Genomic DNA, 55,020 nt, shown 5'->3' with positions numbered 1-55,020 from the left:
GGCGCTTGCAAACAACGCCTGAGCGTCAGTTTGGCTCTTCTGCGAGAAGCCCTGCCACGAAATCAAACAGGCCGGGACGCCGGTCGCGGCGCAGACGCTCCGCCTCGACAATGGAGCGGACGGCCGAAAAGGCCGGGTCGAGCTGTTCGTTGATGACCACGTAGTCGTAATCGATCCACTTCTCGATCTCGGTGCGCGCGTTCCTGAGACGTGTCTGGATGATCTCCGGCGTATCCTCGGCCCGGCGTGTGAGGCGACCGAGAAGCTCCTTCATCGTCGGCGGCAGGATGAAGATGGACACGACATCTCCGCGCATTTTCTCGCGCAACTGCTCCGCGCCCTGCCAGTCGATGTCGAACAGCATGTCTCGGCCCTCGGTCAGCGCCTTTTCAACCGGCGCCCGGGGCGTGCCGTAAAAATTGCCGTGAACCTCTGCCCATTCGAGCAGTTCGTCATTGTCGCGCATGATCTCGAATTCGCGCTGCGACTTGAAATGATAATGCACGCCCTCGATCTCGCTGCCGCGGCGCGCGCGGGTCGTCACGCTGACGGAAAGCTCGAAACCGGGAACCTGCGCCAGAAGCGTGCGCGCGATGGTGGATTTTCCGGCACCCGAGGGCGAGGACAACACCAGCATCAGGCCGCGGCGCGCGACGTCGGTCAAAGCGGCAGGAGATGTTTCCGAGGACATGGTCTACTCCAGATTTTGCACCTGCTCGCGAAACTGATCAACCACGGCCTTCAACTCCAGGCCGATGGCCGTCACCGTTGCCGCGTTGGATTTTGAGCAAAGCGTGTTGGATTCGCGATTGAATTCCTGACCCATAAAATCAAGCTTTCGGCCGATGGGACCGCCAGACGCGATCAGAGCACGCGCAGCTGCAATGTGCGTGCGCAGGCGATCGATCTCCTCGCGGATGTCGGCCTTGGCGGCAAGGATGGCGGCTTCCGCATGCAGTCGGTCCGCATCGAAGCCGGTGGTCGCATCCATGAGACGGGCCACCTGCTCCCGCAGACGCTCCCGGATGGCCTCCGGCGAGCGCGACGGGTCGGCCTCGACCTGATCGGTCAGCGCTTCGATGCGCGACACCTGATCGAGCAATATGGCTTCCAGTGCCCCACCTTCCGCACGGCGGGCTTCTTCAAGCCCCCGGAGAGCATCGTCAAGGGCGGCAAGGATCGCCTCGTCGAGGGAGGCGCGCAGGTCTTCGTCAGCCACGGGATCGGCAAAATCGAGGACCCCGCGCAGGGCAAGGAGCCCGTCGGCTGTCGCCGGAGCCGTGCCGAACTGCTCCTGAAGCCGGCCGGCAAGTGCTGCAACCTCTTTCAGAAAATCCTCGTCCACGACCGGACGGCGCAGGGCATCGCTCTGCGTAAAGGTCAGGGAAGCCTGTACATTTCCACGGGCAAAGCACTTTTGCAGGCGCTGGCGGGCCATCGGCTCTATACGCTCGAACCCCGGCGGCAGGCGAAAACGGGCTTCAAGGCTCCGCCCATTGACCGACTTGATCTCCCAGACGATACCGCCGGCATCATGATCACGCGCGGCGCGGGCAAAACCCGTCATGCTCTGGAGCCTGCTCATGCGTCCCCTCTTGCAGTCGTTCCCTGCGCGCATGTCCGGCTCAGTTCGAACCGTTCTCGCCCGCGTTTTCTTCTTCTGCCCGACGCTCACGCTCAATCTTGCGCCAGCGTGCGACATTCTCATTGTGCTCTTTGAGCGTTTTGGCGAAAACGTGCCCGCCCGTTCCGTCAGCGACGAAATAGAGTTCGTCGGTCTGGGACGGATTGGCCACCGCCTCCAGCGCTGCCCGGCCGGGATTGGCAATGGGTGTGGGCGGAAGACCGTCGATCAGATAGGTGTTGTAGGGCGTTTTCTTGTCGAGATCAGAGCGATAGATCGGCCGATCGGATGGTTTTCCCTGCCCGCCAAACAGCCCATAGATGATGGTGGGATCCGACTGCAGCCGCATGCCCTTGCGCAGACGGTTGATAAACACGGCCGCGACGCGCGGACGCTCGTCGGCAATGCCGGTTTCCTTTTCAACGATCGAGGCCAGCGTCACGAACTCGTTCTTGTCCTTGACGGGCAGGTCCTCGTCGCGGCGCGCCCAGATGCTGTCCACCAGCTCCTGCTGGTCCTCAAGCAGTTTTTCAACAACGGCGCCACGGTCCATACCGCGTGTAAAGCGCAGCGTATCGGCGGCGAGACTGCCCTCTGCCGGCATCTCCTCGGGCAGCGTGCCGGAAAGCTCTTCGGTTTCGCGGATCCGCTCGAACACCTGGAATACGGTCTGCCCCTCGGGAATGGTGAGCGAATAGAGAACGCTCTTGCCGCTCTTCAGGAGTTCCATGATCTCGTGCATCGATGCACCAGCATCAATGGCGTATTCACCCGCTTTCAGTTCAGAATCCGCCCCATAGGCACGAACGCCGAGCGAAAAGATGCGGGCATCGGAAATGACGCCTTCCCGCTCAAGCAGGCTCGCGATCTGGCGCACACCGGTGTTCGGTTTGATCATCACTGTATCGGCCGTGCGAGACGGACCGGGCTGATGAAACTCACGCTTGCCAAAATAGAAGGCGAAACCGGCAAGAATGACCAGGAAGACTATGGAGGAGAAGACGAAGTTCAGGAAAACCACGAACTGACTGCGCGCGCGCCTGGAGCGCCGCGGCGGCGGTGTGCCGGCCTCCGGCCGCAAAGTCTGGTTGGCCGATTTGAACGTGCGACCACGTTCTTCGCCTGCCTGACGGCCGAAGCCGGAATTGTCGCCGGAAGTCCCTGTCATGCCTCTTGGACCGCTCCCTTCAGAACGGCGCCAATGGTCGCCGGTCCTGTCCTAAATATTCGTGCGTTGAACGTTTACGCAGGCTTCGAAAAAAAGCATTTCCCGGGCCTGGCGTCTGCCATTTCGATTCGTGTCCGTCAGACTGAATTGCGAAAATGGCAAAACTGCAAGCCCGTTAGTGGAAAGCTTCAGGCGTCATAACGCCTGAAAACGAGAGACGCGTTGGTGCCGCCGAAGCCGAACGAGTTGGACAACGCCACGTCAATCTGCCGCTCACGCGGTTTGTTGGGCACCAGATCGATGGGCGTTTCCGTCTGTGGATTGTCGAGATTGATGGTCGGCGGAGCGATGTTGTCGCGGATGGCGAGAACGGAGAAGATGGCTTCTGCCGCACCGGCTGCACCCAATAGATGACCGATCGACGACTTGGTGGACGACATCGACACCTTGCTCGCGGCATCGCCCAGAAGACGCTCCACGGCACCAAGTTCGATCGTGTCCGCCATGGTCGATGTGCCATGCGCGTTGATGTAGTCGAGATCGGCCGCGGTCAGGCCGGCGCGGTTCAGCGCTGCCTTCATGCAGCGATAGGCACCGTCACCATCCTCGGCAGGAGCGGTGATGTGATAGGCGTCGCCCGTGAGGCCGTAGCCAACCACTTCCGCATAAATCTTTGCGCCACGCGCCTTTGCGTGCTCCAACTCTTCCAGAACGACAACGCCGGCACCCTCGCCCATGACAAAACCGTCACGGTCGCGGTCATAAGGCCGGGAAGCCTTTTCCGGTGTGTCGTTGAAGCTTGTGGAAAGCGCCTTGCAGGCGGAAAAGCCGGCAATGGACAGGCGGGTGATCGGTGCTTCCGCACCACCCGCCAGCATGACGTCGGCGTCGCCCAGCATGATAAGGCGAGCTGCGTCGCCGATGGCATGCGCGCCTGTGGAACAGGCGGTCACCACCGCGTGGTTCGGTCCCTTCAACCCGTGGCGAATCGACACCTGGCCCGAAACCAGGTTGATGATGTTGCCGGGGATGAAGAAGGGGCTGATGCGGCGCGGGCCGCGCTCAGCAAGCGTCAAGGCGTTTTCAGCAATGCCCTCGATGCCGCCGATTCCCGACCCGATGAGCACGCCGGTGGCGTATTTCTCATCGTCGGTTTCCGGTTTCCAGCCCGAATCCTCAAGCGCCTGGTCTGCCGCAGCAATGCCGTAGGTGATGAACTCACCGATCTTGCGCTGCTCGCGCGGCTCCAGAAAGGCATCGGGGTCGAATGCCCCCTCGCCTTCGCGCGGGATCGAATTGGCGATCTTGCAGGCCAGGTCATCGACCTCAAAACGATCGATGCGGCTGGCCGCACTCTTGCCCGAAAGCAGGCTCTTCCACCCATGTTCAACACCGAGGCCGAAAGGTGAAAGAAGCCCCATACCGGTGACGACAACGCGTCTCATATGCTGATTATCCGCCTTGACTACGTTTCGTAGCGAAAACGCCGGACGGCGTCAGGCGGTCGCCTTGTCGATGTACTTCACAGCGTCGCCGACGGTGAGGATCGTCTCGGCTGCATCGTCCGGGATTTCAACGCCGAACTCTTCTTCGAACGCCATGACCAGCTCGACCGTGTCGAGGCTGTCAGCGCCAAGATCATCAATGAAGCTTGCGCCTTCGGTCACCTTGTCGCCTTCGACGCCCAGATGTTCGACAACGATTTTCTTAACGCGTTCTGCAGTATCGCTCATGAGAGAACCCTCGACTTTCTGAATTTCCGATCTTCGTTAGCCGCACGAATGCCGCTAATCAAGCGAAATGACGACTAAAGCGCCGATACGATCGACGCCCAGTCTGTTATGCTCCGATGACGATGCACAGCGTGCATGCGGCGTGCGGAACGGCTTCGAGCGGGCGCTTATCACGATTTTGGCGCGCGCGCCAAGCGTTATTCCACGTCCCGCCACTCCTGCGACCAGTCGCATCAGACACCAGGCCCGGAGCGCCAGTCACGGCGCAGGAAACGCCAAATGACAGGCTCTCCCGGGACCTCGACCCCTTTGTTTCCCTGTCGTACAGGTCTTTCGAGACGAGCGCCAAGAAAGGAAGCAAGTCTTGCCGCCTGATGGTTTTCTGCGGTGGTTTCACCAAATATCTCGCAGAGGGCGAGTGTGGAGAAACCGAAGTCGAGCAGGCCGCGCGTGATCTCGGCGGCACTGCCGTAGCGCCCCCACATATCCGGCGAAAGCTCTATACCCAACTCACCACTGCCCTGTGGACAATTTGCCGTGCGAACACCGGCGCAACCGACGAGCCGGCCGGTTTTGCGCTCAATGACGGCAAACTGGTAGTTCCGGCGCGGGTGCTCCTGCGCCCATTTGCGAAAGAGCGCCACGAGTTCGGCGGGATCGCCCGCTTCCTGCCCGGCCTTTTTGCGGGCGGAAACGAAGCGCGGGTCGGACTGGTAGGCGGTCAGTGCCGTAACGTCGGCGGGCTCGAAGTCGCGCAGCACAAAGCGCCGTGTGGCACGCCCGTCCATCGTTCCTCCTGCCCGAACCGCGTTCAGATCATCGCCATGCCGCCATTGACGTGCACGGTCTGGCCCGTGACGTAGGAGGCCTCATTGGATGCCAGATATGCGACGGCGGATGCGATTTCATCACCGCTGCCCATGCGCTTCATGGGAATGGCACCCATGATCGCGTCGCGCTGCTTGTCGTTGAGCTTGTCGGTCATGGCCGATTCGATAAAGCCGGGGGCAACGCAGTTGACGGTGATCGACCGGCTGGCGATTTCCTGGGCGAGCGACTTGGAAAAGCCGATCAGACCTGCCTTGGAGGCACAGTAATTTGCCTGACCGGGATTGCCGGTGACGCCCACAACGGAAGTGATGTTGATGATGCGGCCGAATCGACGGCGCATCATCGGGTGCGTCAGTTCGCGGGTGAGCCGAAAAACAGAGCCGAGATTGATCTCCAGCACCTGATCCCAGTCATCGTCGCTCATACGCACAAAAAGGCCGTCGCGAGTGATGCCGGCATTGTTGACGAGGATATCGACACCCTCAAGTTCCGATTCCGCCTTCTCGGCCAACTGTTTGACTTCATTGCGGTCAGACAGGTTGGCGGGGAACAGCCTGACGCGATCGCCAAGATCGGCAGCCAGCGTTTCCAGCTTTTCAACCCGCGTGCCGTGCAGGCCGACAATGGCGCCCTGGGAGTGCAGAATGCGTGCGATGGCCTCGCCGATGCCGCCGGACGCCCCCGTCACCAGTGCCTTGCGGCCGCTCAGATCAAACATGGCCTTGTCCTTTTCAATCACCTGAATTCCTGCTTTTGATTTGGCGGGCTCAGCCGAGCGCCGCCATTGCCGCTTCTATATCTGCCGGTGTGTTGACCGGGACTGCGGCAAGATCGCGGTTGATGCGACGGGCGAGACCGGACAGCACCTTGCCGGAGCCGATCTCATAGAGTGTGTCCACATCATTCTCGCCGAACCAGCCGACGGTTTCGCGCCAGCGCACCCGGCCCGTGACCTGCTCGACCAGCCGTTCGGCGATCTCTTCGGGATCACTCAAAGGCGAGACGGTGACATTGGCGATCACAGGCACGGCCGGGGCCTGCTTCTTCACGTCGGCCAGCGCCTCGCGCATCGCCTCGGCCGCCGGCTGCATGAGCGCGGAATGGAAGGGGGCGGAAACCGGCAGCATGATCGCGCGCTTGGCGCCCTTTTCGGAGGCGAGCTTCGCGGCTTCTTCCACGGCGCTTTTGGCACCGGAGATCACGAGTTGTCCGCCGCCGTTGTCATTGGCGATCTGGCAGACGCCCTCCTTGCCGGCAGCGGAGCAGACCGCTTCCACGTCTGCCGCCTCGAGGCCGATGATCGCGGCCATAGCCCCTTCGCCCACCGGCACGGCAGCCTGCATGGCGTTGCCACGAATGCGCAGCAGCCGAGCTGTATCGGCCAGGGAAAATGTGCCGGCAGCGCAGAGCGCGGAGTATTCGCCAAGCGAGTGACCGGCCACGTAGGACACCTTATCCTTGAGTGAGAGACCGCCCTTTTCCATCACCCGCATCGCGGCGATGGAAACGGCCATGAGCGCAGGCTGCGCATTGGCCGTGAGTGTCAGTTCGTCCTCCGGGCCTTCCCACATGATCCTGGACAGTTTCTGCTCCAGCGCGTCATCGACCTCCTGGAACACGTCGCGCGCTTCTGGAAACGCATCGGCCAGATCGCGCCCCATGCCGACAGCCTGACTTCCCTGACCTGGAAAGGTGAAAGCGATGCTCATCGCCAAATCTCCGGTATTCGTCTTTATCGGGCGCATCTGGTGACGCAACACAACCGGCGCGTCAAGCTTTTTGGGCGTTTTCGGCATCCGACGCCCGATGACATGAAAACTCCATAATTGAAGAGAGATGTATCGCTGCTCCGCCCCATTTCCGGTGGCGTGTATGGGTATTTTCAGACATGTCTTTTGAATCAGAAGAGCCGCGACCGCAGGAAATTGCGCCTCGTCGCAGGCTGACGCTTGCGCAGGCGGTCGGCTTTGTTTCCGTAACCCTCTTTATTTCCACGGAAGTGGCCGCCGCTTCCGCCGCGGGCATCTGGGGTCTCTCCGGACTGCTGCACCTTCAACCCCTCGGCGAGGTCATTCTGACGGCGATCGTCGGCATTCCGGCGCTCTTTGCGATGGTGCGCTGCGGCCAACTCGCCTTCGCAGCGGAGACCGACCCGGAAAACAACTGACCCGGCCACGGGAAACGAAAACGTCCGGCGTGTCAGGAAATGTCAGCGAGCGAGCGAGCGCGCTGGCAAGCGGGCTGCATATTGCCTATATGTGCGCGGCCTGCCAAAGCCCCCGACATGACGGACTTTTCCCATGACGACAGCTCTTTCCATCAAAGACCTTTCAAAGACCTATGACACCGGCCTGACCGCCCTGAATTCGGTCGATCTCGACATCAAGCGCGGGGAGATACTCGCCCTGCTCGGCCCAAACGGGGCCGGTAAAACGACGATGATCTCCATCATCTGCGGCCTGGTGAAACCCACCACCGGCACGGTGACGGTGGAGGGCAACGATATTGTTCAGAACTACCGCCAGGCCCGCCAACTCATCGGTCTCGTGCCGCAGGAACTGCACACCGAAACCTTCGAGACGGTCTGGGCGACGGTGAGCTACAGCCGCGGCCTTTTCGGCAAGAAGCCGGCGCCGGCGCTGGTCGAGCAGATCCTGCGCGACCTCTCGCTCTATGACAAGAAAGACAGCCAGATCATGGCGCTCTCGGGCGGCATGAAACGGCGCGTGATGATCGCCAAGGCTCTCGCACATGAGCCGCGCATCCTGTTCCTTGACGAGCCGACGGCAGGCGTCGACGTGGAGCTGCGCAAGGATATGTGGCGGCTGGTCAAGCGCCTGCGCGACACCGGCGTCACCATCATACTGACCACGCATTATATCGAAGAGGCGGAAGAGATCGCCGACCGCGTGGGCGTCATCAACAGGGGCCGGCTGCTCCTGGTCGAGGAAAAGGCCGAGTTGATGCGCAAACTCGGACAGAAGCAGCTTACGCTCGACCTGCAGAAGCCGCTGGAGCATCTGCCGGACCAGCTTTCCGAATATGACCTGGAGCTCGCCGATGGCGGCGAGCGGGTCATTTATCACTATGACACACAGGCGAAGCGAACGGGCATTGCGTCCCTGCTTTCAGCGCTGAGCGAAGCCGGGATCATCGTCAAGGATCTCGACACGGAACAACGCTCGCTCGAAGACATTTTCGTGAGCCTCGTGGTGGAGGAAAACCAGTGAATTTCGAAGCCGTCAAATCCATCTATCTCTTCGAGATGGCGCGCATGAAACGCACGCTTCTGCAAAGCGTGATTTCGCCCGTGCTCTCCACCTCGCTTTATTTCATTGTCTTCGGCGCGGCCATCGGCTCGCGCATCGAGGAGATTGACGGCGTCCAGTATGGCGCCTTCATCGTTCCCGGGCTGATGATGCTGACGCTGTTGCAGAATTCCATCTCCAACGCATCGTTCGGCATCTATTTTCCAAAGTTCATCGGCACGATTTACGAGGTGCTTTCGGCACCGATCTCCTTTTTCGAGATTGTGCTTGGCTATGTGGGGGCAGCGGCAACCAAGTCGCTGATCCTTGGCCTGATCATCCTGGCAACGGCGCATCTCTTCGTCCCCATAGAGATAAGACATCCTTTCTGGATGCTGTTCTTCCTGGTGATGACGGCGGTCACCTTCAGCCTGTTCGGCTTCATCATCGGCATCTGGGCCGACAATTTTGAAAAGCTTCAGCTGATACCGCTGCTGGTGATCACACCGCTCGTCTTCCTTGGCGGCTCGTTCTACTCCATCGAGATGCTGCCGGAATTCTGGCAGAAGGTGACGCTTGCCAACCCGGTGCTCTACCTCATCAGCGGCTTCCGCTGGAGCTTCTATGAGACTGCGGATGTGGGGATCGGCGTGAGTATCGCCATGATCACCTTCTTCCTTGTCCTATGCCTCAGCGCCATCTGGTGGATTTTCAAGACCGGTTACAAGCTCAAGACGTGAACGCTAAAGCGCATCGCGATCTTTCAGATTCGCTCTGTGCGCTTTAGGTTCTTGATTTGACGCATGTCTTTGTCCCGAAACCGGTGCCCACTTTCGGAAGACATGCGTTAACGCAGGGTCTTCAAGTAGTCCTTGAACTCCCTGCCAGCCTCTGGCGCAAAGCGGTCGCCGGTTTCGGCGACCGTCACCAGCCGATCGATGCGAAAGTTGCGAAAGTCGTCGCGCTCCTCGCACCAGGCCGTCAAAAGCCAGACATTGTCGAATGCGGTCAGTCCCAACGAGCGGACCCTGCGCGTGCTCTGCCTCTCCTTCAGGTCGAGATAGACGATTTCAAGACGCCGGCGCCCACGTACCGCACGGCGAAGAGCAGCCAGATGGCGCTGTGCATCCGACGCCCTTGAATATGCGATCATGTCCCCTTGCCGCACACGCCCATGCTGGCCGTCGGGTGCTATTGCATCAACCTTTGCGGCCACGCGGGCGGCGGCCTGCTTCAGATCGCCATCGCCGCGCGCTGAAATCAACTGCATGCCAAGCGTGATCGCGTCGAGTTCATCGGCGTCGAAGTGCAGGGGAGGAAGGAAGTAGCCGCGCTCGATCTGATAGCCAACACCGCCCTCGCCCCGGATCGGAGCTCCCATGGACTGAAGCGTGGCGATGTCGCGGTAGACAGTGCGGACCGAAACGCCCAGCGTTTCTGCCAGTTGGGCGGCGCTGACCGGCTGGCGGTGCATTCGCAACTGTTCAAGCAATCCGAAAAGTCGTGATGCGCGCATGCTCCACCCTGACAGAAACTGTCAATCCTTCGGGATAGCTACGGCACGTCGGCCTGTTCGGCAAGCCCGACCGCAGCCGCTGCCCCTATCAAGAGGAAAACAGTCAATGTTGAGAAAATCCGAAGGCCCTGTGAGGGTGATGGGCTTTGCCCGATACCACAAGCGCGCGGACGTGGAAACGGCCCGCCTGATCGACGCCGCCCTTGCCTGGCAGGAAACCTTTCTGCGCCCGATGGACGGCATCCTCTTTCATGCGTTTCTCGGCAATCTGAACGGCGGTTTTGCCGACATCATTCTGGCCCGTGACGACCAGAGCTTCGAGGGGATGCTTAAAGCCTATGACGACGCAGAAAGCGCGAAGACGTTCATGGCATTGCTGGAGCCCGGCACCGTCCGGCTGTCGCGCAACCAGATACTCAAGCAGATCGCATCCCCGCCAGACGCGTTTTCCTGCGTTGAATTCGGAACCTTCAAGATCGCTGACGGCAGCAATGCGGGTGAGCAGGACGTGCTTGCGATTTCGGAACGGATCGAAAGCGAATATCTCGACCAATCAGACAATACGAAGCTTCATTACATCGGGCGAGATGCGGAAAACCGCTTTTGCGAGGTCACTTTCGGACGTTCGCTGGGCGAAGCAAAACGCATGTGCGAGGGCTATGTCGGACACCCGGTCTGCCAGCCGCTGCTCGATCTGTGCGACCCCACCAGCCTGGACCTTGATTTCTGGTACCTGCTCGCCTGAAACCGCCGCCTTGCATCTTCACTGAAAACCTGTATAAGCGCGCGATCTGCCGGTCTCAGCTGGGGGCTGAACGGAGGGCCGTGCGCTTTTCCCGATATCGGGAAGTGTGCGTTGTGAAGACAGGTTCTTCCGCCTCCCGTGTCTCCGCTCTCGACCGTCCAACGCGCTTTTCTTCGGCCCCTCGGGGACAAGACTAGTCGCAGAGGCTTAGCCGCTGGGCCGGTGGATGGAAACGAAGAAAGGCAAGACAATGGCACTTTACGAACACGTGTTCCTTGCCCGGCAGGATCTCTCGCAGCAGCAGATCGATGCCCTTGTTGAACAGTACAAGGGTGTGATCGAAGCTGGCGGCGGCTCCGTTGGCCGGGTTGAAAACTGGGGACAGAAGTCTCTCGCCTACCGGATCAAGAAGAACCGCAAGGCCTATTTCACGCTCATGGACATCGACGCTCCGGCTGCGGCCGTGAAGGAAGTCGAGCGCCAGATGGGCCTGTCGGAAGACGTTCTGCGCTTCATGACGGTTCGCGTCGACGCGCATGAGGAAGGCCCTTCCGCGATGATGCAGCGCCGCGACGACCGTGGCCCGCGCCGTGACGACCGTGGCCCGCGTGGCCCGCGCCGTGACGATCGAGGCCCGCGCCGCGACCATGACCGCGACAGCAACAAGGAAGGCTCCGAATAATGGTCGACATCAATCAGATCCCGACGCGGCGTCCTTTCCACCGTCGCCGCAAGACCTGCCCGTTCTCCGGCGCCAATGCACCGAAGATCGACTACAAGGACGTGAAGCTCCTGCAGCGCTATATTTCCGAGCGCGGCAAGATCGTCCCCTCCCGCATCACGGCGGTGAGCCAGAAGAAGCAGCGCGAGCTGGCCAAGGCCATCAAGCGCGCCCGTTTCCTGGGCCTTCTGCCCTACGTGGTGAAGTAAGACTTTCGGCGCGGGCGGTTTTCCGCCCGCCCCCTCCCCGCGGCGGGCGCGGATGAGGCTTTTCAAATCCCGAGTTGGGGCGGATGCCCCTAACTGCCGCCATGGGCAGGACAGCGACTTTCATGCCGCACCTCGGCAATTCCGTTTCTGACCTGCCTTTATGAAATTCCGGCGCATGGCGCCGATGACAAAGGACAGAAACGATGGACGTTATTCTCCTTGAGCGTATCACCAAGCTCGGCCAGATGGGCGACGTGGTGAAGGTCAAAGACGGCTACGCACGCAACTTCCTCCTGCCCAAGGGCAAGGCTCTGCGCGCGAACGAAGCCAACCGCAAGAAGTTCGAGAGCCAGCGTGTCGAACTTGAAGCACGCAATCTGGAACAGAAGAAGGAAGCCGAGGCCGTTGCAGAGAAGCTCGACGGCAAGTCCTTCGTCGTCGTTCGCTCCGCCGCCGAGACCGGTCAGCTCTACGGTTCGGTCGCCACGCGCGATATTGTTGAGATTCTGGCCGATGAAGGCTTCAAGATCGGCCGCAGCCAGGTCGAGCTCAACCAGCCGATCAAGACCATTGGCCTGATCAATGTCGCCATCGCGCTTCACCCGGAAGTCGAGGTCACCGTGACGCTCAACGTTGCGCGTTCGAGCGACGAGGCCGAGCGCCAGGCACGCGGCGAGACGCTGGATTCGGCGGAAGCCATTTACGGTGAGGACATCAACGACAGCGCGCGTCCGGACGAGTTCTTCGATCCGGAAGCCGAGTACGAGGATGTCGAAGCAGCCTCCGACGAGACGGCTGCCGAAGAGACCGACGAGAACGCGTAATTCACGTGCAACCTGGTTCCGACCGCCTCAGCGCTTCAAGGAACCGCTGAGGCGGTCCGGAACCAGCCATCTGTTTTCAAGCAGTTCCGAAGGGAAATCCGGTTTCCACTCTTCCTGGAATTGCTCTCAAAGCCGGGCACACGCCCGGCTTTTTTGGTTGCCGACCGTAGCACCATCAATTGTTTTGATGGTGACATTCATACTTTGAATATCTTGGGCAAAGAGCCCGAATTTCCGTGCTTCCGCGAGATCACAATGGCAAGAAGCGGCAAGAGTATTCATCCGGCTAACGGCCAATGAAGGTCTGGCCCCTTTTCAACCATCGCAGAATTGTTTCATACTTACAGCCTCCCGAGACTTTTTGGGGGTTATGCGATGAACTGGTTGCTCGAAAGATTCGTTTCTCGCCTCGTCCGCAAAGGGAAGCTTTCCATCACCAATGCGGCAGGGAAACTGCGTGTTTTCGGCGATGGGAGCGGCGATCCGGTCCATATTGTCATTCACACGGCGGCTGCAGAACGCGCCATCGCGATCGATCCGATGCTGGCGGTGCCGGAGCGCTATATGGATGGCGAGATCGACATCGTGGAAGGGGACCTTCTCTCCTTCCTTCAGCTCGTGTACTCCAACATGGACGAAACAGGCTCGCAGCTCTTTCTCGTCAAGCTGGGAGAGGCGCTGCGTCATCCCTTCCGCCGTCTGCAGCAATGGAACACGGCTGCGCGCGCCAAGCGAAACGTCCACCGTCACTACGATCTCTCGGAAGAGCTTTATCGTCTCTTCCTCGATGAGGACATGCAGTACTCCTGTGCCTATTTCGAAACACCCGAGGTCTCGCTCGAGGAAGCACAGAGGGCCAAGAAACGCCATATCATGGCGAAGCTGGCGCTGGAGCGGGGACAGAAGGTGCTGGACATCGGCTGCGGCTGGGGCGGACTGGGCCTCGATATTGCACGCCAGTTCGACGCCGATGTGCTCGGGGTCACTCTGTCCGAAGAACAGCACCGGGTGGCCAGCAGCCGCGCGCGTGAACAGAAGCTCTCAAACAGGGCGCGGTTCGAAATTGTCGACTATCGCTCGCTCAAGGGGCCGTTTGACCGAATCGTGTCGGTCGGCATGTTCGAGCATGTGGGCATCAACCACTATCGCACCTTCTTCGACCAGAGCGCCCGTCTTCTCGCAGATGACGGCGTGATGCTTTTGCACACGATCGGGCGCTCCGCGCCGCCTGCGGCAACGAACGCGTTCATTCGCAAATACATCTTCCCCGGCGGCTATATTCCGGCGCTGTCGGAGGTGATGCCGGCGATCGAACGGTCCGGTCTGATCGTTACCGATGTGGAAATCCTCCGCCTGCACTATGCCGAAACCCTGAAGCACTGGCAGGCACGGTTTCAGAAGAACCGCGCCAGGGCGGTGGAGATCTACGACGAGCGTTTCGCCCGCATGTGGGAGTTCTACCTGGCCGGCTCGGAAGCATCGTTCCGATGGCAGGAGATGGTGGTCTTCCAGATTCAACTCACCAAGAAGCGTGAAACCCTGCCCGTGACCCGAACCTATATCGGCGAAACCGAGAAGCAGCTCGCCGATGCGGATGGCAAGGGCTCCGGAAAATTCACGCAGGCGGCCGAATAGACGTATAATCGTTCCCCAATGCGATTCGACCGCTGCGGCTTAGCAATCACGGTCAAGCTTATCCTGAGAGTTGCCCACAACTGCGGCACGCGACTGTGAATCGCGGTCACATACCATCTCCGCGCTTTCACCTTTTCCGAAGAGAAGGTACGAAAGTAGCTGGGGGTGCCGGGACGTTCATGTCTTTCGTTTGTCCGGGCGCGAATGACAGAGAAACACCGGAACAAAAATGATGGCAGAGGCGGCAGTCCGCAAACTTGAAACGGCGGAAACCCAGCTTTATCGGGAAGCACCAAACAATATCGAAGCAGAGCAGGCGCTGCTCGGCGCCATTCTGGTGAATAACGATGCGCTTTACCGCGTGTCTGATTTCCTGAAGCCGGTTCATTTTTACGAGCCCCTGCACCGCAAGATTTTCGAAGTTGCGGGCGAGCTCATCCGCATGGGCAAAACAGCCAACCCCGTCACGATCAAGACGTTTCTGCCCGCCGAAGAAAAGGTCGGCGAACTGACTGTTGCGCAATATCTGGCGCGCCTTGCGGCTGAAGCGGTCACCATCATCAATGCCGCCGACTATGGCCGTGCGATCTACGATCTTGCTATCCGCCGCGCACTGATCACGGTCGGCGAGGACATGGTCAACATCGCCTATGACGCGCCGGTGGACATGGCCCCGAACAAGCAGATCGAAGACGCGGAGCGGCGTCTTTTCGAACTGGCGGAAACCGGGCGCTATGATGGCGGGTTCGAGAGTTTTGGCGATGCCACCAAGATTGCCGTCGACATGGCGAATGCCGCCTTCATGCGCGACGGGCATCTCTCGGGAATTTCCACGGGTCTGCGCGACCTCGATGGGCGCATGGGCGGGCTCCAGTCCTCCGACCTGATCATCCTTGCCGGCCGCCCGGCCATGGGCAAGACCTCGCTCGTTACCAACATCGCTTTCAACATTGCAGCCGCCTATGAGCCGGCACAGCAGGCAGACGGCTCCTTTGCGGCCGCGAATGGCGGAGTGGTCGGCTTCTTTTCGCTGGAAATGTCGTCGGAGCAGCTCGCCACCCGTATCATTTCCGAGCAGACCGAAATCCCTTCCTCCAAGATTCGCCGCGGTGAGATCACGGAAACCGATTTCGAAAAGCTGGTGGCCTGTGCGCAGACGATGCAGAAGATTCCGCTCTTCATCGACCAGACAGGCGGCATCTCTATCGCCCAGCTTGCCGCCCGTGCCCGCCGCCTGAAGCGCCAGCGCGGCCTCGATGTCATCATCATCGACTACGTACAGCTCATGCAGGGCTCGTCCGCCAAGTCTGCGCAGAACCGCGTGCAGGAGATCACCGAGATCACCACCGGCCTCAAGGCGCTCGCCAAAGAACTTTCGGTGCCGATCATCGCACTGTCGCAGCTCTCGCGCCAGGTTGAGTCACGCGACGACAAGCGCCCGCAGCTTGCCGACCTGCGCGAATCGGGTTCCATCGAGCAGGACGCCGACGTTGTGCTTTTCGTCTATCGTGACGAGTACTATCTGAAGAACAAGGAGCCGAAACCCGGTACCGAGGAGTATCTTCAGTGGGAAGCCGAGATGAACGAAGTGCGCGGCAAGGCCGAAGTGATCATTGCCAAGCAGCGTCACGGCCCGACAGGCACCGTACAGCTTGCCTTCCAGGGCGAATTCACACGCTTCTCGGACCTTGCCGAAGAGGACCGTATGCCCGAGCGTTTCGAGTAACAGCACCTCTGCACAGGGATTAGCGCCATGACCCGTAACAACCCGCATTTGCGCGGCGCCGATCCCCGCGTGGCCGGGGGACGGCTGACGGTCGACCTCGACGCGGTGGCTGCCAATTACAGGTTCCTTGCCGAACAATCGACACCGGCCGAAGCCGCCGCCGTGGTGAAAGCCGACGCTTATGGGCTCGGCACCGGTCCGGTTGTCGAGGCGCTGGTTGCCGAAGGATGCCGCAAATTCTTCGTTGCCCTCCCCGAAGAGGGGCTTGCCGTTCGCAGGGCCGCTCCCGAAGCCGACATCTACGTCTTCAATGGTCTTTTCAGCTCTGAGGCGGCCTCCTTCTACCGCGAAGGGCGCCTTCTGCCGGTTTTGAACTCGCAATCGGACCTCGCCATCTGGGAAGCCCATGGCTGGGACGACGAAGACACGCCACGCCCATGCGCGCTGCATCTCGAAACCGGCATGAACCGGCTCGGGCTCAGCCCCGAACGCGCCCGCATCCTGGCGCAGGAGAACGCGCTGACCGGGGCTCTGTCGCCGAGGCTGATCCTCAGCCATCTGGCCTGCGCCGACACGCCCGAGCATCCGATGAACCGGCAACAACTCGAATCATTTCAGGAACTTTGCGAGCTTTTTCCAGATGCTGAATCAAGTCTGGCGAACTCCGCGGGCATCTTTCTGGGTGGCGAGTTCCTGTGCGATGTGACGCGCCCCGGCGTGGCGCTTTACGGTAGCAATCCCGTAAACGGCACCGATAACCCCATGCGCCCTGTGGCAAGCGTGCATTCGCGCATCGCGCAACTGCGCCATGTGCCGGCCGGCGGCACCGTCAGCTATGGGGCGACCCCGCTCGACCGGGACACACTCGTTGCCGTAACCGCCACGGGCTATGCAGACGGTTACCATCGCTCCGGCTCCGGTGCCGGCGTGCCGCTGCGCGCTGCCGTGCCTGAAGGCGCATTCGGTTTCATCGAGGGACAGCGCGTGCCCGTGCTCGGCCGCGTCACCATGGACCTGACGCTTTTCGATGTGACCGACCTTGGACCAGACGCCCTGCAGGTGGGCGATTTCATCGAGCTCATGGGCCCCAACCTCCCGGTGGACGAGCTGGCTGCAGCCTGCGGCACGATCTCCTACGAGCTTCTGACCGCGCTGGGGCATCGTTTCGAGCGCCATTATGTGCGCGGCGGGGACCGCATCTGATGGCCCGCGCGCGCGTTCAGTTCATCTGTCAGAACTGCGGCACGGTGCACGCGCGCTGGGCCGGCAAGTGCGATGGCTGCGGCGCCTGGAACACGCTGGTGGAGGAAGGCACCTCCAGCGGGATCGGTTCCGGGCCCCAGGCGGCCTCGCGCAAGGCCCGCAAGGGGCGTGCGGTGGCGCTGACCACGCTTTCGGGTGACATCGAGGACGCGCCGCGAATCACCACCGGCATTGGCGAGCTCGACCGGGTTACGGGTGGCGGCTTCGTGCGCGGCTCGGCGCTACTCGTGGGCGGCGATCCGGGCATCGGCAAGTCCACCCTGCTCACCCAGGCTGCGGCCGCCCTTGCCGCGCGCGGCCACCGCATCGTCTACGTATCGGGCGAAGAGGCGGTGGCGCAGATCCGCCTGCGCGCGCAGCGCCTGGATGTGGCGCAGCAGCCGGTGGAACTGGCAGCCGAGACCAATGTCGAGGATATTCTGGCGACTATCGAGGACGGCAAGCGCCCCGATCTCGTCATTCTGGATTCCATCCAGACGCTGTGGACCGACATGGCCGAATCCGCGCCCGGCACAGTGACGCAGGTGCGCGCGTCGGCGCAGGCCATGATCCGCTATGCGAAATCGACCGGCGCCGCGGTGGTTCTGGTCGGTCACGTGACCAAGGAAGGCCAGATCGCCGGCCCCCGCGTGGTGGAGCACATGGTGGATGGGGTTCTCTATTTCGAAGGTGAAGGCGGGCACCACTACCGCATCCTGCGCACGGTGAAGAACCGCTTCGGCCCGACCGACGAGATCGGCGTGTTCGAAATGGGCGACAGGGGCCTGCGCGAGGTCTCCAACCCGTCGGAGCTGTTTCTGGGCGAGCGCAGCGCGGCAGCGCCCGGTGCCGCCGTCTTCGCCGGTATGGAGGGCACACGACCGGTTCTTGTGGAAATCCAGGCGCTTGTTGCCCCCTCGCCGCTCGGCACACCGCGCCGCGCCGTGGTGGGATGGGATTCTGCCAGACTTTCCATGGTTTTGGCCGTTCTGGAAGCCCATTGCGGGGTGCGTTTTGCAACCCATGACGTGTATCTGAACGTGGCCGGCGGCTACCGAATTTCGGAGCCGGCAGCCGACCTTGCGGTGGCCGCAGCACTCGTCTCATCACTCACCGGGCTTGCCCTGCCCGCCGATTGCGTCTATTTCGGCGAAATCAGCCTTTCGGGCGCTGTCAGACCCGTTGCGCATGCAGCGAGCCGTCTCAAGGAAGCCGAAAAGCTCGGCTTCGCCCAAGCGGTCATGCCGCCGGGCAATGAAGACGGTTCGGGTGCGATCGCATCGCGGGCGGCGCGCCCCGAAGCGCTGGCCGAACTGGTGGCCCGGATCGCGGGCGCCAAGGCGGCCTGAATAAATCGATTGGCGGCACAGTGGCCCGGAAGATAAAGAACATGACCTTGCGGGGGCATCCTAACTGCCAAAGGAGTAGGGGTGACAATGCCAATCACGTTGCTTGACGGAATTCTTGTCGGCTTCACGCTCGTTTCGGCCATGCTGGCCATGGTGCGCGGTTTCTCGCGCGAGGTGCTGTCGATCGCTTCGTGGGCGGCGGCTGCGGTGGCGGCCTATTATTTTCATCCACTGGTTCTGCCCTATGTGAAGCCCTATATCAGCAATGACATGCTGGCCCTGGCCGTTGCGGCGGCAGCCGTCTTCCTCGTGGCGCTGATCGTGGTGACGATCATCACGATGAAGATCGCGGATTTCATCATCGATTCGCGCATTGGCGCGCTCGACCGCACACTTGGCTTCCTCTACGGTGCCGCACGCGGTATTCTGGTGGTGGCGGTTGCGCTTCTGTTTCTCAACTGGCTGATGGGTGCGAACCCGCCGAGCTGGGTTGCGGAAGCCAAATCCCGGCCATTGCTGGATGGCGTGGGTCAGTGGATCCAGGCCATGCTTCCGGACGATCCGGACAATACGGTTTTCGATCGCCTCACCAATGGCGCATCCGGCGAGGGCGAAACCGCAAACTGACGGTCGCGGGCCGTCTGTGTCACAATGAAAGGGCGGCCAGAAATGGCACTGGAAGACAATTTGCCTCTCGCAGGCGAAGCGGACGACCATTTTCACGATGAATGCGGCGTGTTCGGCATTTTCGGACGCAGTGACGCCGCAGCCATCGTAACGCTTGGCCTGCACGCCTTGCAGCACCGCGGACAGGAAGCGGCCGGCATCGTCTCCTTCGACGGCACCCAGTTCCATGTGGAGCGCCATATCGGCCTGATCGGCGATACGTTTACCAAACAGTCGGTCCTGGACCGCCTGAGCGGCAGCCGCGCCATCGGCCATACGCGCTATGCAACGACCGGCGGCTCGGGCCTGCGCAACGTCCAGCCCTTCTTTGCCGAATTGTCGGACGGCGGTCTTGCCATCGCCCACAATGGCAACATCACCAATGCCATGACCGTGCAGCGCAAGCTGCAGAAGGAAGGGGCGATCTTCTCGTCCACCTCCGATACGGAGACGGTCCTGCACCTTGTCGCCACCAGCAAGGAACGCGACACCAATACGCGCTTCATTGAGGCGGTGCGGCAGATCGAGGGTGCCTTCTCGATTGTCGCTCTTACCTCGAAAAAGATGATCGGATGCCGCGATCCGCTGGGCATCCGCCCGCTGGTTCTGGGCGATCTCGACGGCGCGTACATCCTGGCCTCGGAGACCTGCGCGCTCGACATCATCGGCGCCCGCTTCGTGCGTGATTTGAAGCCGGGCGAGATGGTGGTCGTGACCGAAAAGGGCATCGAGAGTTTCTTCCCCTTTGAAAACAAGGAGAAGCCGCGCTTCTGCATCTTCGAGTATGTCTATTTCGCGCGGCCGGATTCCCTGGTCGAGGGACGCAATGTCTACGACGTGCGCAAGGAAATCGGCGCGGAGCTGGCGCGTGAAATGCCGGTGGAGGCCGATATTGTCGTGCCGGTGCCGGATTCAGGAACACCTGCCGCCATCGGTTATGCGCAGGCAGCCGGCCTTCCCTTCGAACTCGGCATCATCCGCAACCACTATGTCGGACGCACCTTCATTCAGCCGACCGATTCCATCCGCCATATGGGCGTGAAACTGAAGCACAATGCAAACCGCCGATGCATCGAGGGTAAGCGGGTTGTGCTGGTGGATGATTCCATCGTGCGCGGTACCACGAGCCAGAAGATCGTGCAGATGGTGCGCGATGCTGGCGCGGCCGAAGTGCACATGCGCATCGCATCGCCGCCCACGCGTTCGCCCTGCTTCTACGGCGTCGACACGCCGGAAGCGGCCAAACTTCTCGCCTCGCGCATGTCTGTCGAGGAGATGGCCGACTTCATCCGGGTCGATTCGCTTGCCTTCCTGACCATTGACGGGCTCTACCGCGCGGTCGGAGAGGCAGCACGCAATGCCGAGCAGCCGCAATATTGCGATGCCTGCTTCACCAAGGACTACCCCACGCGGTTGACCGATCACGACAGCACAGACAATGTGCGCACGCTTTCCCTTCTCGCAGCAGGCGGTCAATGACAGACACAAAACCAGACTTGAAAGGCCGGCTGGCTCTCGTCACCGGCGCATCCCGCGGCATCGGCTATTTTCTGGCAAAAGAGCTTGCAGCCTGCGGCGCGCATGTCATCGCCGTGGCGCGGACTGTCGGCGGTCTTGAAGAGCTCGACGACGAGATCAAGACTGCGGGCGGCGAAGCCACGCTCGTTCCGCTCGACCTGACCGACATGGCCGGTATCGACCGGATTGGCGGCGCCATTCACGAGCGCTGGGGCAAGCTGGACATCATGGTCGCTAATGCGGGCATTCTCGGCGTGATCGCGCCGCTTGGCCATGTGGAGGCGAAGGTCTTCGAAAAGGTCATGAACATCAACGTCACCGGCACATGGCGGCTGATCCGGACGGTGGACCCGCTGCTGCGCGCTTCGGACGCGGGGCGTGCGATCGTCATGTCCTCTGGGGCGGCACACTCCGCACGGGCATTCTGGGGGCCCTATGCGGCCTCCAAGGCGGCTGTCGAGGCGATGGCGCGCTCCTGGGCCGACGAAACCAAGAACATGCCGCTGCGGGTCAACTCGGTAAACCCGGGCGCGACCCGCACAGCCATGCGCGCGCAGGCCATGCCGGGCGAAGATCCCGAGACGTTGCCGCATCCTTCTGAAGTGGCAGCCAAAATCCTGCCGCTTGCGAGCCCGGAATTGACGGAAACAGGCCTGATCTTCGACGTAAAGAAAAATCATTTTACACGTTACCAGATGCCCCAGTGAGGCGGACACAGGCTCGGTTTCAGACCAGACTTCGCGATTGACCTGCCGGACGCTTTCGTTACCTTTCCACGCGGCAGCGGACGAAGACGCCGCGCCGAAAGGGGCTGCGGAAGGGACAGCGTTCGATACGCAATTGACCCGAACGTAGACATTGATGCCGGACTTTGCCGACAGGTGAAGAACCGGCGACTGGGAGATGCGGCATGATACTGATCATCGAATTCGTGCTGCTTGTCCTGGCGGTCTGGGCCGTCATGGCAGGCATCGTCCAGTATCGGCGCGGCGTCAGCTTTCATCAGGCAGCCCTGCACGCGCCGCTAAAGCTTCTGTTTCGCATAAGCGACCGTGAGGTCGATGCGGCGCGAAAGGCCGACACACCGGTTATCTACGCCGTGTGGCATCAATCCGGTCTCGACCCGGCGACGATGCTTGCTCTTCTGCCCGACGACACGCTGCACATTCTCGATGAAGCATCGGCAAAGTCGCCCTTTCTCGAACCCTGGCGCGCGCTCGCGCGGACAATCGCCTTCAACGCACACCATGTTTTTGTCAGCCGCCGGCTGGTGCGCCGCCTCAGAGGCAATGGCCGGCTTGCCGTCTATATGCCCGACGACACCGAACCGGACACCAAGGCATTTCGCCTGTTTCGTGCCGTCGCGCGCATTGCGCTCAAGGCAGAGGCACATGTGGTCCCTGTTTATATGGAACGGCGCGGGTTCGTGCCCGCGCGCCACGTACGCACCCTGCCCCCGATGACAATCGAGGCATTGATTGCGCGCTCGGGCCGGGAAGACATGCGGGCTTCCGAAGCCCTGTTTGGACGGATGATCGAGGTGCGTGGCGCACCGGCTCCGACGAACGAGACCTGATCTTACCGGATTATATCTGCTCTTCGCCGGCTTCTTCCGCCGCCTTTTTGTCTTCCAGCTCCGCACGGCGTGCGTAGGCGCGCATGCTGAAGACAAGGAAGACCAGATAGCCAAGTGCTGAGACCGTAAGCGTCATCCAGGTGAAACTGGTTAGAAGAAGCACGTAGAGCGCCAGCCCCAGGATCAGCGGCAAAACATATTCGCGCGGAACCCGGCTACCGGAACTCTTCCCCGAATAAACCGGCAGGCGGCTGACCAGCAGAAACCCGATCAGCACCGTATAGGCCGAAGCTGCAAAGGCCATGGTGGTGTCCGGCGCAATGCCGAGAAAGCCCAGATAGATTGGCAGGAGCACCAGTGCCGCTCCCGCCGGCGCGGGAACGCCGACGAAATAATCCGTATGCCAGGCGGGACGATCCGGATCGTCCAGCATGACATTAAAGCGCGCAAGCCGCAGGCAGCAGGCGATGGCGAAGAGAAGCGCGGCGATCCAGCCGAGCGCACCCGCCTGATCGAGCACATAGGCATAAAGAACCAGAGCCGGCGCGACGCCGAAATTGACGATGTCGGCCAGCGAATCCATCTGTGCGCCGAATTTCGACGAGGCCTTGAGCATGCGTGCAACGCGACCATCCACCGCGTCCAGAAACGCGGCAATCAGGACCATGACGACCGCCGTCTCGACGCGGTGCTCGAAAGCAAGCCTGATTCCGGAAAGCCCGGCGCAAATGGCCAGAACGGTGATGACGTTCGGCACCAGCATGCGCAGCGGAATTTCACTGAGCTTGGGCCCGCCCCCGCCATGCGGTTCGAATGGTGGAAAGGGCCCTGCCATCAGGAAACCCTGACGATGGGCTGTTTCAGATCGCTCCCGAAAGCCGCAATGACTGTCTCGCCGCCAACCGCGGTCTGGCCGATCGCAACCCGTGGCACAGCACCTGCCGGGAGGTAAACGTCGACACGGGATCCGAAGCGGATCAGGCCGAACCGTTCGCCGACAGTGATCTGCCCGGGCGCCTCAGCCCAGCAGACGATGCGCCTCGCCACGAGCCCGGCGATCTGCACCACCGGAACAGGGCCGTGCGGGCTTTCGATCACGAGGCCATTGCGCTCGTTCTCGCTGCTCGCCTTGTCGAGTTCGGCGTTGAGAAACCGGCCCGGCCGATGCTCGATCAGGGAAATGCGGCCCCGCACCGGCGCACGGTTGATGTGACAGGAGAAGACATTCATGAAAACGGAGATGCGGGTCATCTCCCCCTCGCCCATGCCAAGCTCTGCCGGCGGCACGGCGGGGCCAACGAAGGACACGACGCCATCGGCCGGCGCAATCACCAGATTGTCGTCGACGGGGGTTACGCGCTCGGGATCGCGGTAGAAATAGACGCACCAGGCCGTGAGGATCAGGCCGATCCAGAACAGCGGCCCCCAGATCAGCCCCAGGACAATGGTTGCGCCGGCGAAAGCCGCAATAAAGGGATACCCTTCGCGGTGGATCGGCACCAGCGTGTTGCGGATCGTGTCAATCAGGCTCATCGGCGGCCACTTTCAAATCGAATGAATGTGCCGCCTTGGTAACGGAATCCGGGTTATCCCGCAACGCATCAACCTGGCTGCCGGCCCGTTTCCAACACCTGCGTGCCGTCACAAAGCCCATGAAGTGGTTCAGGGAGAGAGCCGTGACGCCCGTCAATAGGCCGGCTGGCGGCGCACCACCACGCCCATTTCATCCGTTTCACGCGCCTTGCGCAGCCGCTCTTCGGCCTCGGTGGCTTCACGCTGACGGCTCCACATCTCTGCATAGAGCCCGCCGGCAGCCAGTAGCTCGGGGTGGCGGCCGCGTTCGGCGATCTCCCCGCCTTTCAGCACGATGATCTCGTCGGCGTTGATGACGGTGGACAGGCGGTGCGCGATGACGAGCGTTGTGCGGCCACGGCTGACCGTGTCGAGCGCTGCCTGAATTTCCTGCTCCGTGTGCGTATCGAGTGCCGAGGTCGCCTCATCCAGCAAGAGAATGGGCGGGGCCTTGAGAATGGTCCGGGCGATGGCGACACGCTGTTTTTCACCGCCGGAGAGCTTGAGCCCGCGCTCACCCACCATCGTTCCATAGCCTTCCGGCAGGCTCTCGATGAAGGGGCCGATCTGTGCCATCTCGGCCGCGCTGCGCACCTCCTCATCGCTTGCGTCGGGCCTGCCATAGCGGATGTTATAAGCGATGGTGTCGTTGAAGAGCACCGTGTCCTGCGGCACCATGCCGATGGCCGCACGCAGGCTCTCCTGCGTCACGTCCTTCACGTTCTGCCCGTCTATGGTGATCTCGCCATTCTGGGCATCGTAGAAGCGGAAAAGAAGGCGCGAGATGGTGGATTTTCCGGCGCCGGAGGGACCAACCACGGCAACGGTCCTGCCTGCCGGGATCTCGAAACTGATGCCCTTCAGGATCGGCCTCTCGGGATCATAGGAAAAGCGCACATTCTCGAAGCGAACATTGCCCTTATCGACGGTCAGTATCTTTGCATCAGGCCTGTCGGTGACCTCGGCGCGAACGTCGAGCAGGTCGAACATCTGTTCGATGTCGGTCAGGCCCTGGCGGATTTCGCGATAGACAAAGCCGATGAAATTCAGCGGGATGGAAAGCTGCATCAGCATGGCATTGATGAAGACGAAATCGCCCACCGTCTGCGTGCCGCGCATCACTTCATAGGCGGACAGCCCCATGGCGGCGGTCATGCCAAGCCCCAGAATGACTCCCTGTCCGAAATTGAGCCAGCCGAGCGATGTCCAGGTGCGAGTTGCCGCGTCTTCGTAACGCGCCATGGAGCGATCGAAACGCCGTGCTTCCATGGCTTCGTTGTTGAAATATTTGACCGTTTCGAAATTGAGCAGGGAATCGATGGCCTTGGTGTTGGCGTCCGTATCGGAATCGTTCATCTGCCGGCGAATGCCGATGCGCCAGTCACTCGCCCGGATCGTGAACCAAGTGTAGAGCCATACCGTGACGGCGACAATTGCCACATAGATCCAGCCATAGGCGAAGGCGAAAATGCCGGCGGCGAGGAAGAATTCCAGAACGGTGGGGATCGAGTTCAGGATCGTGAAGCGAACGATCGTGTCGATCCCCTTGGTGCCGCGCTCGATGATGCGCGAAAGCCCGCCCGTGCGGCGCTCCAGATGGAAGCGCAGCGAAAGCTGATGCATGTGGACGAAGGTGCGGTGAGCGAGCTGGCGCACGGCGTGCTGCCCGACACTGGCAAAGAGTGCGTCGCGCAACTGGTTGAAACCGAGCTGGACCACACGCACGACATTATAGGCCACGACGAGCATGATCGGGCCGGCCAGCATGGCCGGCAGGAAGCCCGGCGCCTCCCCCTCCCCAGAAAGGGCATTGGTCGCCCATTTGTAGAAATATGGGACAAAAACGAGGATGACCTTGGCAAGCACCAGGAAGAAGGCGGCGATGACGACACGCCGCTTCAGGTCGATCCGGTCGGATGGCCACATATAGGGCCACAGATTGCGCAGGGTCTGGAAGGTGGAGCCTTCGGCGGATACGGTCTTATTGGTCATTCGCTTCGGCCCCGTGGCTGGATGTTCTGCTCTTGCTGGCATCGATGCAGGTCTGTGTCAGACGCGCCAGGGCTTCTGTCAGGCCTGCAAGAGCCTCGGTGTCCACCTCATAGCGCGAGCTTTGCCGCTCAGGGCGCACATGCACCAATCCCGCCTCCACAAGCACTTTCAGGTGCTGGGAAACCGTGGACTGCGCCAGATGCAGATGACGCACCACATCCTTGCAGCAGCACGCATCATAGCCTGAAAGATGCTTCAGTATCTCGACCCGCACAGGGTGAGACAGTGCGCTCAACCCCTTCGTCATGGCGTGATGCGCACAGCAGGTGCCTGACAACGAGCGTGGCATGGCAGAACCTTTCATCGTTAATCGGCGATATACGATGAAAGGTTCTGTGATTTCAAGAGAAAGAGGGAATTTAATGTCGGCTAATTGGCGTTTTCCGGCTTGACCATCTGATCTTCGATGGCCTCCATATCGGCCGCTTCGCCCTCCTCAGTGCTCTCGGGCACGGCAAAAACCTGCCCCGGCCAGATGCGGTCGGGATCCTCGATCTGGTCCTGGTTGGCCAGATAGAGCGTCGTGTAGCGGATGCCACGGCCATAGACGCGCCGGGAAATGTGCCAGAGCGTGTCGCCGCGACGAATGATCACCGAACCGTCAACCGGAGCAAGCTTCGGCGCCGTGGTCTCCGCGCCGGGGCTCGCAGCCTCCGCCGCCGCATCGGGCTCCTGCACGGACGGGGAAGCCCCCGCCGGCGGCAGGCGTGCATCCTTGCCGTCAACCGCATCGTTGCGCACATCCGAACCGGAATCCGGCGCAGCGACGGCTGCAACCTGTTCACCCTCGGCCCGTGTGAAAGGCACGGCAGCACGGGCAACGACCGTACGCCCATCGTCTGAAAGCATGTCGGCGCGGACAATGTAGTCGCCGATGGGCAGTTCACGGGTCGCTTCGATCAGGAAACGCCCGTTCGGTGTGGTCACCGTTTCTCCGAGAAGAATCTGGTTCACATACACACGGATCGTGCTGCCGGGACGGGCAGCGCCGGCTACGAAAACCTGGCGCCCGTCAATCTCGACCGCTTCGATAAAGGGGGAACCTGCGGCTTCCGCTGCTGTGGTGGCTGGCGGTGACTGTTCCTCCGTCTGCGCGGCCTCTGCCGGCTGTTCACCTTCGGCCTCGTTGGCGACCGGGGCCGGCTCGCCCTGCGGTTTTTCTGCCGTGGCCAGCGGCTCCTGCCCGGCCGGCGCGGGTGCGGATGGCTCAGGCGCGACCTCAGCCTGTGTCTCGCTCTCGCCTTCCTGCGGCGCCTTTGCTTCGGGCACCGTGATCAGACGGCTCGGTGCGCCCGGCTGATCGACCAGGGCAAGCACCTGCCCCGCCTCGTCGTCGGGCACGGTGACGATTGCCGTTTCAAGGGACGTGGCGGCGAGATTGTCGGGTGTGGTGGCGCGCAGCACGATCTGGTAATCGCCCGGCTCGAGAGGGTCCTCAAGCACAGCCGCGAAATCGCCCGACGCACCACTTGTGGCGGTTCCGAGAACGGTCGCCCCATTGATAATTTCGATCCGCGCGTTGGGCTCTGCCTTGCCGGCGATCACCATAGAGCCGTTCGGCTCGACCCGCACGATATCGAAGGTCGGCGGGGCGATCTCCTGAGCCTGCTTCAGCGTTTCCGAGGCGCTGTTATCCTCTGCCTGGCTGGCATCCTCCAGGCGCGCTTCCCTGCTGGCTGCACCCGCATCCTGCTTCGCGGCCGCCGCCGGTGCGCCCGCATCGGGCGACGGCGATGATGACAGGGCAGCCGGGCGTGGCTCCTGTGCGTCAAACGCGCCCAGAACATATGCGGCCCCGAGGCCCGCCACGACAGCGCCGGAGAAAAAAAGAAGCCCCTTTAAAGGTGTCAAGCCCATAAACCCACGATAGTCCCTTTGTGACAGGCTGTAACGCTTTTTCGCTCAAGCGACAAGAAAAAGCCTTTGTCCTCTTGACCATAACGGTAACGCAGACGAGCAATGGTTTCATGAGCACAATCGAGTCGGTGTGCGTCTATTGCGGTTCAAGCAATGGACGCGATGAACGTCATTTTCAGGCAGGACTGACGCTGGGGCGCAGTCTAGCGGAAGCCCGTTTGCGGCTGGTCTATGGCGCAGGCACCAAAGGCATCATGGGCGCGGTTGCCCGTGGTACGATGGATGCCGGCGGCACGGTGACCGGGATCATTCCGAAATTCCTGATCCGCCGCGAGGCCAACGAGGTGGATCTGGCCGAGCTAGACGAACTCATCGTCACCGAAGACATGCACCAGCGCAAGCATACCATGTTCGAGCGTTCGGATGCGTTCGTCGCCCTGCCCGGGGGAATTGGAACGCTTGAAGAGATCGTTGAAATCATGACCTGGGCACAGCTTGCCCGGCATGAAAAGCCTATGGTGTTCGCCAATATCGGCGGCTTCTGGAACCCGCTTCTGACGCTCGTCGATCACATGAAGCAGAAAGGCTTCGTGCATTCCGGCCACCGGGTCCGCCCGATCGTGGTGGATCAGGCGGAGGATATCGTCCCCGCAATCCTCAAGGCAGCCGCTCAGCGCGCGTCATCGAATGGTGAGGACCAGACGGTTATCGACCGGCTGTGACTGTCCACAGATTTCAATGAATAGCGCGGGATTGTCATCCTGCCGTTACCCGATTGCAGTCTCGCTGTAACACTGGCCTGCTTCGATCCGATTGCGCGGTGCATGGCCTATGCATCCATCCATCGTCCGGGGTTTGAGCGTTCTCCGGCTTCGCATGTTCCGCGCACGCCGTCCCTGACCCGTCGATGCCCGCCGCACCCCTTCCCGGCATCCCGGGTTTCATTCGCCGCCCCCCCTCTGGGGCGGCTATTTTTTTGCCCGGCGCGCGTCGCGCAGCATCGACCAGCTATAAAGGGCAAGGGCTGCCCAGATGAAAGCGAACGCCACCGCCTTGCCGCCGCCGAACGGCTCCTTGAAGACGAATACGGCGATCAGGAAGATCATGGTCGGCGCCGTGTACTGCATGATGCCGATGGTGGAATAGCGCAGACGTTTGGCCCCCATGGCGAACAGAATAAGCGGAATGGCCGTGACCGGGCCGCAGCCGATGAGCAGAGCGATGTCGGCCGGGTTCGAAAGCGTGAAATGCGCCTCGCCCGACGCGCCGAGCCAGATGAGATAGCCGAGGGCGGGCAGAGCAAGGATCAGGACTTCAAGGAAAAAGCCCTGGCTTGGTCCGATGGGCAGGGTCTTGCGCAGAATGCCGTAGGCCGCGAAGCTGAAGGCGAGGCTGAGAGACACCCAGGGCAGACCGCCCGCATCGGTCGTGAGGATCAGCACGGCAATGCCTGCAAGGCATACCGCGGCAATCTGGTAACGGTTGAGGCGCTCGCCGAGAAAGAGCGCCGCCATGGCGATGCTGACAAGCGGGTTGATATAGTAGCCGAGGGCTGTCTCGACGGCACGGTCGACCGCGATCGCCCAGACATAGATGCCCCAGTTGCAGGAGATGATCGCCGCCGTCAGCGCTGCCATCAGCAATGTGCGCGGCGAGCGCAGCGCCTGGCGGATATCGGCCGTGCGTCCCAGAAAATAGAGGATGACCGCCGCCACCGGGAGAGACCAGAGAACGCGGTGAGCCACCACCTCCATCGCCGGGATGTGGGAGACAAGCTTCATGTAGAGCGGCAGGAAGCCCCACAGACCATAGGCAGACAGAGCGAAGAAGAAGCCGCGCGTCGCGTCATTGGGGTCCGCCTCAAGCGGCTTTTCTGCTTCTGCTATCTCGGACATCTGCTTTCCACGAAAAGCCCGGCGGGGGTGACGGGCGTTCGATTATCCTGTCATACCGATCTGGATCGGCGCCATTTCATTTTATTGGTCCAGCGCATTCGCTCGTCTCGATCAGGCGGCATTCTCTTCTGCGGCATCTGCCTTGTCCCGGTTCTTGACCAGTTTGTAGACGATGGAATCCATCAGGGCCTGGAACGACGCATCGATGATGTTGTCGGAGACACCGACGGTCCACCAGCGGGCGCCCGTCCCGTCGAAGGATTCGATCAAGACGCGGGTTATCGCCTCGGTACCGCCGTTGAGGATACGCACCTTGTAGTCGGCCAGCGCCAGATCCGAAATTTCGGCCTGATACTTGCCGAGATCCTTGCGCAGGGCGATGTCGAGCGCGTTGACCGGCCCGTGACCTTCCGCGACCGACATGAGCGTCTCGCCGTCAACGGTCACCCGGACCACGGCTTCCGACACGGTTTTCAATTCGCCATTGGCATCGAACCGACGCTCCACCATGCAGCGGAAACCGTCGACCCTGAAAAACTCCGGCACGCGACCAAGCGTGCGCCGCGCGAGAAGTTCAAAGCTCGCATCGGCTCCTTCATAGGCATAGCCCTCGGCCTCCCGCTCCTTGACGAGCGCAATCAGCGTATCGAGGCGCGGGTCGGCCTTGTCGACGGCAACACCGCGGCGCTTCAGCTCGGCAATGAAGTTCGATTTCCCGCCCTGGTCCGAGACCATGACGCGGCGCGTGTTGCCCACGCTTTCCGGCGGCACATGTTCATAGGTTTCGGGCTCCTTGAGCACAGCAGAGGCGTGGATGCCGGCCTTGGTGGCGAAGGCCGATGCGCCGACATAGGGCGCCTGCTGCTCCGGCGCGCGGTTCAAAAGCTCGTCAAAGCCGTGGGAAAGACGCGAAAGATCGGCCAGCTTCTCGTCGGGAATGCCGGTCGTGAATCGTTCCGCATAAGCAGGCTTGAGCGCCAGCGTGGGCAGGATCGTCATCAGATTGGCATTGCCGCAGCGCTCGCCAATGCCATTGAGCGTGCCCTGTATCTGGCGCACCCCTGCCTCAACGGCGGCAAGCGAATTGGCCACGGCCTGGCCCGTGTCGTCATGAGCATGAATGCCCAGATGCGCGCCGGGAATGCCAGCCGCGATCACGGCACTCACGATTTCCCTGATCTCTGCCGGCTGCGTGCCGCCATTGGTGTCGCACAGCACCACCCAACGGCTGCCTGCGTCATGGGCCGCCTTCGCGCAGGCCAGCGCGTAGTCCGGATTGGCCTTGTAGCCATCGAAGAAATGCTCACAGTCGACCATCGTCTCCTTGCCGGCGGCAACCGACGCCTCGACCGAGGCCGTGATCGATTCCAGATTTTCCTCATTGGTGCAGCCGAGCGCGACGCGCACATGGTAATCCCAGCTCTTGGCGACAAAGCAGATCGCATCGCTGGCCGACTGAAGCAGAGCCGCGAGGCCGGGATCATTGGAGGCGGAGACACCGGCACGCTTGGTCATGCCGAAGGCGACGAAAGCAGCTTTTCCGGTACGCTTCTTCGAAAAGAAGGCCGTGTCGGTGGGGTTCGCGCCGGGATACCCGCCTTCCACATAGTCGAAGCCGAATTCGTCGAGCAGCTTTGCCACGGCGATCTTGTCCTCGACGGAAAAATCCACGCCCGGCGTCTGCTGGCCATCGCGCAGCGTGGTGTCGAAAAGGTAGATGCGTTCTCTTTTTGCCATGGTCATTTACCCGCAAACTGGTCTGTTGCCCGGATCAGACGGTCGAAAATGCCGGGCTCGGAAAAGGCGTGCCCCGCCCCCTCGATCAGGTGGAATTTCGCGTCAGGCCAGGCCTTGTGCAATTGCCAGGCGTAGTGGGCCGGGCACGGCATGTCGTAGCGGCCGTGAACGATGACGCCGGGAATGCCGGTGAGCTTGTGGGCATCGCGCAGAAGCTGGCCTTCCTCAAACCAGCCGCCATGAACGAAGAAATGGTTTTCAATGCGGGCGAAGGCGATGGCGAAATCGTCGCCGCCATGCTGCTCCGTGAGGCCGGGATCGGGCAAGAGGGTGATGGTTTCCCCTTCCCACAGGCTCCATGCCTTTGCCGCCTCGAGCTGGAGGGCACGATCATCGGACACGAGGCGCCTGCGATAGGCGCCCATCAGGTCGTCGCGTTCGGCCTCCGGGATCGGGGCGATGAAGCGCTCCCACTTTTCCGGGAACATCTGCGACACGCCGAACTGGTAGTACCATTCAAGCTCCGCGCGGGTGAGCGTGTAGACGCCACGCAGGATCAGCTCGGAGACGCATTCGGGATGGGTCTCGGCATAAGCAAGCGCCAGTGTGGAGCCCCAGGAGCCGCCAAAGACCTGCCATTTATCGACGCCCATCATACCGCGCAGTCGCTCGATGTCAGCCACCAGATGCCAGGTGGTGTTTGCCTCCAGCTCTGCATGGGGCTTCGAGCGCCCGCAGCCGCGCTGGTCGAAGAGCATCACGTCGTATTTTTCCGGATCGAACGCGCGGCGATGCGTGGGTGAACAGCCACCGCCCGGGCCGCCATGCAGGAACACCGCCGGTTTTGCGCCACGGGTGCCCACGCGCTCCCAATAGACCGTGTGGCCATCGCCTACATCCAGCATACCGCTGTCGAAGGGCTCGATTTCAGGATAAAGCGTGCGCAATTCAGTCATTCTCAGTGTCTTTCCGTGCGTTTTCAGGCAGCGGCCATTCGTCCGTGTCGTGATCGGGGTGCTGGTAGGAGACCAGGTTGCGCAGAAATTCCACCGCGTCCGCGTCTTCCTCGGAGGTGTAACCCGGGAGGGCCGCGATGCCGTCGGTATAGGGCAACTTTCCCTCCATGCCCCACTGCACCACCGGCGCGATTTCCTCCGGGTGGTCGAAGGCGGCGATGGTTATCGCCAGCCCGTCGGGCGCTTCATAGGTGAGTGGCGTGCCGCAGTGCGGGCAAAAGCCCCGCCGCACATGGCTGGACGACTGGAAGCGCTTGGGTTCAGCGCGTGTCCAAGTGAGTTTCGCGCCACGCATCGAGACCAGCGGAAGCATAATGTTGCCGCTCGCCTTCTGGCACATGCGGCAATGGCAAACCGAAGCCTCGCCGAGTGCGCCTTCGATATGAAAACGCACCGCCCCACACTGGCAACCGCCGGAATAGACGGGCTTGTTGTCGAGGCTCATTCCCTGCCCTTTCTCCCAGAGCGCTTTCACTTTTGCCTAAAGCGTAAAAGCGCTCAATCTTATCGTTCTTGCGCAGTTCCGGACGGAAAACCGGCAGCCACTTTTCCTGGAATTGCTCTAGGCCGGCCTGTGACAGACGGCCTCCACATTGTTGCCGTCAGGGTCGAAAACGAAGGCACCGTAATAGTCTGCATGGTAGTGGGGCCGCGGGCCCGGCGCACCATTGTCGCGGCCGCCGGCCTCGAGTGCGGCCTTGTGAAAGGCGTCTACTTCCTCACGGGTGTTGGCCGTGAAGGCGACATGTTTCGGTTCGCCAGCGGGCGCGCCTTCCGTCAGCCAGAAGACCGGCCGGTCGCGGCCATAACCGCCGACCTTGACGCCATCGGTGTATTCCGGCGGCACCATCATCAGAAGCGACGCGCCAAGCGGTTCCATCGCCCTGTCGTAAAACGCCTTCGCACGCTCGAAATCCGCAACCTTGATGCCGATATGGTCGATCACCGTTTCACCTCCCATCTGGTGCGGCGTTCGCCGCTCTCCGTATCCTTGTAGTCCATGAGCTGGACGCCCTGTGCGGCAAGCTCGTCGCGGATGCGGTCGGCTTCGGCGAAGTTTTTCTCGCGCAACTGCGTGAGCCTCTTTTCCACCGCGGTTCCAACGAACCCGGCATCGATGGCGGCTTCCGACGCCTTGACGGCGAACCAGTCGCTTTCAGTTCCTGCGAGCAGCCCGAGAAGAGCTGCGCTCGTTTTGAGGGCCTGTTTCGCCGCGCTGCTGCCTTTGGTCGCCTCGCTGCGCAATTCATGAAGGCTGGCAATGGCAGCGGTTGTTCCGAGATCGTCGCTGAGCGCGGCTATGGTATCGGCGCATCCGATATCACCTGCTTCGACATCGCCGACAGCCCGATACCACCCGTCGAGCACCGCCTCCGCCTCTTCGAGCTTGCGCACCGAAAAATCGATCGGCTCGCGGTAGTGCGTCATCAGCATTGCAAGGCGCAAAACCTCGCCCGGCCATTTACGCCCGCCGAATTTCTCCGTTTCGAGCAGTTCATGGATGGTGACGAAATTGCCCTCGGATTTGGACATTTTTCGCCCCTCCACCTGAAGGAAACCATTGTGCATCCAGTAATGCGCCATGACATCGCGGCCATGGGCGCAGCAGGATTGCGCGATCTCGTTCTCGTGGTGCGGGAAGATCAGGTCGAGGCCACCGCCGTGAATGTCGAACTCCTCGCCGAGATAGGCCGCGGACATGGCCGAGCACTCGATGTGCCAGCCGGGGCGGCCGCGAATGGTCGTTGCTGCGCCACGGATGGTGAAACGCGCGTCCCAGCCTGGCTCATCGGCGGATGACTGCTTCCAGAGAACGAAATCGGCCGGGTTCTTCTTGTGCGCCTCGACCGCGATGCGGGCGCCGGCCTGCTGGTCTTCCAGTTTGCGTTTCGAAAGCCCGCCATAGGCCTCCATGGAGGCTGTGTCGAAAAGGATTTCTCCTTTCGCCTCATAGGCATGGCCGCGATCGATGAGAGATTGAATCAGGCTCACCATATCCGTCAGCCCGTCCGCGCGCGGCAGGACGAAATCGGTGGCGCGCGGCTCGATGGTCGGCTTCAGGCAGCCGAGGGCGGCAACGTCGGCATGATACTGATCGGCCGTTTTCTGCGTGACTTCGCGGATCGCCTCATTGAGCGGCAGGTCGGGATAGTCGCGGCGGGCGCGCGCGTTGATCTTGTCGTCGACATCCGTGATGTTGCGCACATAGGTGACGTGGTCCTCGCCATAGAGATGGCGCAGGAGACGGTAAAGAACGTCGAAGACGATGGCCGGACGCGCATTGCCGATATGGGCATAGTCGTAGACCGTTGGCCCGCACACATACATGCGGACATTTTTCTCATCGATGGGGACGAAGTCCTCTTTGGCCCGCGTCAGCGTGTTGTAGACCCTGAGGCCCCTGAAACCGTTCGTCATCCTCGCCTTCCGTTTTCAACCCATCGCCATGCCGGAGCGGTGCGATATTGCGGGCACGGTTTGCTCCGGCCGTCTGGCCTGGGCGTTTTTCTCGTCGGGAAAGGAGGGCGAAAACGTCCGGACCAGCGATGAGGCGCTAGCCGATAATGCAAATACCGATAATGGTGCACAGCGTTTTCATAGGCGTTCTTATCGCCGCAGGTGGCAAATGCGTCAAGACTAAAAGCTGAAAGCCAAAAGGCTGGGGATCGCGGCGAAACCCGGCGTTGCGGCCCGAAAGAGGTATTGCAAGCAAAATGGCATTGTGAAGGAAATGTTAAGGCTGATGCGGCAATTTTAGGAATGCGTCTTCCGACGGGGCGGTCTGTCAAGATTTTGTCGGATTTGGTCCCCATCTGCGCGGAAGGGACGACAACGCGGAACCAAGGATTCGATATGCCCCGCGACATGAACAAGCCAGCAGAGTATACCGCCGAACAGGAAAAGCTCCTGCTTAGCCAGTATCACGCGGTTGGACCGGCAGCGATCAATGCCGCTCTGCAGTGCAAGGCCGAAAAGCCGGCACCGGCGCCGAAACAATCCCCTTACGACACGCAGACCGACTGAGGTTTCGCTCCGGTGTGACCGGAGCGGGTGGCAAGGGGCAGCACAGTTTCCAGACATTGCGAGAGCGATGCCAAGGATGATGTGCAGCGCATCTGGCGCTTCAATGCGGCCTCAGCATAACGTCATGCGGATTTTTCGCTTGGACCGGCGGCAGGCGGCATGTGATGTGTCGGGACAGTCTCAGTGTCCAGTGAGTTCGCCAGATGATGAACGACCCGCTTTCCCATGGTCTGTGGGAAAAAACAGCCCCTGCCGCGCCGCAGACAACAGCCCTTTCCGGCGATCAGTCGGCGATGGTCGCCATTGTCGGCGGGGGGTATACGGGTCTTTCGGCGGCACTTCACCTGGCGGAGGCCGGTGCGGACGTCGCGGTTCTCGAAGCCGATGAAATCGGTTTCGGCGGCTCGGGCCGCAATGTCGGCCTTGTGAATGCGGGCATGTGGGTCATGCCCGACGACCTACCCGGCATTCTCGGTGAGACCTATGGCGAGCGCCTGCTAAAAATTCTCGGCAACGCACCGCGCGTTGTGTTCGACTTGGCGAAGCGGCACGATATGGACTGCGAGGCGATGCCTGTCGGCACGCTGCACTGCGCCGTCGGCGAAAGCGGGCTCAGACAGCTTGAGGAGCGCGCACGGCAATGGCAGGCGCGTGGTGCTCCGGTGCGGCTTCTCGACCGGCAGGAAACGGCGAAGAAGGTCGGGAGCGCGGCATTTGCCGGCGCGCTGCTCGATGAACGTGCAGGCACGATACAGCCGCTCTCCTATGCGCGGGGCCTCGCCCATGCGGCAGCACGGGCCGGCGCAAGGCTTCACACCAGTTCCCGGGTGACAAAAGCAGAGCGCAGCGGCGATGGCTGGCGGCTTGAAACGCCTCGGGGTGCGCTCTTGGCGCGCCATGTGATCGTGGCAACCAACGCCTATACCACCACGCCATGGTCTCAGATCCGCGAAGAGATCGTCCACCTGCCCTATTTCAATTTTGCCACCCCGCCCCTGCCGCAGGCAGTGCGGGACCGGATATTGCCGGAGCGGCAGGGTGCGTGGGACACGAAGCAGATTCTGACCTCATTCCGCTGGGATCGGGAGGGGCGGCTTGTGTTCGGAAGCGTGGGGGCCCTGAAGGGCACGGGCCAGGCAGTTCACCGCGCTTGGGCGGAGCGGGCCATCGCCCGCCTGTTCCCGGAACTGAAAGGGACACGGTTTGACCACTGCTGGTATGGCCATATCGGCATGACGGCCGATCACCTGCCGAAATTCCATCGCCTTGGCGAGAATGTCGTCGGTTTTTCCGGCTATAACGGGCGCGGCATTGGGCCGGGCACCGTGTTCGGCAAGGCTTTGGCGGAGCTTGTGCTGGGGCGCATTTCGCAGGAGGAGCTTCCGCTGCCGGTCAGCGATGTGTCGCGCCAGTCTTTCCGGGGGCTGCGCGAGGGCGTCTATCGCTTTGGCGCCGAGGCCGTCCACTTCATGCGGACCGTCGTTTAAAAGAGATCGAGCTGGCCGCTGTCGCCTCCGGGCTTTGGGTCGGTGTCCTCAGCCTCGCGGCGTTCCACGCGCTCCTGTAGGTCCGGACCGGCATTTGCCACCTTATTGACCCGGTCCGACACGGGCACCGCCTCGAAGAAGCCAGGCTCGGCCGGTTTCAGAAGATCGGCCACATGGCGCGGTTCCTGGTTAAGGCAGTCCAGCCAGCGGTCGAAATCCTCCGGCTTGATGACCACGGGCATACGATGATGGATACCGCGCAGGTCCTCATTGGCCTCCGTCGTCAGGATGGCGCCCGTGTCCAGCTCCGTGCCACCGGGTTCCGACCAGCTTTCCATCAAACCGGCGAAGGCGATCAGGCCGCCATCGCGGGGCTGGATCCAGTATGGCTCCGCGCGTTTCGAACCAACGCGCCGCCATTCGTAAAAACCATTGGCCGGAACCAGCGCGCGGCGATGGCGCATGGCGGTGCGGAAGGACGCCTTTTCCGCCGCCGTTTCGGAGCGGGCGTTGAACAGAAGTGAGAAGTCGTCCGGATTTTTTGCCCAGGCGGGAATGAGGCCCCAGCGCACCAGCATGCTCTGCCGCGAAGGCAGGTTGGAACCGGCCGCCCGCGCAGGGCCGGACAGAGCCATCAGAACGGGCTGTGTCGGGGCGATGTTGTAGCGCGGGGGAAACGGCTCGAAGTCTGTCACCGCAAGGAGCGACTGCACCGCGTCCGGTGTGTCGGTGAGAGCGAAACGACCACACATGAGCTGATACCCCGACCAGTGTTTCAGTAACGGCCGGCCGCCTCCTCATAGAGGTAGCGGTCGTAGAGGCGCTCGGCATCGCGCACGCGGCCCTCGGCAAGGAACAGGTCCGATTCCTTCAGCGAAATCCGGTTGCGCACCTTGCGACGGTCCTCGCCCTTGGCGGCGTCTTCGAGATCGTCGTAAAGCTGCTCGAGTTCGCGCTTGAGACGGTCATATTCCGACTGGGCGTCATGCACGCGCTTGCCGACGCGGTAAGCGCTCTCAAATCCCGGCGCAACCTCGGAAGGGCAGGAATTGGCGTAACTGCGCCCGTCGCGCCCGGCGCTCAGGCCATTTTCGGGGGTGCAATAGCGGCGAATGCCGTCTTCCCAGCCTGCGCGCCAGGCGCGTTCATCCACCGGCAGACTGTACTTCGCGCAGGCCTCACGGTGCCTCTGAACATAGGACGGGCTGCGTCCGGCAGCGCCGTCGCTGCGTCCCAGATCGCTCCAGTTCACCGATTCGCACTCGGTCTCGTTCAGCGTTGCACATGCCGACAAGGACAACATGAACGCCAGACCTGCAACAAATCCCGTGCTCCGCATCACCCGCACGATTGCGTCCCCCGTATTCTCAAGACATAAACACGGTCGGGACTGTTGGTGATCGGGTGGCAGGATGCAAGGGGTGTGCCTGTGAAATCAGAGGAAATCCTCGCCGTTTCCGCGGCCGTTCTAAAGGACGGGCAGGTTCTTCTGGTGCGCCGCGGCCGCCCGCCCGCGAAGGGCCTCTATGCCTTTCCCGGTGGTCGCGTGGAAGCGGGAGAAACCTTCGAGCAGGCGCTCGCACGCGAATTGCTGGAGGAGACAGGACTGGTCATAGAAACGGCCAGCCCCTATCAAGAAATCCTGCTGAACGGAGATGACGGACAGCAGACCTTTCGGCTGATCGTGTTTCGCGCCACCGTTGCGGCAGGCGCCATCACCGCGGGTGACGATGCAAGCGAGGCCGGGTGGTATGCACCCGAGGCGATCACTGCCATGCCCCTAACAGACAGCACGCGCGCGGTTATTGAAGAACTGCAACACTCGACCGATAGCTGAGCCCATGGGCCCCTGCGCCCTCAATCTTGCCACTTTCCTGAATGTCTGGTGATCGCCTTCCTGCAACTGCGGGCGTTTGACAGGCGGCGCTCGCTGGGAGACAACACGGCATGCGCAATGGTTCAGCACTTTTCGGCCTCGCGATGGCCCTTTTCATGGCTGCGCCTGCGGCACGGGCCAACGACGCGACTTATGAAACACCGCTTCTGAGGCTCGCTGAAGTGCTTGGTTCAATCCACTATCTGCGCAATCTGTGCGGAGAGGGTTCCGACGCCTGGCGCGGGAAGATGGAAGAGCTTCTGGAAACGGAAGCACCGACGCCGGCTCGCCGCGAAAAGCTGATTGCCAGCTTCAATCGCGGCTACAGATCCTTTGCAGGGACCTATGAAAACTGTACGGACCAGGCGCTTTCCGCCATCGACCACTATATGAACGAGGGCTCACGCATATCCAGCGAGATCGTGCAGCGCTACGGAAACTGAGACGTGACAATGAAGCGGCATCTGGTGAACGTCGAAAACCACTCAAGCATGCAGGGACGAACGCGGTGGCGACGCCTTCTGATGGCCGGCCTGGCTGCGGCTGGTTTGACTGGAGCGAACGCCCTGCCCGCTTTTGCCCTCAGCGAACTGCAGCAAGTCGAACCGGCAGAGGAAGGCGAGAGCGGGTCCGATAGTGTCGAGCGCGTGCCACTGCCGCCGCCGATTCGCTTCCCGAACGCCGACACCGACACGCCGGAAAGTTCTGAGCCGGGTGAGGATGCGACTCCCGTTGAGGATACGCCACTGCGCGATGTGGTGCGGCCGGATACCCAGATCGGAAAGGAGCTGCCGGAGATTCTTTACGATCTGGAGCAGGTGCCCGAACCGGTACAGCGGATGCATGGACTAATCGTCGAAGCCGCCAAAAGCGGGGACATCGAACGTCTGCGCCCACTGATCGGCAGCGGGGAGACCGCGACGCGCCTCTCTCTCGGAGGACTCGATGGCGATCCGCTTGATTTTCTCATCGAACTGTCAGGAGACGAGGAAGGCCAGGAAATATTGGCCATACTGCTCGAAGTCCTGCAGGCGGGCTATGTGCATCTCGATGCGGGCACGCCCCAGGAAATGTATGTCTGGCCTTATTTTTTCGCCATCCCGCTCGAATCCCTCGACAAGAAGCAGCGCGTCGAACTGTTCACGCTTGTGACTGCCGGTGACTATGAGGACATGAAGAATTTCGGCGCCTACATCTTTTATCGCGTGGGTATAACGCCAGATGGACACTGGGCGTTTTTCGTGGCCGGAGACTGAGCCGTTTCTTGCAATCGCCTGGAACGCCCCCATATCCGGTGGAACTCAGGGAGGTGTCCCATGGAGGGGATAGCGCAATCGCAAAGCGGTCTTGCCGCATCGCCGCGAAGCCCGGGGAGGCGCGGACGCCTTGTCAGGCGTGTCATCCTCTTTCAGGTGAAGCTCATGGCCGACGGCATGCGCGATGTCGTCATGAGTCCCCTGTCGATCGCCGCTGGTCTGTTTGGCCTCATTTCACGCAGTGGAAGCGCCGAGGTCTATCTCGACCGCCTGATGCGGTTTGGCAGAGAGACGGATCACTGGATCAATCTTTTCGACCACCGAAGCGCGCCGCACGACACGCCCTCACCTTCACTCGACAACATCGCCGAGCAGATCGAGGAGGCACTGCGCCGCGACTATGAAAACGGTGGCCTGAGCGCCAGAAGCGCCAGAGCCCTTGCCGAGGCTGCGGCCCGTCTCAGGGAGAAGGCCAGTCGTTGAGCCTCTCATGGCAGTTGCCGGGTTGTCCTCGGCGGTAAAGCATCCTAGCTAGAAGCAAGATGACCCCTTTACCTTGCCGGATCAGCCATGCCGACCTGCCACCTAGACAATCGAGCCCTCTTCCAGTTGCAGGGTTCCGAGGCCGAACACTTTCTTCAAAACGTGATCACGAACGACCTCTCGGCTCTCAAGGATGGCGAATGCCGTCCGAGCGCCCTGCTCACGCCTCAGGGCAAGATTCTGTTCGATTTTCTCATTTCCCGCGCCGGCAGCGACGCGTTCCGAATTGAATGCCGGGCGGATATCGCCGCCGATCTGGTGAAGCGCCTGACCCTCTACAAGCTGCGCGCAAAAGTGGATATTTCAGAGATAGAACAACGCACTATCGCGATTTCGTGGCAAAATGATTCTGCTTCTTCAGAAAAAGTTTCAACGCTGACGGACTGTCGCTTTCCCGCAGACCTGAACATGCGGAGGTACTATGGCGAGACGCCCGAAGCTGACAGCGCCAGTAAGCACCTGGACGAACTGCGGATCGCCACTGCCGTTGCCGAAAGCGGCAGCGACTTTGCACTGGGCGACGCGTTTCCTCATGACGTGCTTTACGACCAGAATGGTGGCATCGGGCTTAAGAAGGGCTGCTTTGTCGGCCAGGAGGTGGTCTCGCGGATGCATCACCGGGGAACGGCTCGCCGGAGGCTCCTGATCGTCAGCGGCGCATCTGCCCTGCCCGCTTCGGGCACCGAGCTGCGCGCTGACGGCAAGCCACTCGGAACGCTCGGTACGGTCTCGGGCCCCCGGGCTCTGACTATCGTGCGGATCGACAGGGTCAAAGACGCGATGGATGCGGGGATACCGGTGATGGCAGGCGATATCCCTGTGACGTTCGCCATCCCACAATGGGCTGGCTTTAGCTTTCCAGCATCCACGGAAAGTGCGGGCTGATGCCGGCTTCGACCAAAGCAGCGCCTCCCCGTGCATGGCAGAGAATGCTGTCCGGCCGCCGGCTTGATCTTCTTGACCCGTCCCCACTGGACGTTGAAATAAGCGATATCGCACACGGCCTTGCCCGTGTTGCCCGCTGGAACGGACAGACCGAAGGCGACCACGCCTATTCCGTCGCTCAGCACTCGCTTCTGGTGGAGGAGATTTTTTGCCGGATCACGCGCGACGTCACACCCGACTGTTCCATGGCCGCGCTGCTGCATGATGCGCCCGAATATGTCATTGGCGACATGATTTCCCCGTTCAAGGCCACACTGGGCGACGACTACAAGTCTGTCGAGAAGCGTCTGCAGCGCGCGATCCATCAACGGTTCACTCTGGCTCCCAATCTGCCGATAAAACTGAAGAAAGCGATCAAACGCGCCGATCAGATCGCCGCATTCTACGAGGCGACACAGCTCGCAGGCTTTGGCGTAACGGAGGCCGCACGGTTTTTCGGACGTCCACGCGGACTGCCCCCGGAAGGGCTGAAACTCGAACCGCAACCCCCAAAACTGGCTCAAAAAGCCTTCCTCGACCGCTTTACGGTAATCGATGAAAAAAGAAAAAACATCATATAATATTCTCTATTTTATAGTTTCATTTTTCATTCAAAATAGATATACAATTTAAATCCAAAACAGCCATCACATCATAAAAATTATATTACATATATACTTTTATAACTCAAAGACGCTTGGTATACGCGTCATCCAGACTGATGCAGTTCAGCGCTTCTGATCCTCCTGCCAGGACTATCAGGTGGATGAGAACGTCGACGGGGCGGTGCTTCGGTTTCTGAAAACGGAAACCCCGAACACGGCACGGAGATGTTCGAAACATGGAAAAGCAAGCAGGACGTCTTATTCAAACAGCGAATACAGCGCTCGGTTACGTCACGGAATTTGCACTGAATTACGGATTGACGTTTCTTGGCGCTGTTGCCCTTCTGGTGATTGGCATCATTGTAGCGAAAATGCTGGAGCGCTGGGTGCGCAACACACTTAGCCAGGTGTTCTCATTCGACGCGACCCTGACTTCCTTTCTTTCGGTTCTGGCCCGATATACCGTCCTGGCCCTTTCCAGCGTTGCGGCGCTCACGCAGCTGGGCGTGCCAACCGCCAGTATTATTGCAGCGCTCGGCGCTATCGGCCTCGCGGTCGGCCTCGCCCTTCAGGGAACACTGCAGAACATCGCAGCAGGTGTGATGCTGCTCATTCTGCGGCCGTTTGAAGTAGACGAGCATGTGCTGGCGAATGGAATATCAGGAACCGTGAGCACTCTGGGGCTTTTTGCGACGGAACTGAAAACCGATGACGGGCTGATCGTCTTCGCTCCCAACAGCACGCTCTGGAACGCGGCCATCACAAACCATTCCAGAAACAAGGCTCGCAGGGTGGAGCTTGAGATCGATGTTGGAAACGATCTCAGCCCCGAGCAGGTTCAGAAGGGGCTCTTGAGAATTCTCGCCGCAGAAAAGAGCATCTTGAAGAAACCCCAGGCAGAAACGCTCTTTTCGGCGATAGATGGTGGCGCTCCACATCTAACGCTCCGCTTCTGGGCGAGAAGCGAAGGGTGGCAGAAATCCCGCTCGGCTCTGACTGAAGCCATCAACAAGGGCTTTGGAAAGAAGGGAGTGAGCGTCTCAGTCCCCGATTGATCTACCGCGATGTCGACAGATGGAGAGGTGCCCTCACCTCTCCAGACGGTCGATGAACCACTGGGTGAGGCTGGTCCAGACAGCGTCCTTTTCTCCGGCATCCTCACAGCCATGATCGAGATTGGGATTGTCGTTGACTTCGATGACGTAGACACCTTCCGGCGTTGCCTTGAGATCCACGCCATAAAGCCCGCTTCCGATACAGCGCGCGGCACGCACGGCGATGTCGAGCACGTCCGACGGTGTGTCCGCCAGGGTGAACGAGCGAAAACCTCCCTCGTCCGGACGCCCCTGTCTTTCGTGATTGACGATCTGCCAGTGCTTCTTTGCCATGAGGTATTGCACGGAGAAAAGCGGCCTTCCGTCGAGAACCCCGATACGCCAGTCGAAGGCAGTGGGCAGAAACTTCTGCGCGATGAGCAGATCGGAATCCTCCAGCCATTTTGTCGCCAGCGCCTTGAGCTCCGCCATGTTCGCCGCCTTCTTCACGCCGCGTGAAAAAGAACTGTCGGGCGTCTTGAGCACCAGCGGGAAACCGAGCAGATCGGCAGCGCGCTCGAGGTCCGCTGTTCCGGCAATCATCATGGTCGGTGGAACGGGCACGCGGTGCGTCGTCATCAACTCATTGAGATAGACCTTGTTGGTGCAGCGGATCATCGACAGTGGATCGTCGATCACCGGCATGCCCTCCTGCTCGGCACGCCGGGCGAAACGGTATGTGTGGTTGGAAATGGATGTGGTCTCGCGAATGAACAGCGCATCAAAGTTTGCCAGGCGCGGCAGATCCTTCTTCGTGATCGGTTCCACTTCAACACCCATGCGGGCGGCGATGCGCGACCAGTGTTTGAGCGAAGCAACGCTCGACGGCGGCAGTTCCTCCCTTGGATCAATGAGGGTGGCGAAACCATAGCGCGCCGGAACCCGGGTGCGGCTCTCACGCCACTGCCGGCTCGTATAGGTGTGCAGGGATGCGGTGAAGCGCTCCTTCTCTTCCGAACTCATGCGTGAAAGGGCGCGAAACCCGATGCGTGTGATCGTTGCCCATTCGCCGTCCTTGATGACGACTTCCAGAGCGGGCGCGCGAAACCAGTCGAACAGGAGCTTCGCGAAGCGCTCCCAGGCTTTCTCGGGGCCGATCCCGAAAAACACACTGACGGTTGAAGGAAAGCTTCCACCAAGTTCGGCGCGGCAGCGGTTGAGAGCCTGTTCAAGTTCCGGGAGCGCGTTCTCGTAGAGCTTGCGTGCGGAGAGGTCGATCATGGTTTCGACCGAGGGGATCACGCGATGACCGCGGGAACTGGCAAGCAGCGACGCATAGTAGCCACGGCTCTGATAGGCATAGCTGGATGAGAGATTGATGACCTTGGGGCGCTGTCCGCGAAACAGCGCCGGATGGGCCAGATAATCGCGGTTGGTGATGATTTTATAAGGTGTGGCGGTCTCGTCCAGATCGCCCTTCTTGCCAGTCAGGATGACCCAACTCATCTGGGGCCGTTCTCCGTGTTCAATGCGCACAGCGCCTTTTGGTAACGCAATGCGCTCATACCGTCGTGATAGTAATTCTTATATCGGGCAAAGCTACGATATCCCGTTTTTTCGTAAAGCCGGATGGCCGGCTCATTGTCTGCCCGCACCTCAAGGCGCATCGACTGGAACCCTCGTGCACGCGCTGCGTTCTCGACATGATGCAACAGCAACGCCGCCACCCCCCTGCCGGTTTCATCCGGTGCGACGGCAATGGAGTAAAGCCGCGCGATGCCACTCGTCCGGCGTGTCAACGCCAGCGCATATCCGAGGACTTTTTCACCCTCTTCGGCAACGCATGTGATGGCCGCCCGCGATCCGATCAGGCGCCGGAGAGAGCGCTGGGAAAGCCTGTCGCCCGAGAACGCCGCGTTCTCGATTGCAACCAGCGCATCGAGATCTTCAAGATGGGCGAAGCGAACATCAATCGACATACCACGCTCCAGGCAACATCGGCGCCCCTGAAGGCCCATGCTCCACAAGCCCAAGCCCCGATTTGCAGCAACCGGCAGGGATTGCTAGACACGCGACACCAGCAGGCCAGACGCGACGGGACGTCCGCAAAGCCATCTCCTCGCGTTTTGAGCGCTGCAAACGGGTCAATACCGTCCCCTGAAGGCCGGAAACGACAAACATGGAACGGAGACATTCCCCAATATGGAAATGCAAACTGAGAACCTCATGACAGCCGCCCAGGCAGCTCTGGCCCAGGTCAGCGAATTCGCCGTATCTTACGCCTTCTCGATTCTCGGCGCCATCATTCTCATCATCGCCGGTTTTATTGTCGCGGGGATGGTGGAAAAGTGGGTGCGCCGCACGCTCGATCGTTTTCCCTCGTTCGATGTCACGCTCACCAGTTTTCTTTCCAAGATTGCCCGGTACGCGGTTCTGATCCTGGTCGGGGTCACGGTGCTGGCCCAGTTCGGGGTTCAAACGGCGAGCATCATCGCCGCACTCGGTGCGGCCGGCCTCGCTATAGGCCTTGCCCTGCAGGGCACGCTGCAGAATGTCGCCGCGGGCATCATGCTCCTCGTTCTGAAACCGTTTCGTGTCGGCGAGTTTGTCGAGGCGAGCGGCATTTCCGGGACGATCCAGACCATCGGCCTCTTCGCAACAGAGATGAAGACGGTCGATGGTCTCTACATCCTCGCGCCGAACAGCTCGCTGTGGAACACGTCCGTCACCAATTATTCGCGCAATCCGCGCCGCCGCAACGACCTGGTGATCGGCATCGGCTACAATGACGACATCGACCTCGCGCAGAAGACAATGCTCGACCTTGCTGCCTCCGACGACCGTGTTCTGGCCGATCAGGAACCCGCGACCTTCGTTTCAGAACTGGGCGACAGCGCCGTCAACATCACCATGCGTTACTGGACCACGACCGCGGACTGGTGGCAGACCCGCCTTGACCTGACCAAAGCGGCCAAGAAGGCGTTCGACGAGAAGGGTATCTCCATTCCCTTCCCGCAGCGCGACGTTCACTATCTGCCGCTCGACAGCAAGGCCCAGACCACCAGCCCGGCCAAAAAGAGCACGGCCAAGCGCTGATGCGCGTCTCACCTACCGGCGAGCAATTGCCGGTAGGTGACGTTCGCGATCTCCAGCAGGCGCTTTTCTGAAATCGCTCCGGCAACCGTGTAGGCGAAGCCCTCTTCCTGCCAGTAGAATGCGCGGCCGCCTTCATCCTCAAAGAGTCGGAAGCCTGTCGTCTCTCCCTTCACGCAGTGAGCGACATAGAGCGAAACGCGTTCACCCGAAGGGTCTTCATACATGAACTGCGCGGCGGCCTTTCCGCCCGAGGGCAGCAACCGGCCGCCCATAAGGTCAAAACCTTCGGTCTGCAGATCGGGGGCGACGAGCCTGGTGCCCACGCGGTTGGACAGCCATCCGACCAGATGGCTGCGCTCGCTCGCGCCCACTTCAACAACATGGAGCTTTTCCGCAGCATAAACCTGGTGCGCAGCGACGGCCTCGCCAACCACGTCCAGCGCGGCGAGCGTTTCGCCGCCACCAACCCCCTGCTGCCCCACCCAGAAACCGGAACCGGCTGCCGCACCGGCCGCGACAAGCATGACGGCAGCGACAGCGAGCCTCCGCAACGGCATGTGCCGGGCGCCCTTCGTCTTGCGGCTGGCAGAATGCGCCCCTTCCTGCAGGCGATGCGGCACCTCCTCACGCGCCAGCATGGCCAGTGTGTCACGCAGCAACGCCCGGTCCGAGACGTAGCGTGCGCTCAGCGCACGCATATCAGCGCGGGTTTCCAGCCAGGCCTCGTAGGCAGCCATATCCTCCGGTGATAGCTCGCCATCAAGTGCGAGGTGAATGTCCCTTTCATCAAAGCTGCGCTGTGTCATCACTCCACCGCCTTGAGAATGCGCCGGCGTCGCGCCAGATCAAGAATGTCACGCAGATCCTGCCGTCCACGCGCCACGCGCGACATCAACGTTCCCGTAGGAATGTCCAGAACATCCGCTGCCTCGGCGTAGCTCATGCCTTCAACCCCCACCAGAAGGATCGCGGTGCGCCGTTCCGGGCTGATTTCCTGCAGGGCATCGAGCACGTCACGAAGATCGAGCATGCCGTTCTGTTCCGGCGCGCTGACCGAAGCCCGCATGTCGACCGCTGCGCCCGAGACGAGTTCGCTCCGCCGCTTTCGTGCCCGCACACCATCGACGAACAGATTGTGCATCAAGGTGAACAGCCATCGTCGTGGCGACGTACCCGTCTGCCAGTTGTCGAGCCGCGAAAAGGCCCGCTCGAGGCAATCCTGCACGAGGTCATCGGCAGCATCGGCATCGCGCAGAAGAGCCCGCGCATAGCGTCGCAGCCCCGGAATTTCACCGACAATCGCCTTCCTCTTGCCGTCCATGCCCCCTGCCCGCCTTCTACGGGAGATTGCTTCTGTCCGATCAACGCATGCGTAGACGAGTTTATTCCCGATCTTCGACAGCAATCATGAGAAAAACTGATCGAAGATGCACAATTTGTCGATTACGCTGAAGTTCAGCCTGCGCTATCCTTATCCTTCGGATTATTGAACTGACACACTGGAAACGCGTGAAGGCAACATGACACAACAAAACCCCGCCCGCGCGGCCATGCCACATGCGTTTCCATGGGCGGTCGTCATCTGTGGCTGTCTGATTGCAGCCCTGAACTTCGGCCCGCGCTCGGCCATGGGCTTCTTCCAGCTCCCTTTACTTGCCGAAACGGGCTGGGACCGCACCACATTCGGCCTCGCCATGGCGATCCAGAACCTGCTCTGGGGGATCGGCCAGCCGATTTTTGGTGCCATCGCGGACCGGTTTGGAACGTGGCGTGTTCTCGCCCTCTCCGCCGTTATTTACGCCGTCGGCCTTTTGATGATGTCGATGCCCACGCATGAAGCCATGCTTCACATCGGCGGCGGCGTTCTTGTCGGCCTTGGCGTTGCCGGCGGATCCTTCGGCATCATCCTCGCAGCCTTCGCCCGCAGCGTTCCTGCCGAAAAGCGCAGCCTTATTTTCGGCCTTGCGACAGCTTCTGGCTCTGCCGGCATGTTTATCTTCGCTCCGATAAGCCAGGGCCTGATCGATGCGTTCGGCTGGTCCGATACGCTGGTTTACATGAGCGTGGCGATGCTGATTGTTCCGCTTCTGGCCATACCACTCGTCGGCAATGCGGCGACAGCGCGCAACAGCGCGGAAACCTTCAAGCAGACCGTCAGAGAGGCCCTTCGGGAGGCCTTCGCGCATCGCAGCTTCGTGCTTCTGGTCGCGGGGTTCTTTGTCTGCGGCTTCCAGGTCGCCTTCATCACCGCGCATTTCCCAGCCTATATCGGCGATATCGGCATCGATGCACGCTATGCGGTGGTGGCGCTAGCCCTGATCGGCTTCTTCAACATCATCGGCTCGCTCGCCTCGGGCTATATCGGCCAGCGCTATTCCAAGCCCGGTTTTCTCGCCCTGATCTACATCGCGCGGTCAATCGCCGTAACGGCATTCCTGCTGCTCCCGCAAACGCCCACAAGCGTAATCGTCTTCGCCATCGTCATGGGGCTTTTGTGGCTATCCACCGTGCCGCCGACCAATTCGCTGGTGGCGATCATGTTCGGCACGGGGCATCTGGGGCTTCTGGGTGGGGTCGTGTTCTTTTCACACCAGGTGGGCTCGTTCCTGGGCGTGTGGCTGGGTGGCTATCTTTACGACCTGTTTGGCAGTTATGACCCGGTCTGGTGGCTCGGCGTGATACTCGGTCTCTTTGCAGCCCTGGTTCACTGGCCGATCCGGGAAGCAGCCGTGCCGCGCCCTGCTCTTGCGCCAGCCGAGTAGGCCGTCGGTTCAACCGGCCGCGTCCTCGGCGCTGCGGGCAAGTGCCGCCAGAAAACCGCCGCGCGCAGCGGGCTCTTCCATCCCGCGCGGTTCGTAGACGTTTCGGTGGAAGAAAAAACCGGTCAGACGATAAGCGTCCTCAAGTGCATCGGGCGGCGTCTCCATCCGTGCCTTCACTGTCAGAAAGCGCGGTAGCGGCAGAAGTCTGTTGCGCCAGGGAGCGCCGGCTTCTTCGGTTACCGCACGGCCGGATTTCGGCGACACATAGGCAAGGCTTTCGCGGCTGCCCGTCAGCGCGCATTGCGTGAGATCGAGCCCGAATCCCAGCTCGTCGAGCAGTGCCAGTTCAAAGCGCACCATCAGCGGCCCGGCGATCTCGGGCTCATCCAGATGCGCAGTGATTACTTTGAGGGTCTCATAAAGCCCTGCATGGGCGTCGCGCTCGGGCATCAGGCGCAGATGGGCGGCCAGAAGCTGTATGCCATGGATGGCCAGCGCCGAGGCCAGAAGGCGCGCGGCGTTCAACTCCAGCGGTTCGACCTGAAACGTGCCCAGATGCTCTTCAAGGCGGGCGCGCCAGACCAGATCAACGCGATTTCCCGGCTGGAGAAGTGGCTGCATGCGGCGCGACCGGCCGCCTTTCACAAGGCCGAGATGCCGGCCATGAGCCGCCGTCATCGTTTCCAGGACGACGCTCGTTTCGCCATGCTTTCTGGCGCCCAGAATGATCCCTTCATCGCGCCATTCCATCAGGTCACTGTCCTTCCCTCAACCTGGGAATTCAAGCCCCATTTCGCGGAAGCGTTCAGGGTCGTTGCCCCAGCCCTCGCGCACCTTCACGAACAGAAAGAGATGGACCTTCTGTTCGAGGATTCCCGCCAGTTCCTCACGGGCGGCCTGCCCCACGGCACGAATGGCCGAGCCTTTGTGACCGAGCACGATTTTCTTCTGGCTGTCGCGTTCCACATAGACCACCTGGTCGATGCGCACGGAGCCGTCCTTGCGTTCTTCCCATTTCTCGGTTTCAACGTGGATCGCATAGGGCAGTTCCTGGTGCAGTCGCAGGAAGAGCTTTTCGCGTGTGATTTCCGCCGCGAGCTGACGCATCGGCAGATCGGATAGCTGGTCCTCTGGATAGTACCAGGGGCCCGCTGGAAGCGTTTCGGAAAGATGGGCGAGGAGATCGTCACAGCCCGACCCCTGCAGCGCCGAGATCATGAAAGTGCGTTCAAACCCCACCGCTTCATTGGCCCGGGCAGCGAGCTCCAGCAGGGAATCGCGCTTTACCCGGTCGATCTTGTTGAGGATCAGGATTTTGGGCTGCGCCACGTCCCTGAGCTTCTCAAGAATGGCGGCGGCATCGCCCTTGATGCCACGCTCCGCATCGATCAGCAGCGCCACGATGTCGGCGTCCTTGGCCCCGCCCCAGGCGGTCGTGACCATGGCGCGGTCGAGCGTGCGGCGCGGATTGAAGATGCCTGGCGTGTCGATGAACACGATCTGCGCGTTTTCGTGGGTTGCGATGCCACGTACGATGGCACGTGTCGTCTGCACCTTGTGGGTGACGATGGACACCTTGGCACCGACAAGCTGATTAAGCAGCGTCGACTTGCCCGCATTGGGGGCGCCGATCAATGCCACAAAGCCGGACCGGGTCTCGCCCTGTGCGTCGGCTGCGGGAACGTCTTCACTCATGATGTGCTCTCATTGCTCTGCCACACGCCTTCTCGCTCCAGCATGCCGGTGGCGGCGGCCTGTTCCGCCTCGCGTTTGGAACGGCCCCTGCCGTGCGCGGGCTCATATCCGGTGATCCTGACGGTCACGGAAAAAACCGGATCATGGTCAGGTCCCTGCCGGTCTTCAACAGTATAGCCTGGCGTGACGCCGGCAACCTGATGCGCCCATTCCTGCAGGGCGGTTTTCGGATCGCGGCGATCGGCCCCTTCGGCCTGCGCACGCTCACGCCAGTGACGGCGCACAAAGGCACGTGCAGCGTCGATGCCGCCTTCAAGGTATACCACCGCGATCAGGGCTTCCATCACATCGGCACGCAGGTTGATCTGCTTGCGGGTCGCAGCACCGCGCAGGTCGCTGCCCATATGGATAAGCGGACTGATCTTCAACTCGTCGGCGACCTCTGCCAGCGTCTCGGCATTGACGAGCGCGTTGAGCCGCACGGAGAGTTCGCCTTCGGGCGCTTTGGGGAAGCTCTCATAGAGCAGTTCGGCAACAGCAAGCCCCAGCACACGGTCGCCGAGAAACTCAAGCCGCTGGTAATCGGAACCCGAGCGGCTCCGCGCGCTGGCATGTGTCATTGCCTCTTCGACAAGCGCGGCATTCGTGAATTCAAATCCGGTGCAATCGGCGACCGCTTTGACTAACTGGGGGCCACGCAGGCGCTTGGCAGTCATGATCCACGCAAACTCTAGTCAACCCAGTCGAAGATGCGCCACGGGCGCACTTCCGAAGGCCAGCGCCAGATTTCCAGCGGACTTGCGCCCCCGGCGATGGAGAAGAAGATGATGTTGGCGCGTCCGACAAGGTTTTCAGCCGGCACGAAACCGACCGAGAAACGGCTGTCGGCGGAGTTGTCGCGATTGTCGCCCATCATGAAGTAATGCCCCTCGGGCACGATGAACTCGCGCGTGTTGTCGCCAATGCCGTTCGCCGTCAGGTCCAGCGTCTCGTAGGAAACGCCGTTGGGCAGCGTCTCCCGGTAGACGTCCACCGGCCGGTCCATCTCGGTAATGTCGGGATCGTCGATCTGGCCGATCTTCTCGCGCTCCACGGCCTTGTCGTTGATGTAGAGCTCACCCTCCCGCATCTGAATCTTGTCGCCCGGCATCCCGACCACGCGCTTGATATAGTCGATGGAAGGATTGGGCGGAAACTTGAAGACGACCACGTCGCCGCGCTCAGGTTCGGAACCCCAGATACGGCCAGAAAAGAGCGGCGGCGAGAACGGAAGAGAATGACGCGAATAGCCATAGGCCCATTTGGTGACAAACAGATAATCGCCCTCAAGCAGGGTCGGGCGCATGGAACCGGACGGAATGGAGAATGGCTGAAACAGGAAGGTGCGGATAACCAGCGCGAGGATAAGCGCCTGGACAATCACATTGACGGTTTCGCCCACGCCGCCCGATTTCTTCTTTGTCTTGTCAGCCACGCTCATCATGTCCTCGGTTCGAGTGTTTCGGCTCGGTCTTATCGCGCCAGAAAGGCGGCGGCAATGCGACAGCACAACCCTTGCGCAGTTTTCGGCGTCAGTTTCCGTTGTCGGGAACCGCCTCGATGATCACAAATGCCTGAGCCAGGGGATAGTCGTCAGTGATGGTCAAATGAACCAGCGCTTTCATGCCTGAAGGTGTCATGCCCTCAAGCCTCGCCCTGGCCTTGCCCGACAGCTCCATTGTCGGCTTGCCGCCGGGAAGATTGACGACCCCCATTTCGCGCCAGAAGACGCCACGCGAGATGCCTGTGCCAAGCGCCTTGGAGCATGCCTCCTTGGCGGCGAAGCGCTTCGCATAAGAGGCGGCGCGCTCACGGCGCCTGTCGGACTTGGTCCGTTCGATCTCCGTGAAGACACGCTGCGTGAAGCGCGCTCCGTAGCGATCAAGCGTTTTGGCGATTCGTCTGATGTCGATCAGGTCGCTTCCAATTCCGATAATCATGAACTCGTCGCGGTCCTTGCGTCGAAGGCTTGCCGGCCGGCCTTGCGGCGTGCCCGCTCGGCGAGACGCTTGCGGCGCTGCTCGCGGAAGGTGAATGTCGCCCAGCGTGTCACGAAGTAGAACACCAGGGCGAAGAAAATGCCCAGGGGCAGTGCGCCAACGGACATGGGCTTGATGACCGGCTCCCAGAGCTGGGAAAACTCCAGGTGGCGCAGCATCTTACCCAGATGTATTGGGGCGCCGTGCGAGAGCTCTCGCCCATAGAGGATGAGACGCCCAGTTTCCAGTGTCGCCCCCCAGATGAATGGGAATGTCAGCGGGTTGCCGACGGCGGTGCCAATGGCCGAAGCGACGAGGTTTCCGCCGATACACCATGCCAGACCGGCCGCGATGAAGAAGTGGAATCCCATGAAGGGCGTGAACGACGCGAACACACCGGCAGCGATGCCTGCAGCGATGGCGTGCGGCGTCGCTGTCAAACGCAGGACACGCTTGACGAAATATTGTGCGGATCGCCAGAACGAGCGACGCGGCCAGACCATGGTCCGCGTCCTCTCCCATAGATCCGCCGGTTTTCTACGTCGAAACAACATAGCGACTACGAAGCACCCCCAACAGCAACCAGGCTTCCCCCTGCCGACAGAATCCTAGAGCCCGTTTTCTTAACGACGGGTTCCCTGGGACATGTCTTTGGTTCGATATAGGCAAGCTCGGTCGGACGGGGCAAGGGAAACGGGTTAATAATCGTGTTTCCGGCTACAAAAGCAGGAAACACGATAGAGCTATTCACATGAAGCGGCGGAATTTGGGCGCGACGGCTCGTCTCCGGCCGCGTTCAGCCATTCACCCGATGTGCGTCGCTTACGCAGCTGATTTCCTTCAGCTGTGAGACGAGGCGGGTCAGGTGCTTTAGGTCCCAGACCTCGAGATCGAACAGCATCTCGGTGAAATCAGGAGCGGTTCGCTCCATGGCGAGCGTGTGAATGTTGGCGTCGTTCGACGCAATCACCTGCGCGATTTCCGCCAGCGAGCCGGGTTCGTTTATGGCTGTGACGGACATGCGGACGGGGAACCGCTCCTTCATGTTCTCGTCGATGTCCCAGCGCACGTCTATCCAGCGCTCCGGCTGGTCGTCGAAGGCGGTCAGCGCCGGCGACTGGATTGGATAGATGGTGATGCCCGACCCCGGATGGAGAATGCCCACAATTCGGTCCCCGGGCACCGCGCCTTCGGGAGCGAAACTGACGGGCAGATCACCCGAAACGCCACGGATCGGCAGAGCGCCCCCTACCCCTTTGTCCGATGGGGCAGCGCTTTCCTTGGCACGCTTGGCCTTGCGCGACGAGCGACCGGGAATCTGAAACAGCATGCCGGCGGCATTGCGCAGATTGAACCAGCCCTCCTCGCGCTCCTTCGGCGCCTGTGTCACGCGTTCGTCCTTGTAGTCGGGAAACACCGCGCGCACGACATCCTGCGACGAAAGTTCGCCGCGCCCGACCGCCGCCAGAACATCCTCCACATCCTGACGCCCAAGGCGGTGGAGAACCGGCTTGAGGCCGTCGCGGGAGAAACTCTTGCCTGCGCGCTCGAAGGCTCGCTCAAGAATACGCGCGCCAAGGCCTGAATACTGTTTGCGGATCGCGTTTCGTGTCGCGCGGCGGATGGCGGCGCGCGCCTTGCCCGTGACCACGACCGATTCCCAGGCCGCCGGCGGCACCTGCGCCTTGGAACGAATGATCTCCACCTCGTCGCCGTTCTTCAACTCGGTCATCAACGGCATGATGCGGCCATTGACCTTTGCGCCCACACAGGTGTCGCCCACCTCGGTGTGAACCGCATAGGCAAAGTCGATGGGCGTTGCGCCACGTGGAAGCGCGATCAGCCGCCCCTTGGGCGTGAAGCAGAACACCTGGTCCTGGAACAGTTCCAGCTTGGTGTTCTCCAGGAAATCTTCGGGCGTATCGCCTTCGGAAAGCGCCTCGATGGTGCGCCTCAGCCACGCATAAGCATTGGTGTCACGCGAGATACGGTGATCCGCGCCGTTCACCTTGCCGCCGAAATCCTTGTAGATCGAATGGGCCGCCACGCCGTATTCGGCAATGCCGTGCATGTCATAGGTGCGAATCTGCAGTTCGACACGCTGGCGCGACGGGCCGACGATCGTCGTATGGATCGACCTGTAGTCGTTCTGCTTGGGGGTGGAGATGTAGTCCTTGAACCGGCCCGGCACCATCGACCAGGTGGAATGGATGACCCCAAGGGCGCGATAGCAGTCCTCG

The 55,020-nt window shown here is 61.1% G+C and carries 61 protein-coding genes (2 of these 61 cut by a window edge); 28 read left to right on the top strand and 33 right to left on the bottom strand.

Annotated features, from left to right (window positions below; genetic code table 11):
- Positions 1-22 carry the 3' end of a 16S rRNA (adenine(1518)-N(6)/adenine(1519)-N(6))-dimethyltransferase RsmA gene (gene rsmA / locus BLW55_RS18890; protein ID WP_090329804.1) on the top strand. The gene continues 809 nt to the left of window position 1, outside the view, so only the last 22 of its 831 coding nucleotides appear in the window; its start codon lies off the left edge, out of view; it ends in the stop codon at positions 20-22.
- 3 nt (positions 23-25) lie between these two features.
- On the opposite strand, the gene gmk is transcribed toward rsmA, so the two are convergent.
- From gmk to fabD, 8 genes are all read right to left on the bottom strand, one after another.
- The gene (gene gmk / locus BLW55_RS18885; protein WP_090329803.1) at positions 26-691 is read right to left on the bottom strand and encodes a guanylate kinase; all 666 of its coding nucleotides are present in this window, start codon (positions 689-691) and stop codon (positions 26-28) included.
- A gap of 3 nt (positions 692-694) precedes the next feature.
- Positions 695-1,585 (bottom strand): YicC/YloC family endoribonuclease, encoded by an 891-nt coding sequence (locus tag BLW55_RS18880; protein ID WP_025030204.1) that lies wholly within the window; start codon positions 1,583-1,585, stop codon positions 695-697.
- A 40-nt stretch (positions 1,586-1,625) separates the two neighbouring features.
- Positions 1,626-2,792, bottom strand: a complete 1,167-nt coding sequence (mltG, locus tag BLW55_RS18875; protein WP_007007689.1) for an endolytic transglycosylase MltG — start codon at positions 2,790-2,792, stop codon at positions 1,626-1,628.
- A 188-nt stretch (positions 2,793-2,980) separates the two neighbouring features.
- Positions 2,981-4,237, bottom strand: coding sequence for a beta-ketoacyl-ACP synthase II (fabF, locus tag BLW55_RS18870; protein ID WP_090329802.1), 1,257 nt, complete (start codon positions 4,235-4,237; stop codon positions 2,981-2,983).
- 51 nt (positions 4,238-4,288) lie between these two features.
- On the bottom strand, positions 4,289-4,525 hold the full coding sequence (locus tag BLW55_RS18865; protein ID WP_007007691.1) for an acyl carrier protein: 237 nt from the start codon (positions 4,523-4,525) through the stop codon (positions 4,289-4,291).
- Between the two features lie 233 nt (positions 4,526-4,758).
- Positions 4,759-5,313 carry a GNAT family N-acetyltransferase gene (locus BLW55_RS18860; RefSeq protein WP_090329801.1) on the bottom strand — a complete coding sequence of 185 codons (555 nt, stop codon included), beginning with the start codon at positions 5,311-5,313 and terminating at the stop codon, positions 4,759-4,761.
- 23 nt (positions 5,314-5,336) lie between these two features.
- Positions 5,337-6,074 carry a 3-oxoacyl-[acyl-carrier-protein] reductase gene (gene fabG / locus BLW55_RS18855; protein ID WP_007007693.1) on the bottom strand — a complete coding sequence of 246 codons (738 nt, stop codon included), beginning with the start codon at positions 6,072-6,074 and terminating at the stop codon, positions 5,337-5,339.
- Between the two features lie 49 nt (positions 6,075-6,123).
- Positions 6,124-7,065 carry an ACP S-malonyltransferase gene (fabD, locus tag BLW55_RS18850; RefSeq protein WP_090329800.1) on the bottom strand — a complete coding sequence of 314 codons (942 nt, stop codon included), beginning with the start codon at positions 7,063-7,065 and terminating at the stop codon, positions 6,124-6,126.
- 179 nt (positions 7,066-7,244) lie between these two features.
- On the opposite strand from fabD, the gene BLW55_RS18845 reads away from it, so the two are divergent.
- From BLW55_RS18845 to BLW55_RS18835, 3 genes are all read left to right on the top strand, one after another.
- Entirely contained in the window at positions 7,245-7,523 is a 279-nt protein-coding gene (locus BLW55_RS18845) for a hypothetical protein (protein ID WP_025030207.1), read from the top strand.
- Between the two features lie 133 nt (positions 7,524-7,656).
- Entirely contained in the window at positions 7,657-8,586 is a 930-nt protein-coding gene (locus tag BLW55_RS18840) for an ABC transporter ATP-binding protein (protein WP_090329799.1), read from the top strand.
- Positions 8,583-9,344: an ABC transporter permease gene (locus BLW55_RS18835; protein WP_090329798.1), complete on the top strand. Its 762-nt coding sequence runs from the start codon at positions 8,583-8,585 to the stop codon at positions 9,342-9,344. Before BLW55_RS18840 ends, BLW55_RS18835 begins: the two co-directional genes overlap by 4 nt.
- Before the next feature lie 107 nt (positions 9,345-9,451).
- Here the strand turns inward: BLW55_RS18835 and BLW55_RS18830 are convergent, their stop codons facing one another.
- Positions 9,452-10,120 carry a helix-turn-helix transcriptional regulator gene (locus tag BLW55_RS18830; RefSeq protein WP_090329797.1) on the bottom strand — a complete coding sequence of 223 codons (669 nt, stop codon included), beginning with the start codon at positions 10,118-10,120 and terminating at the stop codon, positions 9,452-9,454.
- A gap of 106 nt (positions 10,121-10,226) precedes the next feature.
- On the opposite strand from BLW55_RS18830, the gene BLW55_RS18825 reads away from it, so the two are divergent.
- The 12 genes from BLW55_RS18825 to BLW55_RS18770 all read left to right on the top strand — a co-directional run bounded on the left by BLW55_RS18825 (position 10,227) and on the right by BLW55_RS18770 (position 22,331).
- Positions 10,227-10,865, top strand: a complete 639-nt coding sequence (locus tag BLW55_RS18825; protein WP_090329796.1) for a hypothetical protein — start codon at positions 10,227-10,229, stop codon at positions 10,863-10,865.
- Positions 10,866-11,115: 250 nt separating this feature from the next.
- Positions 11,116-11,547: a 30S ribosomal protein S6 gene (gene rpsF / locus BLW55_RS18820; RefSeq protein WP_025030213.1), complete on the top strand. Its 432-nt coding sequence runs from the start codon at positions 11,116-11,118 to the stop codon at positions 11,545-11,547.
- Positions 11,547-11,795 carry a 30S ribosomal protein S18 gene (gene rpsR, locus BLW55_RS18815; RefSeq protein ID WP_002963610.1) on the top strand — a complete coding sequence of 83 codons (249 nt, stop codon included), beginning with the start codon at positions 11,547-11,549 and terminating at the stop codon, positions 11,793-11,795. Before rpsF ends, rpsR begins: the two co-directional genes overlap by 1 nt.
- 203 nt (positions 11,796-11,998) lie before the next feature.
- On the top strand, positions 11,999-12,619 hold the full coding sequence (gene rplI, locus BLW55_RS18810) for a 50S ribosomal protein L9 (protein ID WP_090329795.1): 621 nt from the start codon (positions 11,999-12,001) through the stop codon (positions 12,617-12,619).
- A 375-nt stretch (positions 12,620-12,994) separates the two neighbouring features.
- On the top strand, positions 12,995-14,254 hold the full coding sequence (locus BLW55_RS18805; RefSeq protein ID WP_007007703.1) for a cyclopropane fatty acid synthase: 1,260 nt from the start codon (positions 12,995-12,997) through the stop codon (positions 14,252-14,254).
- Between the two features lie 232 nt (positions 14,255-14,486).
- Entirely contained in the window at positions 14,487-15,980 is a 1,494-nt protein-coding gene (locus BLW55_RS18800) for a replicative DNA helicase (RefSeq protein WP_007007704.1), read from the top strand.
- A gap of 27 nt (positions 15,981-16,007) precedes the next feature.
- Positions 16,008-17,183, top strand: a complete 1,176-nt coding sequence (alr, locus tag BLW55_RS18795) for an alanine racemase (protein WP_090329794.1) — start codon at positions 16,008-16,010, stop codon at positions 17,181-17,183.
- The gene (gene radA / locus BLW55_RS18790) at positions 17,183-18,571 is read left to right on the top strand and encodes a DNA repair protein RadA (RefSeq protein WP_007007706.1); all 1,389 of its coding nucleotides are present in this window, start codon (positions 17,183-17,185) and stop codon (positions 18,569-18,571) included. Before alr ends, radA begins: the two co-directional genes overlap by 1 nt.
- An 87-nt stretch (positions 18,572-18,658) precedes the next feature.
- The gene (locus BLW55_RS18785; protein WP_007007707.1) at positions 18,659-19,198 is read left to right on the top strand and encodes a CvpA family protein; all 540 of its coding nucleotides are present in this window, start codon (positions 18,659-18,661) and stop codon (positions 19,196-19,198) included.
- 42 nt (positions 19,199-19,240) lie between these two features.
- Positions 19,241-20,716: an amidophosphoribosyltransferase gene (purF, locus tag BLW55_RS18780; RefSeq protein WP_007007708.1), complete on the top strand. Its 1,476-nt coding sequence runs from the start codon at positions 19,241-19,243 to the stop codon at positions 20,714-20,716.
- Positions 20,713-21,462: an SDR family NAD(P)-dependent oxidoreductase gene (locus BLW55_RS18775; RefSeq protein ID WP_090329793.1), complete on the top strand. Its 750-nt coding sequence runs from the start codon at positions 20,713-20,715 to the stop codon at positions 21,460-21,462. The genes purF and BLW55_RS18775 overlap by 4 nt, the downstream gene beginning before the upstream one ends.
- A gap of 203 nt (positions 21,463-21,665) precedes the next feature.
- Complete coding sequence (locus BLW55_RS18770; protein ID WP_025030128.1) at positions 21,666-22,331, top strand: 1-acyl-sn-glycerol-3-phosphate acyltransferase; 666 nt, start codon at positions 21,666-21,668, stop codon at positions 22,329-22,331.
- A 10-nt stretch (positions 22,332-22,341) separates the two neighbouring features.
- Here the strand turns inward: BLW55_RS18770 and pssA are convergent, their stop codons facing one another.
- The 5 genes from pssA to BLW55_RS18745 all read right to left on the bottom strand — a co-directional run bounded on the left by pssA (position 22,342) and on the right by BLW55_RS18745 (position 27,812).
- Positions 22,342-23,166: a CDP-diacylglycerol--serine O-phosphatidyltransferase gene (pssA, locus tag BLW55_RS18765; RefSeq protein WP_025030127.1), complete on the bottom strand. Its 825-nt coding sequence runs from the start codon at positions 23,164-23,166 to the stop codon at positions 22,342-22,344.
- Positions 23,166-23,864, bottom strand: a complete 699-nt coding sequence (locus BLW55_RS18760) for a phosphatidylserine decarboxylase (protein ID WP_065818325.1) — start codon at positions 23,862-23,864, stop codon at positions 23,166-23,168. Before BLW55_RS18760 ends, pssA begins: the two co-directional genes overlap by 1 nt.
- A 153-nt stretch (positions 23,865-24,017) precedes the next feature.
- Positions 24,018-25,895 carry an ABCB family ABC transporter ATP-binding protein/permease gene (locus BLW55_RS18755; protein ID WP_090329792.1) on the bottom strand — a complete coding sequence of 626 codons (1,878 nt, stop codon included), beginning with the start codon at positions 25,893-25,895 and terminating at the stop codon, positions 24,018-24,020.
- The gene (locus tag BLW55_RS18750; RefSeq protein ID WP_244509140.1) at positions 25,885-26,244 is read right to left on the bottom strand and encodes an ArsR/SmtB family transcription factor; all 360 of its coding nucleotides are present in this window, start codon (positions 26,242-26,244) and stop codon (positions 25,885-25,887) included. The genes BLW55_RS18755 and BLW55_RS18750 overlap by 11 nt, the downstream gene beginning before the upstream one ends.
- An 80-nt stretch (positions 26,245-26,324) precedes the next feature.
- Positions 26,325-27,812 carry an Ig-like domain-containing protein gene (locus BLW55_RS18745; RefSeq protein WP_090329791.1) on the bottom strand — a complete coding sequence of 496 codons (1,488 nt, stop codon included), beginning with the start codon at positions 27,810-27,812 and terminating at the stop codon, positions 26,325-26,327.
- A 110-nt stretch (positions 27,813-27,922) separates the two neighbouring features.
- On the opposite strand from BLW55_RS18745, the gene BLW55_RS18740 reads away from it, so the two are divergent.
- Entirely contained in the window at positions 27,923-28,534 is a 612-nt protein-coding gene (locus tag BLW55_RS18740) for an LOG family protein (RefSeq protein ID WP_090329790.1), read from the top strand.
- A gap of 246 nt (positions 28,535-28,780) precedes the next feature.
- Here BLW55_RS18740 and rarD read toward each other — a convergent pair whose 3' ends face one another.
- The 6 genes from rarD to cysS form a co-directional block, all read right to left on the bottom strand.
- Complete coding sequence (rarD, locus tag BLW55_RS18735) at positions 28,781-29,707, bottom strand: EamA family transporter RarD (protein WP_090329789.1); 927 nt, start codon at positions 29,705-29,707, stop codon at positions 28,781-28,783.
- Between the two features lie 111 nt (positions 29,708-29,818).
- Positions 29,819-31,450 (bottom strand): citramalate synthase, encoded by a 1,632-nt coding sequence (gene cimA / locus BLW55_RS18730; RefSeq protein WP_090329788.1) that lies wholly within the window; start codon positions 31,448-31,450, stop codon positions 29,819-29,821.
- Positions 31,447-32,400 (bottom strand): prolyl aminopeptidase, encoded by a 954-nt coding sequence (gene pip, locus BLW55_RS18725; RefSeq protein ID WP_090329787.1) that lies wholly within the window; start codon positions 32,398-32,400, stop codon positions 31,447-31,449. The genes cimA and pip overlap by 4 nt, the downstream gene beginning before the upstream one ends.
- The gene (locus tag BLW55_RS18720; protein ID WP_090329786.1) at positions 32,393-32,905 is read right to left on the bottom strand and encodes a GFA family protein; all 513 of its coding nucleotides are present in this window, start codon (positions 32,903-32,905) and stop codon (positions 32,393-32,395) included. Before BLW55_RS18720 ends, pip begins: the two co-directional genes overlap by 8 nt.
- A 117-nt stretch (positions 32,906-33,022) precedes the next feature.
- Positions 33,023-33,406 carry a VOC family protein gene (locus tag BLW55_RS18715; RefSeq protein ID WP_007008509.1) on the bottom strand — a complete coding sequence of 128 codons (384 nt, stop codon included), beginning with the start codon at positions 33,404-33,406 and terminating at the stop codon, positions 33,023-33,025.
- Positions 33,403-34,878, bottom strand: a complete 1,476-nt coding sequence (gene cysS / locus BLW55_RS18710; RefSeq protein ID WP_090329785.1) for a cysteine--tRNA ligase — start codon at positions 34,876-34,878, stop codon at positions 33,403-33,405. Before cysS ends, BLW55_RS18715 begins: the two co-directional genes overlap by 4 nt.
- Positions 34,879-35,325: 447 nt before the next feature.
- Between cysS and BLW55_RS20700 the strand changes: the two genes are divergently transcribed.
- A complete protein-coding gene (locus BLW55_RS20700; RefSeq protein ID WP_141686065.1) occupies positions 35,326-35,484 on the top strand; it encodes a transcriptional regulator in 159 nt (52 codons plus the stop codon).
- A gap of 203 nt (positions 35,485-35,687) precedes the next feature.
- Positions 35,688-36,971, top strand: coding sequence for an NAD(P)/FAD-dependent oxidoreductase (locus BLW55_RS18700; protein ID WP_090329784.1), 1,284 nt, complete (start codon positions 35,688-35,690; stop codon positions 36,969-36,971).
- On the opposite strand, the gene BLW55_RS18695 is transcribed toward BLW55_RS18700, so the two are convergent.
- Together BLW55_RS18695 and BLW55_RS18690 are read right to left on the bottom strand one after the other, a co-directional pair.
- A complete protein-coding gene (locus BLW55_RS18695) occupies positions 36,968-37,723 on the bottom strand; it encodes an SOS response-associated peptidase (protein WP_090329783.1) in 756 nt (251 codons plus the stop codon). The two genes, BLW55_RS18700 and BLW55_RS18695, sit on opposite strands and share 4 nt — an antisense overlap.
- 23 nt (positions 37,724-37,746) lie before the next feature.
- Positions 37,747-38,274 (bottom strand): DUF2799 domain-containing protein, encoded by a 528-nt coding sequence (locus BLW55_RS18690; protein WP_244509139.1) that lies wholly within the window; start codon positions 38,272-38,274, stop codon positions 37,747-37,749.
- 120 nt (positions 38,275-38,394) lie between these two features.
- On the opposite strand from BLW55_RS18690, the gene BLW55_RS18685 reads away from it, so the two are divergent.
- The 7 genes from BLW55_RS18685 (at position 38,395) to BLW55_RS18655 (ending at position 43,230) form a co-directional block, all read left to right on the top strand.
- The gene (locus tag BLW55_RS18685; protein WP_040665147.1) at positions 38,395-38,808 is read left to right on the top strand and encodes an NUDIX hydrolase; all 414 of its coding nucleotides are present in this window, start codon (positions 38,395-38,397) and stop codon (positions 38,806-38,808) included.
- 110 nt (positions 38,809-38,918) lie between these two features.
- Positions 38,919-39,290, top strand: coding sequence for a TIGR02301 family protein (locus tag BLW55_RS18680; protein WP_025030113.1), 372 nt, complete (start codon positions 38,919-38,921; stop codon positions 39,288-39,290).
- 9 nt (positions 39,291-39,299) lie between these two features.
- On the top strand, positions 39,300-40,103 hold the full coding sequence (locus tag BLW55_RS18675; protein ID WP_090329781.1) for a hypothetical protein: 804 nt from the start codon (positions 39,300-39,302) through the stop codon (positions 40,101-40,103).
- Between the two features lie 60 nt (positions 40,104-40,163).
- Positions 40,164-40,586 (top strand): hypothetical protein, encoded by a 423-nt coding sequence (locus BLW55_RS18670; protein ID WP_090329780.1) that lies wholly within the window; start codon positions 40,164-40,166, stop codon positions 40,584-40,586.
- Positions 40,587-40,673: 87 nt separating this feature from the next.
- A complete protein-coding gene (ygfZ, locus tag BLW55_RS18665; protein WP_177175112.1) occupies positions 40,674-41,531 on the top strand; it encodes a CAF17-like 4Fe-4S cluster assembly/insertion protein YgfZ in 858 nt (285 codons plus the stop codon).
- Positions 41,531-42,151: a YfbR-like 5'-deoxynucleotidase gene (locus tag BLW55_RS18660; RefSeq protein ID WP_090329779.1), complete on the top strand. Its 621-nt coding sequence runs from the start codon at positions 41,531-41,533 to the stop codon at positions 42,149-42,151. The genes ygfZ and BLW55_RS18660 overlap by 1 nt, the downstream gene beginning before the upstream one ends.
- 260 nt (positions 42,152-42,411) lie before the next feature.
- Complete coding sequence (locus BLW55_RS18655) at positions 42,412-43,230, top strand: mechanosensitive ion channel family protein (protein ID WP_090329778.1); 819 nt, start codon at positions 42,412-42,414, stop codon at positions 43,228-43,230.
- A 33-nt stretch (positions 43,231-43,263) separates the two neighbouring features.
- On the opposite strand, the gene BLW55_RS18650 is transcribed toward BLW55_RS18655, so the two are convergent.
- Positions 43,264-44,715 (bottom strand): RimK family protein, encoded by a 1,452-nt coding sequence (locus BLW55_RS18650; protein ID WP_090329777.1) that lies wholly within the window; start codon positions 44,713-44,715, stop codon positions 43,264-43,266.
- Positions 44,712-45,188 carry a ribosomal protein S18-alanine N-acetyltransferase gene (gene rimI / locus BLW55_RS18645; protein WP_090329776.1) on the bottom strand — a complete coding sequence of 159 codons (477 nt, stop codon included), beginning with the start codon at positions 45,186-45,188 and terminating at the stop codon, positions 44,712-44,714. Before rimI ends, BLW55_RS18650 begins: the two co-directional genes overlap by 4 nt.
- Before the next feature lie 223 nt (positions 45,189-45,411).
- Here rimI and BLW55_RS18640 point away from each other — a divergent pair, with 223 nt between their 5' ends.
- The gene (locus BLW55_RS18640; protein WP_007008495.1) at positions 45,412-46,305 is read left to right on the top strand and encodes a mechanosensitive ion channel family protein; all 894 of its coding nucleotides are present in this window, start codon (positions 45,412-45,414) and stop codon (positions 46,303-46,305) included.
- Between the two features lie 8 nt (positions 46,306-46,313).
- Here BLW55_RS18640 and BLW55_RS18635 read toward each other — a convergent pair whose 3' ends face one another.
- Together BLW55_RS18635 and BLW55_RS18630 are read right to left on the bottom strand one after the other, a co-directional pair.
- Positions 46,314-47,111, bottom strand: coding sequence for an anti-sigma factor family protein (locus BLW55_RS18635; protein WP_090329775.1), 798 nt, complete (start codon positions 47,109-47,111; stop codon positions 46,314-46,316).
- Complete coding sequence (locus tag BLW55_RS18630; protein ID WP_090329774.1) at positions 47,111-47,626, bottom strand: sigma-70 family RNA polymerase sigma factor; 516 nt, start codon at positions 47,624-47,626, stop codon at positions 47,111-47,113. Before BLW55_RS18630 ends, BLW55_RS18635 begins: the two co-directional genes overlap by 1 nt.
- Positions 47,627-47,855: 229 nt before the next feature.
- Between BLW55_RS18630 and BLW55_RS18625 the strand changes: the two genes are divergently transcribed.
- Positions 47,856-49,067, top strand: a complete 1,212-nt coding sequence (locus BLW55_RS18625) for an MFS transporter (protein ID WP_370671634.1) — start codon at positions 47,856-47,858, stop codon at positions 49,065-49,067.
- A gap of 9 nt (positions 49,068-49,076) precedes the next feature.
- Here BLW55_RS18625 and recO read toward each other — a convergent pair whose 3' ends face one another.
- The 7 genes from recO to BLW55_RS18590 form a co-directional block, all read right to left on the bottom strand.
- Positions 49,077-49,817, bottom strand: coding sequence for a DNA repair protein RecO (recO, locus tag BLW55_RS18620; protein WP_090329773.1), 741 nt, complete (start codon positions 49,815-49,817; stop codon positions 49,077-49,079).
- 18 nt (positions 49,818-49,835) lie between these two features.
- Positions 49,836-50,762: a GTPase Era gene (gene era / locus BLW55_RS18615; protein ID WP_090329772.1), complete on the bottom strand. Its 927-nt coding sequence runs from the start codon at positions 50,760-50,762 to the stop codon at positions 49,836-49,838.
- Positions 50,759-51,478, bottom strand: a complete 720-nt coding sequence (rnc, locus tag BLW55_RS18610) for a ribonuclease III (RefSeq protein ID WP_090329771.1) — start codon at positions 51,476-51,478, stop codon at positions 50,759-50,761. Before rnc ends, era begins: the two co-directional genes overlap by 4 nt.
- Positions 51,479-51,492: 14 nt before the next feature.
- Positions 51,493-52,242, bottom strand: a complete 750-nt coding sequence (gene lepB / locus BLW55_RS18605) for a signal peptidase I (RefSeq protein WP_007008488.1) — start codon at positions 52,240-52,242, stop codon at positions 51,493-51,495.
- 91 nt (positions 52,243-52,333) lie between these two features.
- Entirely contained in the window at positions 52,334-52,741 is a 408-nt protein-coding gene (acpS, locus tag BLW55_RS18600; protein ID WP_007008487.1) for a holo-ACP synthase, read from the bottom strand.
- A complete protein-coding gene (locus tag BLW55_RS18595; RefSeq protein WP_025030102.1) occupies positions 52,738-53,334 on the bottom strand; it encodes a DUF2062 domain-containing protein in 597 nt (198 codons plus the stop codon). The genes acpS and BLW55_RS18595 overlap by 4 nt, the downstream gene beginning before the upstream one ends.
- Before the next feature lie 242 nt (positions 53,335-53,576).
- Positions 53,577-55,020: the 3' portion of a RelA/SpoT family protein gene (locus BLW55_RS18590; RefSeq protein ID WP_090329769.1), read on the bottom strand. The gene runs 809 nt beyond the window's last position; the window shows 1,444 of its 2,253 coding nt (coding positions 810-2,253); the start codon falls outside the window, past its right edge; the stop codon is at positions 53,577-53,579.

The organism is Nitratireductor aquibiodomus, assembly GCF_900105565.1.
In the GTDB taxonomy this organism is placed as follows: domain Bacteria; phylum Pseudomonadota; class Alphaproteobacteria; order Rhizobiales; family Rhizobiaceae; genus Nitratireductor; species Nitratireductor aquibiodomus.
This window is presented reverse-complemented; position numbering and strand designations above follow the sequence as displayed.

Bases quoted from the DNA above. Each gene is read 5' to 3' on its own strand.
- gmk (WP_090329803.1), bottom strand. From the start codon at position 691: ATGTCCTCGGAAACATCTCCTGCCGCTTTGACCGACGTCGCGCGCCGC.
- BLW55_RS18880 (WP_025030204.1), bottom strand. From the start codon at position 1,585: ATGAGCAGGCTCCAGAGCATGACGGGTTTTGCCCGCGCCGCGCGTGAT.
- mltG (WP_007007689.1), bottom strand. From the start codon at position 2,792: ATGACAGGGACTTCCGGCGACAATTCCGGCTTCGGCCGTCAGGCAGGC.
- fabF (WP_090329802.1), bottom strand. From the start codon at position 4,237: ATGAGACGCGTTGTCGTCACCGGTATGGGGCTTCTTTCACCTTTCGGC.
- BLW55_RS18865 (WP_007007691.1), bottom strand. From the start codon at position 4,525: ATGAGCGATACTGCAGAACGCGTTAAGAAAATCGTTGTCGAACATCTG.
- BLW55_RS18860 (WP_090329801.1), bottom strand. From the start codon at position 5,313: ATGGACGGGCGTGCCACACGGCGCTTTGTGCTGCGCGACTTCGAGCCC.
- fabG (WP_007007693.1), bottom strand. From the start codon at position 6,074: ATGTTTGATCTGAGCGGCCGCAAGGCACTGGTGACGGGGGCGTCCGGC.
- fabD (WP_090329800.1), bottom strand. From the start codon at position 7,065: ATGAGCATCGCTTTCACCTTTCCAGGTCAGGGAAGTCAGGCTGTCGGC.
- BLW55_RS18845 (WP_025030207.1), top strand. From the start codon at position 7,245: ATGTCTTTTGAATCAGAAGAGCCGCGACCGCAGGAAATTGCGCCTCGT.
- BLW55_RS18840 (WP_090329799.1), top strand. From the start codon at position 7,657: ATGACGACAGCTCTTTCCATCAAAGACCTTTCAAAGACCTATGACACC.
- BLW55_RS18830 (WP_090329797.1), bottom strand. From the start codon at position 10,120: ATGCGCGCATCACGACTTTTCGGATTGCTTGAACAGTTGCGAATGCAC.
- BLW55_RS18825 (WP_090329796.1), top strand. From the start codon at position 10,227: ATGTTGAGAAAATCCGAAGGCCCTGTGAGGGTGATGGGCTTTGCCCGA.
- rpsF (WP_025030213.1), top strand. From the start codon at position 11,116: ATGGCACTTTACGAACACGTGTTCCTTGCCCGGCAGGATCTCTCGCAG.
- rpsR (WP_002963610.1), top strand. From the start codon at position 11,547: ATGGTCGACATCAATCAGATCCCGACGCGGCGTCCTTTCCACCGTCGC.
- rplI (WP_090329795.1), top strand. From the start codon at position 11,999: ATGGACGTTATTCTCCTTGAGCGTATCACCAAGCTCGGCCAGATGGGC.
- BLW55_RS18805 (WP_007007703.1), top strand. From the start codon at position 12,995: ATGAACTGGTTGCTCGAAAGATTCGTTTCTCGCCTCGTCCGCAAAGGG.
- BLW55_RS18800 (WP_007007704.1), top strand. From the start codon at position 14,487: ATGGCAGAGGCGGCAGTCCGCAAACTTGAAACGGCGGAAACCCAGCTT.
- alr (WP_090329794.1), top strand. From the start codon at position 16,008: ATGACCCGTAACAACCCGCATTTGCGCGGCGCCGATCCCCGCGTGGCC.
- radA (WP_007007706.1), top strand. From the start codon at position 17,183: ATGGCCCGCGCGCGCGTTCAGTTCATCTGTCAGAACTGCGGCACGGTG.
- BLW55_RS18785 (WP_007007707.1), top strand. From the start codon at position 18,659: ATGCCAATCACGTTGCTTGACGGAATTCTTGTCGGCTTCACGCTCGTT.
- purF (WP_007007708.1), top strand. From the start codon at position 19,241: ATGGCACTGGAAGACAATTTGCCTCTCGCAGGCGAAGCGGACGACCAT.
- BLW55_RS18775 (WP_090329793.1), top strand. From the start codon at position 20,713: ATGACAGACACAAAACCAGACTTGAAAGGCCGGCTGGCTCTCGTCACC.
- BLW55_RS18770 (WP_025030128.1), top strand. From the start codon at position 21,666: ATGATACTGATCATCGAATTCGTGCTGCTTGTCCTGGCGGTCTGGGCC.
- pssA (WP_025030127.1), bottom strand. From the start codon at position 23,166: ATGGCAGGGCCCTTTCCACCATTCGAACCGCATGGCGGGGGCGGGCCC.
- BLW55_RS18760 (WP_065818325.1), bottom strand. From the start codon at position 23,864: ATGAGCCTGATTGACACGATCCGCAACACGCTGGTGCCGATCCACCGC.
- BLW55_RS18755 (WP_090329792.1), bottom strand. From the start codon at position 25,895: ATGACCAATAAGACCGTATCCGCCGAAGGCTCCACCTTCCAGACCCTG.
- BLW55_RS18750 (WP_244509140.1), bottom strand. From the start codon at position 26,244: ATGCCACGCTCGTTGTCAGGCACCTGCTGTGCGCATCACGCCATGACG.
- BLW55_RS18745 (WP_090329791.1), bottom strand. From the start codon at position 27,812: ATGGGCTTGACACCTTTAAAGGGGCTTCTTTTTTTCTCCGGCGCTGTC.
- BLW55_RS18740 (WP_090329790.1), top strand. From the start codon at position 27,923: ATGAGCACAATCGAGTCGGTGTGCGTCTATTGCGGTTCAAGCAATGGA.
- rarD (WP_090329789.1), bottom strand. From the start codon at position 29,707: ATGTCCGAGATAGCAGAAGCAGAAAAGCCGCTTGAGGCGGACCCCAAT.
- cimA (WP_090329788.1), bottom strand. From the start codon at position 31,450: ATGACCATGGCAAAAAGAGAACGCATCTACCTTTTCGACACCACGCTG.
- pip (WP_090329787.1), bottom strand. From the start codon at position 32,400: ATGACTGAATTGCGCACGCTTTATCCTGAAATCGAGCCCTTCGACAGC.
- BLW55_RS18720 (WP_090329786.1), bottom strand. From the start codon at position 32,905: ATGAGCCTCGACAACAAGCCCGTCTATTCCGGCGGTTGCCAGTGTGGG.
- cysS (WP_090329785.1), bottom strand. From the start codon at position 34,878: ATGACGAACGGTTTCAGGGGCCTCAGGGTCTACAACACGCTGACGCGG.
- BLW55_RS20700 (WP_141686065.1), top strand. From the start codon at position 35,326: ATGAACAAGCCAGCAGAGTATACCGCCGAACAGGAAAAGCTCCTGCTT.
- BLW55_RS18700 (WP_090329784.1), top strand. From the start codon at position 35,688: ATGATGAACGACCCGCTTTCCCATGGTCTGTGGGAAAAAACAGCCCCT.
- BLW55_RS18695 (WP_090329783.1), bottom strand. From the start codon at position 37,723: ATGTGTGGTCGTTTCGCTCTCACCGACACACCGGACGCGGTGCAGTCG.
- BLW55_RS18690 (WP_244509139.1), bottom strand. From the start codon at position 38,274: ATGTTGTCCTTGTCGGCATGTGCAACGCTGAACGAGACCGAGTGCGAA.
- BLW55_RS18680 (WP_025030113.1), top strand. From the start codon at position 38,919: ATGCGCAATGGTTCAGCACTTTTCGGCCTCGCGATGGCCCTTTTCATG.
- BLW55_RS18675 (WP_090329781.1), top strand. From the start codon at position 39,300: ATGAAGCGGCATCTGGTGAACGTCGAAAACCACTCAAGCATGCAGGGA.
- BLW55_RS18670 (WP_090329780.1), top strand. From the start codon at position 40,164: ATGGAGGGGATAGCGCAATCGCAAAGCGGTCTTGCCGCATCGCCGCGA.
- ygfZ (WP_177175112.1), top strand. From the start codon at position 40,674: ATGCCGACCTGCCACCTAGACAATCGAGCCCTCTTCCAGTTGCAGGGT.
- BLW55_RS18660 (WP_090329779.1), top strand. From the start codon at position 41,531: ATGCCGGCTTCGACCAAAGCAGCGCCTCCCCGTGCATGGCAGAGAATG.
- BLW55_RS18655 (WP_090329778.1), top strand. From the start codon at position 42,412: ATGGAAAAGCAAGCAGGACGTCTTATTCAAACAGCGAATACAGCGCTC.
- BLW55_RS18650 (WP_090329777.1), bottom strand. From the start codon at position 44,715: ATGAGTTGGGTCATCCTGACTGGCAAGAAGGGCGATCTGGACGAGACC.
- rimI (WP_090329776.1), bottom strand. From the start codon at position 45,188: ATGTCGATTGATGTTCGCTTCGCCCATCTTGAAGATCTCGATGCGCTG.
- BLW55_RS18640 (WP_007008495.1), top strand. From the start codon at position 45,412: ATGGAAATGCAAACTGAGAACCTCATGACAGCCGCCCAGGCAGCTCTG.
- BLW55_RS18635 (WP_090329775.1), bottom strand. From the start codon at position 47,111: ATGACACAGCGCAGCTTTGATGAAAGGGACATTCACCTCGCACTTGAT.
- BLW55_RS18630 (WP_090329774.1), bottom strand. From the start codon at position 47,626: ATGGACGGCAAGAGGAAGGCGATTGTCGGTGAAATTCCGGGGCTGCGA.
- BLW55_RS18625 (WP_370671634.1), top strand. From the start codon at position 47,856: ATGCCACATGCGTTTCCATGGGCGGTCGTCATCTGTGGCTGTCTGATT.
- recO (WP_090329773.1), bottom strand. From the start codon at position 49,817: ATGGAATGGCGCGATGAAGGGATCATTCTGGGCGCCAGAAAGCATGGC.
- era (WP_090329772.1), bottom strand. From the start codon at position 50,762: ATGAGTGAAGACGTTCCCGCAGCCGACGCACAGGGCGAGACCCGGTCC.
- rnc (WP_090329771.1), bottom strand. From the start codon at position 51,478: ATGACTGCCAAGCGCCTGCGTGGCCCCCAGTTAGTCAAAGCGGTCGCC.
- lepB (WP_007008488.1), bottom strand. From the start codon at position 52,242: ATGAGCGTGGCTGACAAGACAAAGAAGAAATCGGGCGGCGTGGGCGAA.
- acpS (WP_007008487.1), bottom strand. From the start codon at position 52,741: ATGATTATCGGAATTGGAAGCGACCTGATCGACATCAGACGAATCGCC.
- BLW55_RS18595 (WP_025030102.1), bottom strand. From the start codon at position 53,334: ATGTTGTTTCGACGTAGAAAACCGGCGGATCTATGGGAGAGGACGCGG.